At 74.9% G+C, this 55499-nt stretch carries 54 protein-coding genes, 3 pseudogenes and 1 riboswitch (2 of these 58 running past the window's edge); of the genes and pseudogenes, 27 read left to right on the top strand and 30 right to left on the bottom strand.

From position 1 onward, the window contains the following. The 3 genes from J5Y04_RS15365 to J5Y04_RS15355 all read left to right on the top strand — a co-directional run. Positions 1–429: the 3' portion of a hypothetical protein gene (locus J5Y04_RS15365; RefSeq protein WP_209412555.1), read on the top strand. 198 nt of this gene lie to the left of the window's left edge; only the last 429 of its 627 coding nucleotides appear in the window; the start codon falls outside the window, past its left edge; its stop codon occupies positions 427–429. Positions 430–573: 144 nt separating this feature from the next. After that, positions 574–1305 (top strand): transcriptional regulator, encoded by a 732-nt coding sequence (locus tag J5Y04_RS15360; protein ID WP_209412554.1) that lies wholly within the window; start codon positions 574–576, stop codon positions 1303–1305. After that, positions 1302–2645, top strand: a complete 1344-nt coding sequence (locus J5Y04_RS15355) for an MFS transporter (protein ID WP_209412553.1) — start codon at positions 1302–1304, stop codon at positions 2643–2645. The genes J5Y04_RS15360 and J5Y04_RS15355 overlap by 4 nt, the downstream gene beginning before the upstream one ends. Positions 2646–2651: 6 nt before the next feature. Here the strand turns inward: J5Y04_RS15355 and J5Y04_RS15350 are convergent, their stop codons facing one another. The 3 genes and pseudogenes from J5Y04_RS15350 to J5Y04_RS15340 all read right to left on the bottom strand — a co-directional run. Further along, a complete protein-coding gene (locus tag J5Y04_RS15350; protein WP_209412552.1) occupies positions 2652–2876 on the bottom strand; it encodes a hypothetical protein in 225 nt (74 codons plus the stop codon). Positions 2877–3172: 296 nt separating this feature from the next. Further along, the gene (locus J5Y04_RS15345; RefSeq protein WP_209412551.1) at positions 3173–3820 is read right to left on the bottom strand and encodes a DUF6629 family protein; all 648 of its coding nucleotides are present in this window, start codon (positions 3818–3820) and stop codon (positions 3173–3175) included. A gap of 420 nt (positions 3821–4240) precedes the next feature. Further along, positions 4241–5110: pseudogene (locus J5Y04_RS15340) on the bottom strand (DMT family transporter); the annotation flags it as partial. A 329-nt stretch (positions 5111–5439) separates the two neighbouring features. On the opposite strand from J5Y04_RS15340, the gene J5Y04_RS15335 reads away from it, so the two are divergent. Together J5Y04_RS15335 and J5Y04_RS42875 are read left to right on the top strand one after the other, a co-directional pair. Next, the gene (locus tag J5Y04_RS15335) at positions 5440–5703 is read left to right on the top strand and encodes a dsRBD fold-containing protein (RefSeq protein ID WP_148641447.1); all 264 of its coding nucleotides are present in this window, start codon (positions 5440–5442) and stop codon (positions 5701–5703) included. 383 nt (positions 5704–6086) lie between these two features. Then, entirely contained in the window at positions 6087–6212 is a 126-nt protein-coding gene (locus J5Y04_RS42875) for a hypothetical protein (protein ID WP_256463499.1), read from the top strand. 501 nt (positions 6213–6713) lie between these two features. Here J5Y04_RS42875 and J5Y04_RS15330 read toward each other — a convergent pair. The 3 genes from J5Y04_RS15330 to J5Y04_RS15320 all read right to left on the bottom strand — a co-directional run bounded on the left by J5Y04_RS15330 (position 6714) and on the right by J5Y04_RS15320 (position 9017). Further along, entirely contained in the window at positions 6714–7469 is a 756-nt protein-coding gene (locus J5Y04_RS15330; RefSeq protein ID WP_209412550.1) for a maleylpyruvate isomerase family mycothiol-dependent enzyme, read from the bottom strand. Then, positions 7466–7861, bottom strand: a complete 396-nt coding sequence (locus J5Y04_RS15325; RefSeq protein WP_209412549.1) for a hypothetical protein — start codon at positions 7859–7861, stop codon at positions 7466–7468. Before J5Y04_RS15325 ends, J5Y04_RS15330 begins: the two co-directional genes overlap by 4 nt. Positions 7862–8135: 274 nt before the next feature. Further along, complete coding sequence (locus J5Y04_RS15320) at positions 8136–9017, bottom strand: alpha/beta fold hydrolase (protein ID WP_209412623.1); 882 nt, start codon at positions 9015–9017, stop codon at positions 8136–8138. Positions 9018–9154: 137 nt separating this feature from the next. Here J5Y04_RS15320 and J5Y04_RS15315 point away from each other — a divergent pair, with 137 nt between their 5' ends. Continuing rightward, positions 9155–9592, top strand: a complete 438-nt coding sequence (locus J5Y04_RS15315) for a MarR family winged helix-turn-helix transcriptional regulator (RefSeq protein ID WP_209412622.1) — start codon at positions 9155–9157, stop codon at positions 9590–9592. Between the two features lie 498 nt (positions 9593–10090). Here the strand turns inward: J5Y04_RS15315 and J5Y04_RS15310 are convergent, their stop codons facing one another. Then, positions 10091–11029, bottom strand: coding sequence for an AEC family transporter (locus J5Y04_RS15310; protein ID WP_209412548.1), 939 nt, complete (start codon positions 11027–11029; stop codon positions 10091–10093). Positions 11030–11206: 177 nt separating this feature from the next. On the opposite strand from J5Y04_RS15310, the gene J5Y04_RS15305 reads away from it, so the two are divergent. Further along, on the top strand, positions 11207–11656 hold the full coding sequence (locus J5Y04_RS15305; protein ID WP_209412547.1) for an HD domain-containing protein: 450 nt from the start codon (positions 11207–11209) through the stop codon (positions 11654–11656). 127 nt (positions 11657–11783) lie between these two features. Here the strand turns inward: J5Y04_RS15305 and J5Y04_RS15300 are convergent. The 3 genes and pseudogenes from J5Y04_RS15300 to J5Y04_RS15290 form a co-directional block, all read right to left on the bottom strand. Further along, positions 11784–11948, bottom strand: a pseudogene (locus J5Y04_RS15300) (NAD(P)-dependent oxidoreductase); the annotation flags it as partial. 298 nt (positions 11949–12246) lie between these two features. Then, on the bottom strand, positions 12247–12621 hold the full coding sequence (locus J5Y04_RS15295; RefSeq protein ID WP_245204831.1) for a transglycosylase SLT domain-containing protein: 375 nt from the start codon (positions 12619–12621) through the stop codon (positions 12247–12249). A 587-nt stretch (positions 12622–13208) separates the two neighbouring features. Next, on the bottom strand, positions 13209–14027 hold the full coding sequence (locus J5Y04_RS15290) for an NAD(P)H-dependent oxidoreductase (RefSeq protein ID WP_209412545.1): 819 nt from the start codon (positions 14025–14027) through the stop codon (positions 13209–13211). A gap of 124 nt (positions 14028–14151) precedes the next feature. On the opposite strand from J5Y04_RS15290, the gene J5Y04_RS15285 reads away from it, so the two are divergent. After that, complete coding sequence (locus tag J5Y04_RS15285) at positions 14152–15222, top strand: helix-turn-helix transcriptional regulator (RefSeq protein WP_209412544.1); 1071 nt, start codon at positions 14152–14154, stop codon at positions 15220–15222. 129 nt (positions 15223–15351) lie between these two features. Continuing rightward, a complete protein-coding gene (locus tag J5Y04_RS15280) occupies positions 15352–15927 on the top strand; it encodes a GNAT family N-acetyltransferase (RefSeq protein WP_209412543.1) in 576 nt (191 codons plus the stop codon). A gap of 254 nt (positions 15928–16181) precedes the next feature. On the opposite strand, the gene J5Y04_RS15275 is transcribed toward J5Y04_RS15280, so the two are convergent. Then, complete coding sequence (locus tag J5Y04_RS15275; protein ID WP_245204830.1) at positions 16182–17810, bottom strand: acetyl-CoA carboxylase carboxyltransferase subunit alpha/beta; 1629 nt, start codon at positions 17808–17810, stop codon at positions 16182–16184. A gap of 155 nt (positions 17811–17965) precedes the next feature. Between J5Y04_RS15275 and J5Y04_RS15270 the strand changes: the two genes are divergently transcribed. Beyond that, positions 17966–18370 carry a hypothetical protein gene (locus tag J5Y04_RS15270; protein ID WP_245204877.1) on the top strand — a complete coding sequence of 135 codons (405 nt, stop codon included), beginning with the start codon at positions 17966–17968 and terminating at the stop codon, positions 18368–18370. On the opposite strand, the gene J5Y04_RS15265 is transcribed toward J5Y04_RS15270, so the two are convergent. Both J5Y04_RS15265 and J5Y04_RS15260 read right to left on the bottom strand, forming a co-directional pair. Continuing rightward, positions 18301–19257 (bottom strand): sirohydrochlorin chelatase, encoded by a 957-nt coding sequence (locus tag J5Y04_RS15265; protein WP_245204829.1) that lies wholly within the window; start codon positions 19255–19257, stop codon positions 18301–18303. The two genes, J5Y04_RS15270 and J5Y04_RS15265, sit on opposite strands and share 70 nt — an antisense overlap. Then, positions 19257–20405, bottom strand: a complete 1149-nt coding sequence (locus tag J5Y04_RS15260; RefSeq protein ID WP_209412541.1) for a uroporphyrinogen-III synthase — start codon at positions 20403–20405, stop codon at positions 19257–19259. The genes J5Y04_RS15265 and J5Y04_RS15260 overlap by 1 nt, the downstream gene beginning before the upstream one ends. A 192-nt stretch (positions 20406–20597) precedes the next feature. On the opposite strand from J5Y04_RS15260, the gene J5Y04_RS15255 reads away from it, so the two are divergent. From J5Y04_RS15255 to J5Y04_RS15225, 7 genes are all read left to right on the top strand, one after another. Then, complete coding sequence (locus J5Y04_RS15255) at positions 20598–22697, top strand: molybdopterin oxidoreductase family protein (protein WP_209412540.1); 2100 nt, start codon at positions 20598–20600, stop codon at positions 22695–22697. Continuing rightward, positions 22694–23902: an NAD(P)/FAD-dependent oxidoreductase gene (locus J5Y04_RS15250; RefSeq protein WP_209412539.1), complete on the top strand. Its 1209-nt coding sequence runs from the start codon at positions 22694–22696 to the stop codon at positions 23900–23902. Before J5Y04_RS15255 ends, J5Y04_RS15250 begins: the two co-directional genes overlap by 4 nt. Positions 23903–24041: 139 nt before the next feature. Further along, positions 24042–26636, top strand: a complete 2595-nt coding sequence (nirB, locus tag J5Y04_RS15245; RefSeq protein WP_209412538.1) for a nitrite reductase large subunit NirB — start codon at positions 24042–24044, stop codon at positions 26634–26636. Next, positions 26633–27007 (top strand): nitrite reductase small subunit NirD, encoded by a 375-nt coding sequence (gene nirD, locus J5Y04_RS15240; RefSeq protein WP_209412537.1) that lies wholly within the window; start codon positions 26633–26635, stop codon positions 27005–27007. The genes nirB and nirD overlap by 4 nt, the downstream gene beginning before the upstream one ends. Then, positions 27004–28362 carry a NarK/NasA family nitrate transporter gene (locus J5Y04_RS15235; RefSeq protein ID WP_209412536.1) on the top strand — a complete coding sequence of 453 codons (1359 nt, stop codon included), beginning with the start codon at positions 27004–27006 and terminating at the stop codon, positions 28360–28362. Before nirD ends, J5Y04_RS15235 begins: the two co-directional genes overlap by 4 nt. Before the next feature lie 315 nt (positions 28363–28677). Beyond that, complete coding sequence (locus J5Y04_RS15230) at positions 28678–29253, top strand: universal stress protein (RefSeq protein WP_209412535.1); 576 nt, start codon at positions 28678–28680, stop codon at positions 29251–29253. Between the two features lie 4 nt (positions 29254–29257). Beyond that, on the top strand, positions 29258–29644 hold the full coding sequence (locus J5Y04_RS15225; RefSeq protein ID WP_209412534.1) for a hypothetical protein: 387 nt from the start codon (positions 29258–29260) through the stop codon (positions 29642–29644). Positions 29645–29648: 4 nt separating this feature from the next. On the opposite strand, the gene J5Y04_RS15220 is transcribed toward J5Y04_RS15225, so the two are convergent. Both J5Y04_RS15220 and J5Y04_RS15215 read right to left on the bottom strand, forming a co-directional pair. After that, complete coding sequence (locus J5Y04_RS15220) at positions 29649–30374, bottom strand: alpha/beta hydrolase (RefSeq protein WP_245204828.1); 726 nt, start codon at positions 30372–30374, stop codon at positions 29649–29651. Positions 30375–30825: 451 nt separating this feature from the next. Next, complete coding sequence (locus J5Y04_RS15215; RefSeq protein ID WP_209412533.1) at positions 30826–31737, bottom strand: IclR family transcriptional regulator; 912 nt, start codon at positions 31735–31737, stop codon at positions 30826–30828. A gap of 321 nt (positions 31738–32058) precedes the next feature. Between J5Y04_RS15215 and J5Y04_RS15210 the strand changes: the two genes are divergently transcribed. From J5Y04_RS15210 to J5Y04_RS15195, 4 genes are all read left to right on the top strand, one after another. Then, positions 32059–33369 carry an extracellular solute-binding protein gene (locus tag J5Y04_RS15210; protein WP_209412532.1) on the top strand — a complete coding sequence of 437 codons (1311 nt, stop codon included), beginning with the start codon at positions 32059–32061 and terminating at the stop codon, positions 33367–33369. Positions 33370–33461: 92 nt separating this feature from the next. After that, positions 33462–34442: a carbohydrate ABC transporter permease gene (locus J5Y04_RS15205; protein ID WP_209412531.1), complete on the top strand. Its 981-nt coding sequence runs from the start codon at positions 33462–33464 to the stop codon at positions 34440–34442. After that, positions 34439–35287 (top strand): carbohydrate ABC transporter permease, encoded by an 849-nt coding sequence (locus J5Y04_RS15200; protein WP_307853123.1) that lies wholly within the window; start codon positions 34439–34441, stop codon positions 35285–35287. Before J5Y04_RS15205 ends, J5Y04_RS15200 begins: the two co-directional genes overlap by 4 nt. A gap of 167 nt (positions 35288–35454) precedes the next feature. Next, the gene (locus J5Y04_RS15195; protein WP_307853122.1) at positions 35455–35976 is read left to right on the top strand and encodes a nucleotidyltransferase domain-containing protein; all 522 of its coding nucleotides are present in this window, start codon (positions 35455–35457) and stop codon (positions 35974–35976) included. A 58-nt stretch (positions 35977–36034) separates the two neighbouring features. Here the strand turns inward: J5Y04_RS15195 and J5Y04_RS15190 are convergent, their stop codons facing one another. Then, positions 36035–36364: a hypothetical protein gene (locus tag J5Y04_RS15190; protein ID WP_209412529.1), complete on the bottom strand. Its 330-nt coding sequence runs from the start codon at positions 36362–36364 to the stop codon at positions 36035–36037. A gap of 1 nt (position 36365) precedes the next feature. Next, complete coding sequence (locus J5Y04_RS15185; RefSeq protein WP_209412528.1) at positions 36366–37151, bottom strand: VOC family protein; 786 nt, start codon at positions 37149–37151, stop codon at positions 36366–36368. 171 nt (positions 37152–37322) lie between these two features. On the opposite strand from J5Y04_RS15185, the gene J5Y04_RS15180 reads away from it, so the two are divergent. Further along, complete coding sequence (locus J5Y04_RS15180; RefSeq protein WP_209412527.1) at positions 37323–38021, top strand: DinB family protein; 699 nt, start codon at positions 37323–37325, stop codon at positions 38019–38021. Positions 38022–38248: 227 nt separating this feature from the next. On the opposite strand, the gene J5Y04_RS15175 is transcribed toward J5Y04_RS15180, so the two are convergent. Further along, on the bottom strand, positions 38249–38590 hold the full coding sequence (locus tag J5Y04_RS15175) for a deoxyxylulose-5-phosphate synthase (protein WP_209412526.1): 342 nt from the start codon (positions 38588–38590) through the stop codon (positions 38249–38251). Between the two features lie 424 nt (positions 38591–39014). Further along, positions 39015–39362: pseudogene (locus J5Y04_RS15170) on the bottom strand (hypothetical protein); the annotation flags it as partial. Further along, positions 39326–39456, bottom strand: a riboswitch (cobalamin riboswitch). Its footprint overlaps the pseudogene before it by 37 nt. Before the next feature lie 401 nt (positions 39457–39857). Here J5Y04_RS15170 and J5Y04_RS15165 point away from each other — a divergent pair. The 4 genes from J5Y04_RS15165 (at position 39858) to J5Y04_RS15150 (ending at position 42580) form a co-directional block, all read left to right on the top strand. Beyond that, complete coding sequence (locus J5Y04_RS15165; protein WP_148641415.1) at positions 39858–40241, top strand: hypothetical protein; 384 nt, start codon at positions 39858–39860, stop codon at positions 40239–40241. A gap of 118 nt (positions 40242–40359) precedes the next feature. Next, a complete protein-coding gene (locus tag J5Y04_RS43205) occupies positions 40360–41643 on the top strand; it encodes a hypothetical protein (protein ID WP_209412630.1) in 1284 nt (427 codons plus the stop codon). 82 nt (positions 41644–41725) lie between these two features. Further along, positions 41726–42112 carry a roadblock/LC7 domain-containing protein gene (locus tag J5Y04_RS15155; RefSeq protein WP_307853121.1) on the top strand — a complete coding sequence of 129 codons (387 nt, stop codon included), beginning with the start codon at positions 41726–41728 and terminating at the stop codon, positions 42110–42112. Positions 42113–42205: 93 nt separating this feature from the next. After that, positions 42206–42580 (top strand): hypothetical protein, encoded by a 375-nt coding sequence (locus J5Y04_RS15150; protein WP_148641412.1) that lies wholly within the window; start codon positions 42206–42208, stop codon positions 42578–42580. A gap of 228 nt (positions 42581–42808) precedes the next feature. Here the strand turns inward: J5Y04_RS15150 and J5Y04_RS15145 are convergent, their stop codons facing one another. From J5Y04_RS15145 to J5Y04_RS15110, 8 genes are all read right to left on the bottom strand, one after another. Then, positions 42809–43204 carry a DUF6188 family protein gene (locus tag J5Y04_RS15145; RefSeq protein ID WP_209412524.1) on the bottom strand — a complete coding sequence of 132 codons (396 nt, stop codon included), beginning with the start codon at positions 43202–43204 and terminating at the stop codon, positions 42809–42811. A gap of 325 nt (positions 43205–43529) precedes the next feature. Beyond that, positions 43530–44654, bottom strand: coding sequence for an NUDIX domain-containing protein (locus J5Y04_RS15140; protein ID WP_209412523.1), 1125 nt, complete (start codon positions 44652–44654; stop codon positions 43530–43532). Between the two features lie 110 nt (positions 44655–44764). Continuing rightward, a complete protein-coding gene (locus J5Y04_RS15135; protein WP_209412522.1) occupies positions 44765–45307 on the bottom strand; it encodes an MOSC domain-containing protein in 543 nt (180 codons plus the stop codon). 59 nt (positions 45308–45366) lie between these two features. Next, positions 45367–46248: an SGNH/GDSL hydrolase family protein gene (locus tag J5Y04_RS15130; RefSeq protein WP_307853120.1), complete on the bottom strand. Its 882-nt coding sequence runs from the start codon at positions 46246–46248 to the stop codon at positions 45367–45369. 234 nt (positions 46249–46482) lie between these two features. Next, complete coding sequence (locus J5Y04_RS15125) at positions 46483–47769, bottom strand: glycosyltransferase (RefSeq protein ID WP_209412520.1); 1287 nt, start codon at positions 47767–47769, stop codon at positions 46483–46485. After that, positions 47766–49055 carry a glycosyltransferase family 1 protein gene (locus tag J5Y04_RS15120; protein WP_209412519.1) on the bottom strand — a complete coding sequence of 430 codons (1290 nt, stop codon included), beginning with the start codon at positions 49053–49055 and terminating at the stop codon, positions 47766–47768. Before J5Y04_RS15120 ends, J5Y04_RS15125 begins: the two co-directional genes overlap by 4 nt. 133 nt (positions 49056–49188) lie before the next feature. Beyond that, the gene (locus J5Y04_RS15115; protein ID WP_148641405.1) at positions 49189–49380 is read right to left on the bottom strand and encodes a DUF1508 domain-containing protein; all 192 of its coding nucleotides are present in this window, start codon (positions 49378–49380) and stop codon (positions 49189–49191) included. Positions 49381–49805: 425 nt separating this feature from the next. Beyond that, complete coding sequence (locus J5Y04_RS15110) at positions 49806–50813, bottom strand: hypothetical protein (RefSeq protein ID WP_209412518.1); 1008 nt, start codon at positions 50811–50813, stop codon at positions 49806–49808. Between the two features lie 241 nt (positions 50814–51054). On the opposite strand from J5Y04_RS15110, the gene J5Y04_RS15105 reads away from it, so the two are divergent. Then, a complete protein-coding gene (locus J5Y04_RS15105) occupies positions 51055–52950 on the top strand; it encodes a serine/threonine-protein kinase (RefSeq protein WP_209412517.1) in 1896 nt (631 codons plus the stop codon). Positions 52951–53028: 78 nt separating this feature from the next. Here the strand turns inward: J5Y04_RS15105 and J5Y04_RS15100 are convergent, their stop codons facing one another. The 3 genes from J5Y04_RS15100 to J5Y04_RS15090 all read right to left on the bottom strand — a co-directional run. Beyond that, the gene (locus J5Y04_RS15100; protein ID WP_209412516.1) at positions 53029–53235 is read right to left on the bottom strand and encodes a hypothetical protein; all 207 of its coding nucleotides are present in this window, start codon (positions 53233–53235) and stop codon (positions 53029–53031) included. Positions 53236–53534: 299 nt separating this feature from the next. After that, the gene (locus J5Y04_RS15095) at positions 53535–54935 is read right to left on the bottom strand and encodes an MFS transporter (protein ID WP_209412515.1); all 1401 of its coding nucleotides are present in this window, start codon (positions 54933–54935) and stop codon (positions 53535–53537) included. Between the two features lie 205 nt (positions 54936–55140). Continuing rightward, positions 55141–55499 carry the end of a class I adenylate-forming enzyme family protein gene (locus J5Y04_RS15090; RefSeq protein WP_209412514.1) on the bottom strand. Its footprint extends 1219 nt past the window's final position, so 359 of the gene's 1578 nt are visible here — the last part of the coding sequence; the start codon falls outside the window, past its right edge — the gene reads right to left on this strand; the stop codon is at positions 55141–55143.

Below are 55499 nucleotides of genomic sequence, written 5' to 3'. Positions count from 1 at the left end.
CGGCTGGAGTCCGCGCTGGCCGGGCTGGTCGACCACGCGATCCGGCGCAACCCGGCGGGGGCCCGGGTGCTGGTCCGGGCCGACGCGGTGTCCGGCCGGAGGGGTTCGGGCGGCATCGGCGGCTTCGGGAGTACGCGCGGCGTGGGCGGCGGGAGCAGCACGGGGGCCGTCCGCGGTCGGGGGGCGGGGCCGGCCGGTGCGGGCGGTCCGGTGGCGGACCGGGCCCGGGTGGAGCTGCGGGTGGTGGACCGCGGACCCTGTGAACTCCCGGAGGCCCGTGAGTGGTTGCTTGCCGGGCTGCGTCCGGAGGGCCCGGTGGGTCCGGCCGGGTACGGGCTGATCCGCGCGGCCGGCGGGCGGCTGGCCGTGGAGCCGACTCCGGGCGGCGGGCTCACCGTGGTCCTGATCCTGGAGGTCGCCCGCGACTGACGGTCGCCGGGGTTCGCGACGCGGTGGTGTGCCGGGGGTTCGCGACGCGGTGGTGCGCGCGGCCGTCGGGGCTCCGAGGACCGCAAAGACTTCTTCGCAAATAACCCTTTGCGAAGAAGTCTTTGCGGTCCTACGCTGTCTGCCATGACCGAAGAGCAGAAGTGGCAGCACAGCCCGGAGCCGCAGAACGACGTCGTCGTCCTCGATGCCAAGGGCCTGCGGGCCCTTGCCCACCCTGTGCGCGTGCAGTTGGTCGGGCTCCTGCGCCGGCACGGGCCGTCCACGGCGACCAGGCTCGCCGAGCGGATGGGGCTGACGTCGGGGGCGACCAGTTACCACCTGCGCCAGCTGGCGGCCGCGGGTTTCGTCGCGGAGGACACCGAGCGCGGGAACGCCCGCGAGCGCTGGTGGAAGCCGCTCCACCAGATGACCTGGTTCGCGGACCGGGACTTGGCCGACGAAGAGCCCGAGGCCGCGCTCTCCTACCTGCGGTCGGTCGTCGCCGCCAATGCGCTGACCACTCAGCGCGCACTGAACTCCTTCGAGACCATGCCCCGCGAGTGGCGGCACTCCTTCGACTTCAGCGACTGGTCGCTGCTGCTGACGCCGGAGGAGGCGCGCCGCCTCGCCGACGAGGTGGCGGAGGTGGTCGGGCGCTACCGACGGGCGCCAGGAACCGGGTCCGGCTCGGAGCCCGCATCCGGGGCCTGCTCGGAGTCCGACTCCGGTTCTGCATCCGAGTCCGAGTCCGGGGCCGTGTCCGAGTCCGCGCTCGGCGCCGTGCCGGAGGGTGCGGAACGGGTCGCGGTGGTGTTCCAGGTGCTGCCCGACCCCGCGAGCGGCCCCGAGGCGGACGAATCGGAGGGCCGGTCATGACCACCGTCCCCGTTGAGGCCCCGGAGGCCGCCGGTTCGCCGCGAACGGTCCGGCCGTTGGCGGGGGTGCTCGGGGCCATGGCGATCTCCCTGACGGGGACGCGGGTCTCGGCGATCGCCTTACCGTGGTTCGTCCTCGCCACCACCGGCAGCGCCACCATGACGGGAGTCGTCGCCTTCGTCGAGATGGCGCCGTATGTCCTGGTCAAGGCACTGGCCGGGCCGGTCGTGGACCGTCTGGGCCCGCGGGTCATCTCCTGGACCACCGATGCGGTGAGCGCCGTCGCCGCGGGCCTGATCCCGCTGCTGCACGGTTTGGGCGTGCTGCCGTTCTGGTTGCTGCTCGTCATGGTCGGGCTGGTCGGAGCCGTTCGCGGTCCGGGTGACCTGGCCAAGGAGGTGATGGTCCCCGAGGCGGCCGACCGGGCCCGCGTACCGCTGGAACGGGCCACCGGCCTCGCCGGGGTCACCGAGCGGCTGGCCTCGACCGTCGGCCCGGCGGTCGGCGGCGGGCTGATCGCCCTGCTCGGCCCGATGGCCGGTCTGACGATGAACGCCGTCGCCTTCGCACTGGGCTCGCTGGTCATCTCGCTCGTCCTGCCGCGCGGCATGGGCCGGGCGGCCGTCACCCCGCCGCCGGCGGAGGCCGGGGAGGGCGGGGCGCAGCAGCAGGCCGGCTACTGGCAGATGTTCCGGGAAGGCTTCTCCTTCGTACGGACCGAGCCGTTGATGCTCACCGTGATCGTGATGATCGGCGTGACGAACCTGCTGGACGCCGGGTTCATGACGGTTCTCGTCCCGGTCTGGGCACAGGAGTCCGGCGGTGGCCCGGCGGCCATCGGCCTCACCGGCAGCGTCTGGGGGATCGCCGCGGTCGGCGGCAGCCTGATAGCGGCGGCCTTCGCCCACCGGCTCCCGCGCCGGGTCGTGTTCTTCACCGGTTTCCTGCTCTGCGGCGCCCCGAGGTTCCTGGTCCTTGCCATGGGCGCACCGATGGGCGTCGTGCTCGTCGTCTTCGCGGTGGGCGGCTTCGGTTCCGGCTTCCTCAACCCGATCCTCGGCGCGATGCTCTTCGAGCGTGTGCCGCGCCACCTGCTCGGCCGCGTCGGGGCCCTCGGTGACTCCCTCGCCTGGGCCGGCATCCCCCTCGGCGGTCTCCTTGCCGGCGCCGCCATCTCCCTCACCGGCCTGATACCCGTGCTGCTTGTCTCCGGGGGCCTGTACTTCGCGACCACCACGCTCGCCGGTCTCCGCCCGGAGTGGCGGGAGATGGACCGCCTGCGCGGTCACGGTCCGGCGAGCGCGGTCGAGAATCCCCCGGGGCCGACGCTGGCGGCGTAGCACGGCTCAGAAGCGGACGCCGAACTGCTGACTGGCGTTGCGCTCTGCGGCGGCGTGCCACCAGCCCGGAGGGCTCGGCCCGGTGACCCTTGCGGACGGTTGGTCGGGGTGGAGCCCGAGGCGGCTGAGCGCCGCGGCCTGCACACGGACGTCGAACCAGCCGCGCCACTGGCCGTCGGAGTCGCGGCCGCAGGTCAGGCCCCAGCGGATCTCGTCGGAGGCGAAGGGCATCCAGTCGATTCCGCGGTCACGCAGTCAAGCGCGGACGGCGGCCGGCGGATGAAGGCGACCGGACACGTTCTCGTAGGCCACAACGGTGATCCAGTCGGGGTTCGGATCAGTCATGGCGGACATTCTGCCCCGCCCGGCACGGTCCGCGCCCGGGCTTTCACGTGATCGAGTTTTCACGTGATTGACGGGGCGGTCGGGCGCCGGGTGGTCGAGCGTCGACGGCCGGCGGTGGCCCGTCAGTCCTGTGGCCGTCGGTCCTGCGGCCGTCGGTCGTGCGGCCGTCAGTTCTGCGGCCGTCACTCGTGCGCTGGGCGGCCGGTCCACTGGAGGAGGACCAGGCTCGCGAGGGCGGCGAGGGCACACCACGTGGAGACGAAGGCTAGCCGCCACAGCAGCGCGCAGACCACGGCGCCCACGCCGGTGAGAAGGCCGAGGCGGCGCAGCAGGCGGTCGCCGCTGACGAGGAGCGAACCGACGGTGGCGAGCAGGTACCCGGTCAGGAGGACGGCAGGGTGGGGGAGGCCGATGGCGTAGCTGAGAGTGTGGCCGTGTTCGTTGGCCGATACCGGGTGGGTGGCGACGGCCACGGCGAGCGGGACGGCGACGAGCAGGCCGAGGAGGAGGAGGAAGGGCAGGACGATACGCCGTCGAGCCGGTTCGCGGGCCGCGCACCAGACACCGGCCGGAACGAGCACGGGCAGCAGCGGCAGCGCGATCACCGCCCAGGCGGTACGTGCCCACCCGGCCGGTACGGCGGGGACACCGCCGTCGCTGCCGTACCAGACGGCGGCCTCGATCAGTTGGTGCACGCCCAGGACAAGGGGGAGCGCGGCGAGCAACATCCGCTCCGGCCGTCCGGCGCGGTGGGTCCGGACCAGGCAGAGCACACCGATGCCCGACACCACTCCGCCGGCGATCAGATCCGCCTGCGCGCTCCAGCACATCTCGCCGCCTCTCCGCCGACGCCTCTCCTGCTGCTGTGGGCCTGGCTGCTGTTGGTCCTGCTGCCGTGGGCCTGGCTGCCGTTGGTCCCGCTGCCGTCCGGTCGGCTACCGGGAGCCACCGGAGTTGGAGCCGCCGGGGCCGCTGGAGCTGCCGGACCCGCTGGAGCTGCTGGAGCTGCCGGAGTCGGGCGATTCGGGCGAGTCGGGGGAGTCCGTGGCGCCCGGCGAACCGGAGGGGTCCGGAGGTGGAGGATCGGTGCCGTCCGTGCTGATGGCGGGGGTGCCGCGGCCGGCCGGCGCCGCCTGCCCCGCCTCCCGTGCCGATCCTGCCGACCCCGCTGACCTTGCTCCCCCGGCCGATCCTGCCGACCCCGCTGCCCTCGCCTCCCCGGCCGGGGCCCCGGATTGGGCGGCTTGCACGGCGTTGTCCCGGCGGTCGTGCGCGGTGCCGGGCATGGCGGGGTGGCGGCCGATCACGATCACGCCGATGACGATGGCCACCAGGCCGGCCACTTGCCAGGCCAGCGCGCCGGGGGTGACCCGCAGGCGGTCGCCGAGGAACCCGACCGCGCAGGCGATTCCTGCGATCGGCTGCGCAGCCGTCAGCGCGGGCAGGGACATCCGCAGTGGCGCGGCCTCGAACGCGCTCTGCACCAGCAGCAGTCCGACCACGCCCGCGGCCACCACGGCGTACGGCTGCCAGGTGCGCAGCACGGCGTCGAGCCCGTCGTGGTCGAGGCGTTGGGTCGTGGTCCGGGTGAGCGCGTCCTGGAGCCCGTACAGCAGTCCGGCGGCCAGCGCGAGCAGGGTGGCCTCCTCGAACAGCGGTAGTCGGCGGGCGAAGGAGACCAGCAGCAGCGTCAGTCCGGTGACCGTGCCGACGACCAGCCAATGTCGCAGCTCCCCGGCCGGTGGGCCGCCGCCGGTGGGGCGGCCCGCCACGATGAAGGCGGTCACGCCGAGGCCGAGCAGCAGCACGCCGGCCCACCCGGAGCGGCCGAGGCTCTGGCGGGTGAGCACCCGGGAGAGTGCCATCGCGAACAGCAGGTTGGTGGCGAGGAGGGGTTCGACCAGCGAGACCTCGCCCTTGTTGAGGGCGAGGGCGGAGAGGATCAGGCCGCTGACCATGAAACCGGTGCCGAGCAGCCACTCGCGCATCCGCAGCAGGTCGAGCAGCAGTCGCCAGTGCAGCAGGTCGGAGCGCGGCGCCCGCTGTGCCGCGTGCTGCTGGAGGACGAAGCCGAGGCCCAGACAACAGGCGGCGCTGAGTGCGAGAAGGAAGACCGCCACGGAGGGACCACCCGAACGTCGCTGCCGGCACCGGACCGGCGGTCCGTGGTTCGGCCTCGGTCGCGGCGCGCTGTCGCCAGCCTACCGCCGGGGCGGGGCGCCGACCCCCGGGACGCAGCCGCGGAGGACGCGAAGGGCGAGTCCGTGACGCCCGGAAGGAGGGGCCCGTCACGAGGGGAAGTCGGGGCCTGCCACGCGCGCCCGGCCAGGCCCGCCGCGCTTGCCGCCGCGGGCGCAGCGGGCGCACGCTGGTGTGAGCAGCCGCCACGGCGTCCGTGTCCGTGCCGGTCTGAGCAGGCAGGTCGGGGGCCGGCACCAGGAGGTGTGGCATGCACAACCAATGGGACGTGGAGCTGAGCTTCGAGGAAGACGGTGTGCACACGGGGTGCAACGCCCGGCTGACAGGCGCGAGGGCACCGGGCCTCAGCGCGCACGGGGAGGCGGTCAAGAGCGCGGAGGACCGCCCGCTTGCCCGCATCGGCGAGGAGGTCGCGGCCTCCCGCGCGCTGGAGGAGCTGTCCCGCAAGCTGAGGGCACAGGCCACCGGGGAGATCGAGGACGAGGGCCACCGGCCCGGCTACCTGATCTACTGACGAGCGGGCCCGCCGGCACCCGACGGGCCGTTCGCCGACCGACCGGGCCTCGTCTCGGCGCGTCCGCGGCTGGGGGGAATGACGGCGGCCCCGGCGAGACCGGACGCGGGTCCAGCGCCTTGGCTGCCGTGGGCAGTGTGGGTGTCGTAGGTGTCGTGGACGTCGGCGAACCCGAGCCCCTGGCTCTCGGAGCCCATCGGGTCAGCAGGTCCGGGGCACAGGGACCGGAGGGCGCTGCGGGTCCGGGCCTCGCTGCCGGGATCGGCGTGTGGACCGGCGTCCGGGATTCGAGTGCGACGCCGATGTCCTGATATCGAGCCGACGGAGTCCCACAACGGGGTCCCGAGCCCCCAGTGCTCGTGATCCCACCGGAAGACCGCGCCGTGGTGCTCGCCGACCCGCAGATCGACGATGAGGTCATCACCATCAGGACTCATCGCGATCGGCATGATTTCCGGCAGGAACCGGGGTTCGTCCGCCCCGCTCTGATCGAGTGGGATTCCTCCTGATCCGCGACGAGAAGCCAGATCTCTCGTGTGTCCAGGGCCTCCTCCAGCGTCACCGGAGCGAATGGTCCGGGGAATCCGGTTGTCGGCTTTGACGTTGCTCAGGGTTCACCATTCCCGCACGTCGGCAGGGAGCGTCGCTGCCAGCTCGGCCTCGACTGCATGGAGGCGCGCCGCATCCGCCGCCGGCCTGACAGGGTCCTTTCGGACGTGCGTGCTCAGCCGGCCGTCGAGGCCGTCCCACGATTCCCGCACACCGTGATCAATGGGCGTCAGGACCGGCAGTCCTCCGGCCGCTCCGACACCGGTACCCGCTCCGAGGACGCGGGCTGCCGGAGCCGATCAGGTCTCACGCCTCGCGGTGGAAACCTCCGGGCGGACCACCTTCCCCGCTCCGTGTTCGCCCCGCTTCCATGTGCGGGCAGGGGCGGAGAACAGGGGGTCCTCGTGGTCGCAGGCCGAGAGCCGGCCAGGGGGTGTGCTGACGGCGAGTGCGGTGACCGGTCAGGTCCAGGTCCAGGGCCGGGGCCGGGTTGGGGGGAGTGGCCAGGCCGGGGGTGTGGGGAGGGGGCCGTCGGTGAAGGTGAGAGGGGTGGTGTCGGCGCGGCCGGTGAGCCAGGCGAGGACGGCGTGGCCGGGGGCGGTGACGGCGGGGCCGGACGGCGCGAGGGTCCATTGTCGGCCCAGGTCGACGGCGTCGACCCGGCCGAGCGGGAAGTCACGGGCGGCCAGGGTGGTGAGGGTGTCGTCGAGCGCCCATGCGACGTAGGGGGCGGGCCAGTCGGACGGGCCGTGGCCGGCAGCCAGGTCGGTGTGGTGGGTCTCCAGCTCGCGCCAGCAGCGGTACAGGGTGAACCACGCCGGGTGCGGCCAGCCGGCTGCCGCCGTCACCTCCGCGTCCCATGCGGTGGCGGGCATGGACCGCGCGTCCTCGATGAGGGTGGCGAGGGAGTCGCGCAGGTCGTCCACCAGGTCGGGGGCCGGCCGGGCCGCGCTGTCCTCGACTGCGCGGGTCAGGGCTCCGGCGTCGGGGCGCGGCCCGGGTTCGGCGCCGGTGCGGGCGGTCCTCAGCAGCCGGCGGTAGGCGTCGGCGCTGCGGGCGAGATGGGCGACGACGTGGGCGCGGGTCCAGCCGGGGAGGGCGGAAGCGGCGCGCAGGCCGTCCCCGGTCAGGGCGGCGAGAGTGCCGCCGAGCCTGGCGCCGGAGTGGGTCAGCTCGTCGATGAGGGCGGACCGGGAGGCATTGAGGGGTGGGGTCATGACGACGAGACTGCCCGACGGCCGACCGCGGCGGCGTCGCGGGCCCTCGCCGTCCCACCCCGGCGCAGATCCACCCCGACGCAGACCGGCCCCGACGCAGACCGGCCCCGGTGCAGACCGGCCCCGGGGCGGATCCGCCCCGAGGGAGAGCCGCCCAGGTGTGGATCCGCCCGGATCCGGATCCGGCCGTGCGCGTGGCCTCCCGGGGAAAGGCGCTGCTCGCCCGTGCGCAGGAGCCGTTCCCGGACCGACGGGGCGCCGTCGAGAAGCCGGCGGATGCGCACGCCCTCGTCGCGTGAGGTCACCCTCGGCAGCGGGCCGAAGTCGTCGGGGAGCACGTCGAGCAGGCTCACCAGGCACTCGCCCGTGCGCAGCGTGATCAGTGCTCGCATCGCAACTGACCTGGGATGGCCGAGCGGTGGGACAAGGGCTTGCCACGGCGCCGGCCACTGCTGGCGGGTGCGGCCGGCTGCTGCGGCGATTGCCGTCCACGCCGGGGCTGGGCGTCGGCCGAGGCGGAGTGCGAAGGCCCGCTGCTCCAGTACGCGCAGTGCGGGTGTTGCGGGTGTGGCGACGGTCTTCACCTCGCGGGGCACGGACTGGTCCGGGTTCACCGCCTCGTGCTGTCGGGCGGTTTCCCTGGAGGGTCCGTCGGTCCCGGCGGCGTCAGGCGAGGAACTCGGTGATGTGGTCGTTGAGTTCGGCCGGTCGGGCGGTCAGGAGGTTGTGGTGGGAGAGACCGGGCAGGACGGTCACGGTGGCGGTGGGGAGGGCCTGCCGGGCCAGGTCGGCCAGGCGGCGGGCATCGTGCGTGCGGCTCTGCTCGGCGAGCAGGACCAGGGTGGGGGCGGTGAGGGCACGGAGGCGGGCGGGGGTCGGGCGGGGGCCGGTGATCGGGCGGGTGGCGGGGAAGTCGGCGTGGCCGAGGGCGTAGAGCTCGCGCCAGGCGGGGTCGAGGCCGGTGCCGCGGGTCTCCCAGTCGAGGTAGGAGCGGGCCGTCGCGGCGGTGCGGGGTGGCAGGAAGAGGGGGAGCACGCGCAGCAGGTAGCCCGGGCGGAGACCGGCGAAGCACTGGGTGGGGTCGAGCAGGGCCAGCCGCCGGATGCGCGCCGGGGCGTGCAGTGCGTACTCCAGCGCGATCCAGGCGCCGTACGAGTGGCCGCAGAGGTCGGCCTCGGGGACGGCGAGCTCGTCGAGGACGGCGTCCAGCCAGCCCAGCAGGCCGGGCACGCCGCTGAGTGGCGGGACGTCGAGGACGCTGCGACCGGGGTCGCCGATGAGGTCGACGGCGAGGACCCGGTGGCCCGCGGAGGCGAGCGCCCCGACGTTGGCGAGCCAGCAAGCGGAGGTGGCGCCGCCGCCCTGGAGCAGCACCAGCGGGCGGCCGTCGCGGGGGCCGCAGGCGTTGACCCGGGTGGTGCCGTGCGGGGTGCGGACGGTGAGGGCCTCGACGGGGACGGGCCAGCGGGCCAGGGCCTCGTCGTACGCGGCGAGGAAGCGGCCGAGGCCGGCCCCCGGGGGCGCGGCGGGGTCGGCGGTGCCGGACATCCTGGTGGAGCGTGCTGCCATCGTGCCCTCCGGTGGATCGCAAACTGACTCGCTCGGCAATAATCTCGCTGAGCGAGAGAATAGTCGCACGGGCGTGCCCACGGAAGAATGGCGGGGTGGACGAAACCGAGGAACCAATGCAGCTGGTCCATCTGCTGCGCGGGCTGACCGTCGAACTCGACCTGTTCGGGGCCGAGTTCGCCGGACGTCACGGCCTGCACCCGACCGACCTGCGGGCGCTGATCCACCTGCTGGACGCCGCGCGGGCCGGGACGGTGGTGACCCCCGGGCGGCTTGGCGAGGCGCTGCGGCTCAACTCGGCCGGGACCACCGGCCTGATCGACCGGTTGGAGCGGCTCGGCCTGATCCGGCGCGAGCGCGACCCGGGGGACCGCCGCAAGGTCAGGCTGGTGGTGGAGGAGCAGGCGATGGAGCTGGGGCAGGCCTTCTTCGGCGGCCTGATCGCCGACCTGGTGGCCGCGATGGGCCGCTTCGACGCGGGGGAGCTGGCGACGGCCCGGCGCTTCCTGCTGGAGATGACGGAGGTGGTCACCGCGGCCCGCGAGGCGGAGTGAGCGGCTCCGCCGCGGCCCCGAGGCCTGGCCGGGAGCCGCGGGGCGGGGATGGGGCCAGGAGCCTTGGGGTGGGGATGGGGCCCGGGGCCGCGGGGCGGGAGCCTGAGGCCGCGACCACCGGAAGCTGTCAGTGGGTTTCAGGCCGGCGAACCCGTCGAGGACGGCGCTCCTCGGCTCGTGGGCGCCGTCCGGCCGCGTCTGCCCGTTGTGCAGGTATCGACTGCCGCGGGTGCAGGGACCAACTGCCACGGGCCGCGACCAGGTCGGCGTGGCGGACGCCGCGCCCGGGGGCCGTCCGGGGTGAGGTGGTGCCACTGCCGCAGATCGGGGGAGACGGCGAGGCCGCACTGCTCCTCGTAGCTGCCCCCGGCGTCCGCCGATCCGTCGTAGCGGCCCGGTCGGCCCCGGTCGGGCAGGGTCGGGCCGGGTTGGGCAGGGTCGGGCCGGGTTGGGCAGGGTCGGGCCGGGTTGGGCAGGGTTGGGCAGGGCCGGCCCCGGTCAGGCCGGGCCGAGTGCCCAGCTGACGGCCGAGAGCGTCGCCATCGAAACCAGGGTCGACCAGAGCACCGAGTCCCTGGCCAGCGCGGTGCCCCGGCCGTACTCGCGGGCGTAGGTGAACACGTTCTGCGCGGTCGGCAGGGCGGAGAACAGCACGACGGTGAGCAGCTGGTGCGGGGGCAGGTGGAGGAGGAACGCGCCGACGGCGAACGCGGCCAGGGGCTGTATCAGCGTCTTGACCGCGACGGCCACGCCGACCTCAGCCAACCGGGCCGTGCCGGCGGCCGCCGGGCGATGGTGCAGCGACATGCCGAGCGCCACCAGCGCCGTCGGCACACCGGCGCCGCCGAGCAGCTGGCAGGACCGCTCCACCTCGTCGGGCAGGTGCCACCCCGTGGAGGTGGTCACCGCGGAGGCCGCGGCGCCGACGGCGACCGCCAGCAGGACGGGGTTGCGCAGCGGGAGGGTGAGCAGCGCGCGCCGGCCCGCGCGCCCGCTGTCCAGCACGGTCAGCACGGCCGGGGTGACCAGCAGGATCTGGAAGAGGACGACCGGAGCGACGAAGGAGGCGTCGCCGAGCACCTGCATGGCGACCGGGATCCCGAGGTTGGCCGAATTGACGTAGCCGGCCGCCATTCCGCCGATCGCCCGCTCGGGGAGCGCCCGGTCGAACAGCCGGTGCGCGGCCAGCAGCCCGAGCCCGGTCGCGACCGCCGTCCCGGCGGCGAAGGCCAGCATCGAGGCGTTGGCGAACCGGTCCAGCGGGGTGCGCGCGATCATCACGAAGAGTGCGGCGGGCATGGCCACATGGAACACGAAGCGGTTCAGGACCATGTCGGCCTGCGGCCCGAGCAGGCCGCTGCGTCCGACCAGGTAGCCGACCGCGGTGAGGACCCAGATCGGGGCGAAGCCGGAGAGCAGCGGAGGCAGGCTGGGCATGGGTCCTCAAGGGGCTCGGGCCGCTTCGTCGGGTTGGCGACGTGGCGACATGGCGACTTGGCCGCGTCGGCGAGCTGCCGCGGTGGCGTCAGGTCGTGTCTGCGGTCCGTGGGCAGGGCCGGGGGTCGCCCGGCACCGCCGCAGTCAACCAGATACCCGGAGCCCTACGATGGCCTGGTGGACTATCTGAGCCTGGCCGAGGTGGAGACCATCGCGCGGCGTGCGCACGAGGGACAGGTCGACAAGAACGGCCACCCGTACAGCGAACACATCGCCGCGGTCGCCCACGGCGTGGCGGACCGCGGTGGCAGCGTGGAGCAGATTGCGGCGGGCTGGCTGCACGATGCGATCGAGGACGACGCGCTGACCCGGGACTGGCTGGCCTCGGCCGCGCTCACCGACACCACCAAGTCGATCGTCGACGCGCTCACCAAGCGCCCGGGCGAGGCCCTGGAGGAGTACACCGCCCGCATCCTGGCCACCCCCGGCGCCCTGCTGGTCAAGCAGGCCGACCTCGCCCACAACTCCGACCCGGCCCGGCTGGCGACCCTGGACCCGGCGACGGCCGAGCGGCTGGCGGCCAAATACCGGCGCACCCGCGCGCTGCTCGGCCTGGACGAGGGCTGACGGAGGCCGGCGGACGAAGGCGGGCGGACGAAGGCGGGCGGACGAAGGTGGGCTGAGCGGCGGCCGGTTGGCGGAGACCGGTCGGCCGCCGTCGGCCGAGCGCTGCCGGCGAGCTGGGGGTCACCACGACGTCGGGGAGTGTGGACGGGGGCGAGCCGGGGACCGGCGGCCCGGGGTCGGTGACGTCCAACACGGCGAACAGGTCCGGCCGTTCGGCGAGGACGGCGAGCAGGGAGAGCTCGTCCGGGACGGCACTGCGTGCGGTGTTGACCAGGGGCGCGCCGGGCTTCATCGAGGCGGGCAACCGGCGTCGGTGCTCCTCGGCCCCCGGGGCGGGGCCAGGCAGGCCGGGGCCCGAGCGTGCGGGACTTCGTCTCGGCCCGAACGTGTCCGGGCGGCGGTGTCGGACGGCCGGTGTCCCGTGCCGGAAACGGGCGAGAGGGCCCGTGCACGCGGATCGCGCGTGCACGGGCCCTCTCGGTCACCCCGGTTCTCCCTGTCCGATCCCCGGGGTGAGGGGGGACAGTGGTCTGACGGAGGTGTCGGTGCTACACCGGCTCAACGGTTCGGCGGGGCCGAAGCGGAGCGGCTTAGTACCAGTGGTGCGTCTGCCAGAACGACCAGGCGGCGTTCGGGCTGCCGTAGCGGGAGTTCATGTAGTCCAGCGCCCACTTGATCTGGGTGGTCGGGTTGGTCCTCCAGTCCGCACCGGCCGAGGCCATCTTGGAGCCCGGCAGCGCCTGGGCCAGGCCGTACGCGCCCGAGCTCGGGTTGGTCGCGGTCACGTTCCAGCTCGACTCGTGGGAGATGATCTGGCTGAACGAGGCGAGCTGGTTGGCCGGCACGATCTGGGCGGCGATGGTCTGCGGGGAGGCGGTCGCGGCCGAGGCGGCGGCGGGCATCAGGCCGGCGCCCAGGGCGGTCAGACCGGCGGCGCCGGCAAGAAGTGCAGCAGAGGTACGCATACGGAGCTTGAAAGCGGGCATGAAGAAAAAGACCTCAATCGGGTTGGGCCGGTGTCACGCCCCGCCTCGACCAGTGGCCGGACAGGGGCCGAACGGTCGCGGGGCGTGACTCGGCAGTTAGCCGCTTTCCCGGCGGGACAGGTGCCGGGGCGGCTGACGACTGAGCCATTGTTGCCAGACCGGATCGGCCGCCGCCAAGACCCCCTGTTTACGATCCACCGTCGTAGCGAGGGTGTGTGCCGTGGAATCGAAGGCCCGCCGTGGCGGCTGTCCTCGTGCTCATTGACCTGGGCGAACGCGCCCACCAGGGGTTCCGGCTGCCCGTCGCCAGGTGACCACTACCGACCGTCGTGGCGGTGGTTCGCGTGTGAGCGCACTCACCGGCCGCCCACCGGGGGCCGTCACCGACCGCCCGGTGGGCGCCACTGCGTGTACAGACGATCTGAGAGCGGCGCCACACGCCGACCGGAGCGCGCCGCCGCCGCGGCTTCCCGCGCGGACGTCGACCGCGTGACCGGTGCGGCTTCGCGGACGGACGTCGACCGCGTCGCCGGCGCGGTTTCGCGGGCCGACGTCCCGGCGGGGGCTCAGGACATCGGGACGGGGTCCACCTCGACGTCCGGGCGGACGTGCAGATCCAGCCCGCGCACCCCCGCCGCCTCCACACCCGGCAGCAGCCGCATGTCGTGGTCGTAGTCGCCCCCGACGAGCGGGCGGAACGGGACGGGCTCGTCTGTGAAGAGGCCGTCGAGCCGTCGTGCGTACGCGCGCCGCGCCGCCGCGAACCGCTCCTCGGGCAGCTCGTTCGCGTCGTACAGCCCGAACGGTTCCAGCGGCGCCATCCCGGCGAACCAGAACAGGCCGTGCTGGAGCGGGTGGAGGACGTCCGCCAGCGGTCCGTGGATCCCCCGGTCGGAGAAGGCGGTCGGGCGGGCGCCCATCGTGGCCGACACCAGGGCCCGCCGACCCGCCAGCGCGCCCTCGCTGTAGGGCGGCGGGAGGGCCGGGCCGTAGCCGAAGCCCGAGGTGAACACCCGGTCGATCCAGCCCTTCATGATCGCGGGGACCGAGAACCACCACATCGGGAACTGCAGGATCACCGCGTCCGACCAGAGCACCTTCTCCTGCTCCGCCGCGATCTCCGGCGCCAACCGGCCCGCCAGCGTGGCCCGCTCCGAGGCGGCCATCACCGCGAGCCGCTCGTCCGCGGGGTGCTCCGGGAAGTCGTCGGCGTCCACCGTCGCCTTCCACTTCATCGCGTAGAGGTCGGACACCTGCACCTCGTGCCCGGCCGCGCGCAGGTGCTCCGCGGCGAAGGCGGTGAGGGAGGTGTTCAGCGAACGGGGGTCCGGGTGGGCGCTGACGATCAGGATCTTCTTCCGCGGCTGCGGCGTGGCATCGGTCATGCCGACCACACTCTCCCGGGCGCCGCCGGGCAGCCAGGACCCTGTTCGGCCGTCGGACCGGTGGTCCTGGTACTGCGAGGGCCACCCACACCTCTCCTGCGAGGGCCACCCCATACTTGATCGCATGAACGGGGTGGACGGCATCGGGCGCGCAGCAGGCACGGACAGGACGAACGGGACCGGGGGAACCGGCACGACCGGAGGTACCGGTAGGACTGCCGGGACCGGAACGACTGCCGGGACCGGTGGGACCGGTAGGACCGGCGGAATCGACGGGGTCGGAGACACCCGGCGGGCGCTCGGAGGCTTCCTGCGCGCCCGCCGCGGCCGTGTCGCGCCGGAGCATGTCGGGCTCGTCGGCGGCCGGCACCGGCGGGTCCGCGGGCTGCGCCGCGAGGAGCTGGCCCAGCTCGCCGGGATCAGCGTCGACTACTACGTGCGCCTCGAACAGGGCCGGGCCACCCAGCCCTCCCCCGAGGTGGTCGACGCGCTCGCCCGGGCGCTCGGCCTCGACGCGGCGGAACGCGGGCACCTCATCACCCTGGCCTGCGCCAGACAGGGGAGCGCGCCCCGGGTGACGGCCAGCCCGTTGCTCCAGCGGCTGTTGGACACGATGGCCCCTTTCCCCGCCTTCGCGACCGACCACCGCCTCGACGTGGTCGCGTGGAACGCGCTCGGTGCGGAGCTGCTCGGCGGCCTCGCCGACCCGGCCCGTCGCGACCGCAACAACGCCGCCTTCCTCTTTCTGGACCAGGCCTCCCGCGATGTCCACCCCGACTGGGAGGACCGGGCGAGCGAGGCCGTCGGCCAGCTGCGGGTCGCCGCGGGCCGCTACCCGGACGACCCCGCGCTGGCCGCACTGATCACCGGACTGTCCGACCGCAGCGCCGACTTCCGGCGGATCTGGGCCACCGGCGAGATCGTGATGTGCTCGGCGGGGCGCAAGCGCCTGCGGCACCCGGTGACCGGACCGCTGACCCTGGACTTCGAAACGCTGCACGTGCCGGCCGAGCCCGGTGAGACGGGGCTGGTGGTGCACGTCTTCAGCGCCGGGGAGGGCACCCCGGAGGCCGCCGCCCTGGACCGGCTGGCCGCGACGCTCGTCCCCGTTCCCGGCGTCCCGGCCGTTTCCGGCGTCCCGGCCGTGCCCGGCGCTCCGGATGCGCCCCGGGTCCCGGCCGGTCGGCGGGACTGACCCGACCGGCCGGGACGGGAGGCAGGGGGGCCGGCCGCCGCCCGGTTGACGACGGGGACGTCCCCGCAACGCTCTCGGGGATGCGGAATCCTGTTGCTTGCAAGGGCAGCCGTGGACGACGCTTCCGGCATGGAACATCCCCAGCAGGTGATCGAACTGGACGGCTTCACGCTGCGCGCGTTCAACGGCGAGGCGGACCTTCCGGAGTTCCTCCGGGTCGTCGAGGAGTCGCTGGAGCACCTGCGCCCGTGGATGGGCTGGGTGGCGGAGCACAGCGCGGCGAACACCCGCGCCTTCCTGGTGAACCGCGCCGAGCGGTGGGCGCGTGGTCAGGACTACAGCTACGCGATCGTGTCGGACGGGGAGATCGTCGGCGTCTGCGGGCTGTTCCGCAGCGCCGACGACGCGGACGGCGGCCGCGAGATCGGCTACTGGCTGCACCCCGCCGCCACCGGCCGGGGCCTGGTCACGCGGGCGGTCCGCGAGCTCGTCGACCAGGCCTTCCGCCTGCCCGGCGTCGAGTTCGTCGAGGTCGTGCACGACCCGGCCAACCTCGCCAGCGGTGCCGTCCCGGCCCGCCTCGGCTTCACCGAGCACCTCCGCAGACCCCGTGAGCGCGTGGCCCCCGCCGAGACCGGCGAGGAACAGATCTGGCGGCTGACACGTCGCCGGGCGAAGGCCCTCGCCGCCGCCGAGGCCGGCTGACGGGTACGCGCGGTCACGGTGGCGGATCCACCGCGCGTGGCATCCGCCGGCGGGTGCCGACCGGTGGGTTTCGACCGGTCGACGCAGCTCGGCCAACGAACCTGGCCAACGCAACCTGGCCAACGCAACCTGGCCAAAGCAGCTCGGCCGGTGCCCTCCGGTCGGTGCCGACCGGCCGCGGCCGACCCGGGCCGGCCGCCTGCGCACCAGGCGAACTGCCAGGAGCCGCGCCGCCCGCCGGTCGGCCGCGGGGGTCACGCCAGGGGCGTCCGGCCGGCCAGCGCGTCGCCCAGGCGCCGGTGGCGGCCGGCCCGGGCGGCGAGCCGCTCCGCCTCGGGAAGGGCGGTGAGGGCGCCGAGCGCCGTGCCGACCGCCCGCCCCAGCCGCTCGCAGAAGGCGGCCGACTCCTCGGCCGCGTCCGGCAGTTCGGGCACGACGACGTCGACCAGGCCGACGTCTGCCAGGTCGTACGCACCGATGCCCTGGGAGCGGGCCAGCTCCGCGGCGTGCGCGCCGTCGCGGTGGACGATCGCGGAGGCGCCCTCGGGCGGCAGCGGTGCGAGCCAGGCGCGTTCGGCGGCGAGCACCCGGTCGGCGGGAAGCAGGGCGAGCGCGCCGCCGCCGGATCCCTGGCCGAGCAGGACCGCAAGGACGGGTGTGCGCAGGGCGAGCAGCGTGGTGAGGCAGTGCGCGATCTCGACGGCGATGCCGTCCAGCTCGGCCTGCGCGGAGAGTTCGGCACCGGCCGTGTCGACCACCGTGACCAGTGGCAGCCCGAGCTGTTCGGCGAGCCGGGCGCTGCGCCGGACGGCCCGCAGGTCGCCGGCGGTGAACGGGCGCTCCCGGTCCGGCTCCTGCCGCTGCTGGCCGATCACCAGCGCCGGCCGGCCGTGCAGCACGGCGAGCGCCCGCACCAGCGCGCCGTCCCGGCCGCCGGGGGAGTCCAGCAGGACCAGTTCCTCGGCGGTGCGGCGCAGCAGCTCGCGGGTCCCCGGCCGGTCGGGGCGGCGGGTGCTGCGGACGGCCTCCCACGCGTCGGGACGGGTCCCGGGCCCGGCCGGCGGCGGCTCGGCCGCGGTCGGTTCCGAGCCGGACCTGGAGTCGGAGCCCGTGCCGGCGCCCGAGGCCGTTGTCGGCTCCGGGCCAAGGTCAAGGTCAAGGCCAAGGTCAAGGCCGTCCGCCCGGGGCTCCGCGGTCGTCGCGCCGAGGGCCAGCACGGCCAGCGCGCGCCGCAGCACCTCGCGCAGCTCCTCCGGTGGGACCACCGCGTCCACCAGGCCGCGCGCGGCCAGCGTCTCGGCGCGCTGCACGTCCGCGGGCAGTTCCACGCCGCGCAGTTCCTCGTACACCCGCGGGCCCAGGAACCCGAGCCGGGCGCCCGGCTCGGCGAAGACCAGCTGCCCGAGCGTGCCCCAGGAGGCGAACACCCCGCCCATGGTGGGATTGCGCAGGTAGGTGAGGTAGGGCAGTCCGGCCGCGCGGTGGGCTTGGACGGCGGCGGTGATCCGGAGCATGCAGAGGAAGGCCGCCGAGCCCTCCTGCATCCGCGTCCCGCCCGACACCGGCAGGGCGACCAGCGGCAGTCGTCCGGCGGTCGCCCGCTCCACGGCCCGGGTGATCCGTTCGGCCGTGGCCACGCCGATCGACCCGCCGAGGAAGCCGAACTCGGAGGCCACCAGCGCCACCGCCCGGCCGCCGATCCGTCCGGTCCCGGTGACCACCGCCTCGTCCGTTCCGGTCCGCTCGCGCGCCCGGGCCAGCGCCGCCCGGTAGCCGGCCTCGGCGGGCTCCGGGCCGAGCGGCTCGTCCCAGCTCGTGAAGGTGCCGGGATCGACGAGCAGTCCGAGCAGTTGGCGTGCCGTCAGAGAAGTTCCCGTACCCAAGGTCCCACCCCGTCACCCGAGCCGCCCGCACCGTCAAGATCCACCCTACGCAGCGATGGCGGGCCCGTCCCGGTCCGACGTGCGGATGTGAGCAGGCCGACAGCCTCGGGGGAGCCGGGAAAACCCCGTCGCCGCCGGGGCGGGCCTTCGGCATGATGGCGGCCGTGGACACCGCGACGCTCATCGAGGCCTGGACCCGCCTCATCGACCACCCTGCCAAGTCACTGGTGCTGTTCGAGTACGGCACCTGCGTGGTGCTGACCGGGGCGGCCGACTCCGAGGACCTCGCGGCGCGGGCGACGGCGCTGCTCGCCGAGGCGGGACCGGTCCATCCGGGCTCCCCCGCGGGGGACTTCGGCGTGATCGACCTCGGGGAGGCCGGTGGCTGGGTCGTCACCGGCGACCACCCGGACGTCCTCACCTACGTCGGGCCGGCCGAGCCGGGGGACGGCTCGGTGCTCGCGGTCGGCGTGTACGGGCGGGGCAGGCGTCACCAGGACGGTACCGGCCTGCGGGTCGTCCACGTCGAGGACCGGCGGGGCGCCGCCGGACCGGCATGAGGGCCCGCGTGGACCGGGAACACCCGCTCGTCCGGGAGGCGCTCGTCCTCCGCCAGCCGGCCGTCCGCCCGGACGCCGTCCGCCCGGACGCCGTGCGCCCGGACGCCGTGCGCCCGCTCGTCGTACACCGGGACGCCGCACCCCTGCACCTCCTGCACCTCCCGCACCGGGACGCCGCACGCCCGGTCGTAGCGTTCGGCGACCAGGCGGGCGAGGGCGTCGTGGGTGCCGAGCGGGTCGCTGGTCCAGCGGGCGGGCGTGGCGGCGGCCCGGTCGGCGAAGAAGCCCGGGCCGAGGAGGTAGGTGGCGACGGCGACCCGGCGGTGTCCGGCGGCGTGCAGGGCCTCGACCGCCTCGTGCGGGGTCGGGCGGGCCGCGGACAGGTAGGCGGGGACGACGGGGCGCCCGTCGCCCAGGCGTGCGGCGAGCAGGCGGGCCGTGCGGCGGGTGTCGGCGGCGGCCGCCGGGTCGGAGGAGCCGGCCGCGGCGAGCACCACCGGGCCGGCGCCGGGAGGACGGCCGCTCCCGGCGAGCCGGTCGGCGAGGACGGCGGCCAGCAGCGGGTCGGGGCCGAGCGAGGGCGCGAGTCGGACGTGCGGCAGCCGGGCGGCGGCCAGTGCACCGGGGATGTCCACCCGGAGGTGGTAGCCGGTGCCGAGGAGCAGCGGCACGAGGACGGCCGGTTCGCCCTCGGACAGCCGGGCCAGCGCCTCGGGCAGGGACGGTGCGGCGAGGTCCAGGAAGCAGCAGCGGACGTCCAGTTCGGGGCGGAGCACGCGCACCCGCTCCAGCAGCTCGCGCGTCGCGGCGACCCCGGCCGGGTTCCGGCTGCCGTGCGCGACGGCGAGCAGCACCGGACGGTCGGCGGTACGCGCGAACCCGCCCATCAGCCCGCCGCCAGGCGGTAGCCGCGCTTGGGCACCGTCCGGATCAGCCCGCCGTGCGGGCCCAACGCCGCCCGCAGCCGCCCGACCGCCGCCTCGACGGCGTGCTCGTCCGCCGTCGCGTCGGCCCAGGCGGTGCGGAGCAGTTCGGCGCGGCTGAGCACCCGGCCCGGCCGTTCGGCGAGGGCCCGCAGGACGGCCGCCCCGCGCGGGCTGAGCCAGTGGCTCCGGCCGTCGACCATCACGGCGTTGCCCTGGAGGGTGAGCGTCCGCCCGGCGACGGTGACGTCCTGGCGGCCGCGGCCGGGCAGGGTCTCGGCGAGGAGACGGACCAACGAACCGAGCCGGCCGCGCTCGGGGAAGACCACGGGCAGGCCGAGCTCGGCGAACGGCCGGGCACAGAGCACACCGACGCAGACGGGAAGGACGTCGCCCCGCAGCGCCTCCAGCAGGGGCTCGCGCAGGCCCTCGGCGGTGGCCGTCTCCACGAAAGCGGTGACCGCGGGGGCGCTGGTGAAGGTGAGCGCGTGGACCTGGCGCCGGACGGTCTGCTCGACCAGCCGCCGCACCGGCGCCGGGTCGTCCGGCGGCTCCCAGCGGTAGACGGGGACGGAGATCACCTCGGCGCCGCGTTCGCGCAGCGCGGCCGCGAAGGCGTCCAGCCGGATGCCGTGCTCCTGGACGGCGATCCGGCGGCCGGCCAGCGGGCGGGCCAGCAGCCAGGTGAGCAGCTCGTCGGTGGCCTCGGTGTCGGGGGAGAAACCCTCGCCGAGACCGCTGGCCCGGACCGCGCCGGTGGCCTTGGGGCCGCGGCTGAGCACCACCGCGTCCCGGCAGGCGTCGGCGAGGGCGGCGCCGCGGCCCCAGCCCTCGGCGGCGCTCATCCAGCCGCGCCAGCCGACGCCGGTGGTGGCGACCACGTAGTCGAGCGGTGCGGCCAGGCAGCGTTCGGTGGCCTGGCGCAGGGCCAGGTCGTCGGCGAGCGGGGTGATGCGCAGCACCGGAGCCTCGACCACCTGGGCGCCGCGCCGGGTGAGCAGGGCGACCAGCTCGTCGCGGCGGCGCGCGGCGGTGACCCCGATGGTGAAGCCGGTGAGGGGCCCGGGCTGCCCGCTGGGACGCGGGCCGGTGGGGGTGGGGGAGGGTGCCATGGCCGCAAGGGTGCGACGGCCGCGTTACGTGGGGATTGCCCGCCCGTCACCTGCGCGTTAGCGAATCCGCCCGCCCGGTTACGGCTGATGTCCTGCCGCGCACCCCGCCCCCGCGGCGGCGTGAGCGACGCGTACCGCGCGCGCAACACGGGGGACCCGGTGGCGAAACGATCAGCGGTCAGATTCATCGGCATGACGACGACCACCGACACCCACTGCCCGTACTGCTCGTTGCAGTGCGGCATGCGGCTGCGCACCGGACCCGAGGTGGGTGCGGCCGGGGCCGAGGTGCTGGAGCGGCCCGGCTTCCCCGTCAACCGCGGCGCGCTCTGCGGCAAGGGCCGTTCGGCGCCCGCGCTGCTGGCGCGGGACGTCCGGCTGACCGGGCCGCTGCTGCGTGACCGGCCGGGCGGGCCGCTGCGGTCGGCGGGCTGGCCGGAGGCGCTGGACCGGGTGGCCGAGGGCCTGGCCGGGGTCCGCGAGCGCCACGGCGCGGACGCCGTCGGGGTGTTCGGCGGGGGCGGGCTGACCAACGAGAAGGCCTACCAGCTCGGCAAGTTCGCCCGGGTCGTGCTGCGCACCGCCAACATCGACTACAACGGCCGGTTCTGCATGTCGTCGGCGGCGGCCGCGCACCGCAGGGCGTTCGGGCTGGACCGCGGGCTGCCGTTCCCGCTGGAGGACATCCCGCACACCGACTGCCTGATCCTGGTCGGCGCGAACCCGGCCGAGACGATGCCGCCCGCGCTCCGCTACTTCCGCGAACTCCGCGAGAACGGCGGCACGTTGATCGTGGTCGACCCGCGCCGCACCCGGACGGCGGCCGAGGCCGACCTGCACCTCCAGCCCCGGCCCGGCGGCGACCTCGCGCTGGCGCTCGGCCTGCTCCACCTGGTCATCGCCGACGGCCTGGTGGACGAGGAGTTCGTCGCCGCCCGGACCACCGGCTTCGACCGGGCCCACGCCGCCGCGATGGCGCACTGGCCCGACCGGGTGGAACGGCTCACCGGCGTCCCGGCGGCCCGGCTGCGGGAGGCCGCCGCGCTGTTCGGCCGTGCGGCGACCGGCATGGTGCTGACCGCACGCGGCCCGGAGCAGCAGAGCAAGGGGACGGACACCGTCGGCGCCTGGATCGACCTCTGCCTGGCCACCGGCAAGGCCGGCCGGCCCCGCTCCGGCTACGGCTGCCTGACCGGCCAGGGAAACGGCCAGGGCGGCCGCGAGCACGGCCAGAAGGCCGACCAGCTCCCCGGCTACCGCTCGATCGAGGACCCGGCGGCCCGGGCGCACGTGGCCGGCGTCTGGGGCGTCGACCCGGAGACGCTGCCCGGCGCGGGCCGCTCCGCCTACGAGCTGCTGGACGGGCTCGGGCAGCCCGGCGGTGTGCGGGCGCTGCTGCTGGCGGGCTCCAACCCGGTGGTCTCCGCGCCGAACGCGGGCCATGTCGCCGGCCGGCTGCGGGCGCTGGACCTGCTGGTCGTCGCCGACCCGGTGCTCTCCGAGACCGCCCGGCTGGCGGACGTCGTGCTCCCGGCCACCCAGTGGGCGGAGGAGGACGGCACCACCACCAACCTGGAGGGCCGCGTCATCCTCCGCCGTCGCGCGCTGGACCCGCCCGAGGGGGTGCGCAGCGAGCTCTGGGTGCTGCGCGAACTCGCCGCCCGGCTGGGCGTGGTGGACGGTTTCCCGGCCGAGGCCGAGCCGGTCTTCGACGAGCTGCGCCGCGCCTCGGCCGGCGGTGACGCGGACTACGCGGGCATCAGCTACCGGCGGATCGCGGCGGAGGACGGCGTCTTCTGGCCCTGCCCGGACACGGCGCACCCGGGCACGCCCCGGCTCTTCCTGGACCGGTTCGCCACCCCCGACGGCCGCGCCCGGTTCGCCGGAGTCACCCACCGCCCGGCGGCCGAGGAGCCGGACCGCGACTACCCGCTGTACCTGACCACCGGCCGGGTGCTCGCCCAGTACCAGAGCGGCGCGCAGACCCGGCGGGTGCCGGAGCTGAACGCCGCCGCGCCGGGACCGTTCGTGGAGCTGCACCCGCGGTTGGCCGCCCGTCTCGCGGTCGGCGAGGGCGAGTTGGTGTCGGTGACCAGCAGGCGCGGCCGGGCGGTGGCGCCGGCCCGGGTCACCGACACGATCCGGCCGGACACCGTCTTCATGCCGTTCCACTGGCCGGGCGCCGGCCGGGCCAACACGCTCACCAACCCGGCGCTCGACCCGGTGTCCCGGATGCCGGAGTTCAAGCTCTGTGCCGTTCGCGTCGAGCGGGCCGAAGGGGAGGCGTCATGAGGACCGCGGAGGACCGCAGGATCGCGGTGGTCGGCGGCGGCATGGCCGCGGCCAGGTTCGCCGAGCGCTACACCGCGCTGGGCGGTGCCGGCCGGGTCACCGTCTACGGCGCCGAGGCCCGCGCCCCGTACAACCGGGTGCTGCTCGCCGACGTGCTCACCGGCCGGTACGACACCGAGGCGATCGCACTGCCGCTGGGCGGGGCCGAGCCGAGGCCCGGCTGCGAGGTGGTGGCGCTCGACACCGCCGGCCGTACGCTCGGCCTCGCCGACGGCACCGTGGAGCCGTGGGACGAGCTGGTGCTCGCCACCGGCTCCAACCCGGTGCTGCCGCCCATCCGCGGCCTGCGCCGCGCGGACGGCAGCGGTCTGACCGAGGGCGTCCACACCCTGCGCACGCTGGACGACTCCGCCCGGCTGGCGGAGGACGCCGTCGGCGCCCGCCGGGCGGTCGTGATCGGCGGCGGGGTGCTCGGGGTGAGTGCCGCCCGGGCACTGGCGACGCTCGGCGTTCCGGTCGAAGTCGTCCACCAGGGGCCCTATCTGATCGAGCGTCAACTCGACGCGGAGGCAGGCGAGGTACTGCGGTCCCGGCTGCGGGCCCTCGGGGTCGAGACCTACCCCGGCAACCGGGCCCGCGCACTGCGCGGCGAAGAGCGCGTCACCGGAGTCGAGTTGGCGAGCGGCTACGTCCTGGAATGCGACCTGGTGGTGCTGGCCTGCGGCACCCGCCCGCGGACCGCCCTCGCGCACGCCGCGGGCCTGCCGGTCGCCACCGGGGTGCTGGTCGACGACGCGCTCGCCACCGCCGTACCCGGGGTGCACGCGATCGGCGACTGCGCCGAGCACCGGTCCACCGTCCACGGCCTGGCGCTGCCCGCCTGGGACCAGGCCGACGTTCTGGCGCTGCGCCTGTCCGGCGCCGATCCGGACGCCCGCTACACCGGCTCCCGGCCCCCGGCCCGGCTCAGCACCGGCGGCCTGGAGTACGCGGCCTTCGGCGCCGTGGACGAGACCCTCGACCCCGGCCTCGACGTGCTCCGGCTCACCGACGCGACCCGCGGCAGCTACAAGAAGCTCGTCCTGCGCGGTGACCGGCTGGTCGGCGCCATCCTGCTCGGCGACCTCGCCGGCGTCGACACCCTGGCCGAGGCCTGGCAGCGCGACGACCCGCTCACCGGCCACCCCCTCCACCTGCTCACCTGAACTCCTGGCCGCCCCGGCCCCGGACGCCCTGCCCCCGACACCCCGGTCCCCCTGAAGCCCCAGTCCCCTCCGACGCCGCACCCCCCTTGACGCCACAACTCCCACCCGCACCCCCCGCACGACCCCGAGGAGCATCGCGATGACAGCGCACACGCCCGACCGACCAAGGGACCTCGTCCTCGTCGGCCACGGCATGGTAGGCCAGCGCTTCCTGGAGGCCTTCGCCGAGCAGCCCGGCGCCGGGAGCTGGCGGATCACCGTGCTCGCCGAGGAACCGCGCCCCGCGTACGACCGCGTCCACCTCAGCTCGCTGTTCGACGGCCGTACCGCCGAGGACCTCACGCTCTGCCCGCCCGGCTTCCTCGCCGAGCACGGCATCGACCTGCGCCTCGGCGACCCGGTCACCGCCGTGGACCGCGCCGCCCGCACCGTGACCACCCGGGCCGGCCACCAACTTCGCTACGACGCCCTGGTGCTGGCCACCGGTTCGGTCCCGTTCGTGCCGCCCGTCCCCGGCCGGGACGCGGCCGGTTGCCACGTCTACCGCACGATCGAGGACCTGGACGCCATCCGCGCGGACGCCGAGCACGCCAAGACCGGCGTGGTGGTCGGCGGGGGCCTGCTCGGCCTGGAGGCCGCGGGCGCCCTGCGGGCGATGGGCGTGGCCACCCACGTGGTCGAGTTCGCGCCCCGGCTGATGGCCGTCCAGGTCGACGAGGGCGGCGGCGAACTGCTCCGGCGCAAGATCGAGGACCTCGGCGTCACCGTCCACACCGGCGCCGGCGCCAGCGGGGTGGAGACCGCCGCCGACGGCCGGGCCCGCGCGCTCGCCCTCTCCGACGGCCGCGAACTCGCCGCCGACCTGGTGGTGTTCTCGGCCGGCGTCCGCCCCCGCGACCAGCTGGCCCGCGACTGCGAGCTTCCGGTCGGCGCGCGCGGCGGCATCGTGGTGGACGAGCACTGCCGCACCGCCGACCCGGCCGTGCTGGCCATCGGCGAGTGCGCCCAGACCGTGGACGGCCGGGTCTACGGCCTGGTGGCGCCCGGCTACCAGATGGCCGAGACCGCCGCCCGCGCGCTGGCCGGCAGCCCCGGCACCGGCTTCACCGGCGCCGACACCTCCACCAAGCTCAAGCTGCTCGGCGTCGACGTGGCCAGCTTCGGCGACCCGCACGGCACCGCCGAGGGCGCCCTCGACGTGCTGTACAGCGACAGCCGGCTCGGCGTCTACCGCAAGCTCGTGATCGGCGCCGACGGGGCGCTGCTCGGCGGTGTCCTGGTCGGCGACACCGAGGCCTACGGCACCCTGCGGCCGCTGGCCATGGGCGGCAAGCCGCTCACCACGGCGCCCGAACAGCTGGTGCTGCCCGCTGGGTTCGCCGCCGCCGGCCCCGTCGCGCTCCCCGACGACGCGGTGCTCTGCTCCTGCCACAACGTCACCCAGGGCGCCGTCCGGGCCGCCGTCCACGAGCAGGGCTGCGAGTCCGTCGCCGCCGTCAAGAAGTGCACCCGGGCCGGCACCGGCTGCGGCAGCTGCATCAAGCAGCTGACCACCGTCGTCACCGAGGAGCTGGCGGCCAACGGCGTCGCCACCCAGACCGGCCTCTGCGAGCACTTCCCGCAGACCCGCGCCGAGCTGTACGAGATCGTCCGGGTCACCGGCATCTCCGGATTCTCCGAACTCCTCGACCGCCACGGCCGCGGCGAGGGCTGCGAGGTCTGCAAGCCGACCGTCGCCTCCATCCTGGCCAGCCTCGGCGGCGGTCACATCCTGGACGGCGAGCAGGCCGCGCTCCAGGACTCCAACGACCACTTCCTCGCCAACCTCCAGCGCAACGGCTCCTACTCGGTGGTGCCGCGGGTCCCCGGTGGGGAGATCACCCCCGAGGGCCTGATCACCATCGGCGAGATCGCCCGCGACTACGGCCTCTACACCAAGATCACCGGAGGCCAGCGGATCGACCTCTTCGGCGCCAGCGTGGACCAGCTCCCCGGCATCTGGGGCCGGCTGGTCGACGCCGGCTTCGAATCCGGCCACGCCTACGGCAAGGCGCTGCGCACCGTGAAGTCGTGCGTCGGCGAGACCTGGTGCCGCTACGGCGTGCAGGACTCCGTCGCCCTCGCGATCGAACTGGAGCTGCGCTACCGGGGGCTGCGCTCCCCGCACAAGCTCAAGTCCGCGGTCTCCGGCTGCGCCCGCGAGTGCGCGGAGGCGCAGAGCAAGGACTTCGGCATCATCGCCACCTCGGCCGGCTGGAACCTCTACGTCGGCGGCAACGGCGGCATGACGCCCCGTCATGCCGACCTGCTGGCCGCCGACCTGGACCGCGAGACGCTGATCCGCACCATCGACCGCTACCTGATGTTCTACATCCGCACCGCCGACCGCCTGGAACGCACCTCGGTCTGGCTGGACCGGCTGGAGGGCGGCCTGGACCACCTGCGCGCCGTGGTGATCGACGACTCGCTCGGTATCGCCGCCGAGCTCGACGAACTAATGGCGCGTCACATCGACGGCTACCAGGACGAATGGGCCGCCACCCTGGCCGACCCCGAACGGCTGCGCCGCTTCGCCTCCTTCGTCAACGCCCCCGGCACCCCCGACCCGGCCGTCACCTTCGTCCCCGAACGCGGCCAGATCCGCCCCGCCCGCCCCGACGAGGACGGGCGCATCCTCACCACCCCCACCCCGGTCCTGGTGGCCGGTCCCCGACTGGAGGTGCTCACCCCGTGACCGTGGAGATCCACGACGGAACCCGCTGGCAGCCCGTCTGCACCCTCGACGACCTGCAACCCGGCCGCGGCGTGGCCGTGCTGCTCGACGGCGCCCAGGTGGCCGTCTTCCGCGACCGGAGCGGCGGCCTGCACGCCGTCGACAACCTCGACCCGTTCAGCGGCGCCCACGTCCTCTCGCGCGGACTGCTCGGCAGCCGCGGCGACCGGCCCACCCTGGCGTCGCCGATGTACAAGCAGGTCTTCGACCTCACCGACGGCCGTTGCCTGGACGAGGACACCGCCCCCGACGGGAGCCCCGCCGTGCTCAGGCTCTGGCCGGTCCGGACCGCAGACCCGACCGCCCGCGCAGCGAAGGAGAGTGCCGCATGAGTGCCGTCGTCGAGACGCAGCCCGCCGGCGGCAGAGCCGGCACCGGCCCGCTCACCCACTGGGACCCGGAGGACGTCGCCTTCTGGGAGCGGACCGGCGCCCGGATCGCCCGCCGCAACCTGGTCTACTCCGTGCTCTCCGAGCACATCGGCTTCTCCGTCTGGAGCCTCTGGTCCGTCCTGGTGCTCTTCCTCGGCCCCGAGTACCACATCGACACCGCCGGCAAGTTCACCCTCACCGCCCTGCCCACCGCCCTCGGCGCCCTGCTGCGCCTGCCGTACACCTTCGCGGTGGCCCGGTTCGGCGGCCGGAACTGGACGGTGGTCAGCGCCCTGCTGCTGCTCGTCCCCACCGCGCTGGCGGCCCTGGTGCTCACCCCCGGCGTCTCCTACGGCACCCTGCTCGCGGTGGCCTGCGTCGCCGGTGTCGGCGGCGGCAACTTCGCCTCCTCGATGGCCAACATCAACGCCTTCTACCCGCACCGCCTCAAGGGCTGGGCGCTCGGCGTCAACGCGGGCGGCGGCAACCTGGGCGTCCCGGCCGTCCAGCTGCTCGGCCTGTTCGTCCTGGCCACCGCGGGTGCGGCCCATCCCCGGCTGCTGCCGCTGCTCTACCTGCCGCTGATCGTGCTCGCCGCGACCGGCGCCTGGGCCCGGATGGACAACCTGGCCGCCCCGCCGCGGGGCCAGGGCCGGGCGCTGGGCGAGGTGGCCCGGGACCCTTACGGCTGGGCGGTCTCCACCCTGTACATCGGCACCTTCGGTTCGTTCATCGGCTTCGGCTTCGCCTTCGGCCAGGTGCTCCAGGTGCAGTTCCACGACCGCTTCGACACCCCGGTCAAGGCGGCCGCGCTGACCTTCCTCGGCCCGCTGCTGGGCTCGCTGCTGCGCCCGGTGGGCGGCCGGCTGGCCGACCGCTGGGGCGGCGCCGTGGTCACCCTGTCCACCTTCGTCGCGATGGGCGCCGGGACCGCGGTCGTCCTGGCCGCCTCACGGGCGCACTCGCTGCCGCTCTTCCTCTCCGGCTTCATCGCGCTGTTCGTGCTCAGCGGCATCGGCAACGGCTCGACGTACAAGATGATCCCGGCCCACTACCAGGCCCGGGCCAGGGCCGCCGTGGCGGCCGGAGCCGACCCGGAGGCCGCGGAGTCCGACTCCCGCCGCCGTTCGGCCGCGCTGATCGGACTGGCCGGTGCGGTGGGCGCGTTCGGAGGGGTCCTGGTCAACCTGGCCTTCCGGCAGTCCTTCCTCGCCAGCCACAACGGCGACGCCGCCTACCTGGGCTTCCTGGCGGCGTACCTGTTCTGCTCGGCGCTCACCTGGGTGGTCTGGCTGCGGCCCCGCGCGGCGGGCTGACGGCCCACTGGCGGCCTCCAGACCCTACTGACGACGTACTGGCGAAGGGTCGGTGACGGTCGGCCGGGCCCCGGACGCGGAAACGCGTCCGGGGCCCGGCCTGCGGGCGTCGCGGGAGGAGGCCCGGCCCGGCGTCCGGCCGGTGTCGGCCCGCCTCAGCCCCGGGCTGACGTCAGCGCCCTCCAGACGTCAGGACCGCGTACGGAACGGCCCCGCGCGCGTCAGAGCTCCGTCAACGAACGGCCCGGCCGCGCACCGCCCGGCTTTGCTGGAACCGACAGCACCTCAGCAGCAGCCGGAAGGACGGGCAGGGCCATGGCGGACAACGGCGCCGGGACGGGCAGCGAAGCGTTCGACACGTACGACGCAGACGAGGGCCACCGCCGGATCGTGGTCGGGGTCAGCGGGTCGCTCGGCAGCCTCGCCGCCCTGCACCACGCCGTTGCCGAGGCGCGCCGCGTCGATGCCGAGGTGCTCGCCGTGCACTGCTGGACCCCACCCGGCGGCGAGTTCGGCTACCGCCGCTCCCCGTGCCCACCGCTGCTCACCGCCTGCCGCGACGCGGCCGCCGTCCGGCTGCGCCAGGCGCTCGACGAGGCGTTCGGCGGCGGGCACGCGGGCGTCCGGCTGTGCAGTCAGACCGTCCGCGGCGAGACCGGTCAGGCGCTGGTCCGCTCCGCCGACCGCCCCGGGGACGTGCTCGTCCTGGGAGCCGGCGTCCGCGGCGTGCTCGCCCGCGCGCTGCGCCCGTCCGTCACGGCGTACTGCGTCCGGCACGCGACCTGCCCGGTCCTCGCCGTGCCCAAGCCGCCGCTGCAACGCGAGCTCGAAGCGCTCGAACGCCACCGCCCGCTGCTGCGACCGCTCCGGCCGCTCGCCGTCGGGAGGTGACGTCGTGACCAGCCCCCTCCGCCTCACCGCCGCCATGTCCGGCGCGGTGGCCCTGCTCGCCTCCGCCGCCCTGCTGCCGGCCCTCGCCGTCCTCGGCGAGCTGCGCCCGACCTGGGTCGCCCTCGCCGCCTACGCGCTCCTGGCGGCCGCCGTCGGCCGCCACTCCCGCCCGGCCGCAGCCCCGCTGGTCGGCCTGGCCGCCTGGCTCTTCCACAACGGGTTCGTGGAGCACCGCCACGGCGCCCTCGGTTGGGCCGGCCCCGCCCCGGAGGCCGGCCACCTCCTCCTCTTCACGGCGGCCGCCCTCCTGCTGTCCGCCCTCGCCGCCCTCCCACGCCCGGTGCGCTCCGCCGCCCGCACGGGCCGGGACGCGTGGCGGCCCGCCGCCTGAGCCCTCAGCCGGCGGACGCCCGGGCCGCCTCGGACAGCACCCGGGCGGTTGCCCGTCCGGCGTCCACCGCGTGCGCGGCCCGGGCGGGTACGCATCGGCTGATCGCCGGGTCGAACTCGGTGAGGACGACGCCGGCGTGGTCGGTGTCCGGCTCCAGGAGGCGTGACGCCGGGTTGCCGACGGCCTCGCTCAGCTCCCGTGTGAGTTCGGCCGGCACCAGGTCGTCCCGCGTGCCGTGGACCAGCCAGAGCGGCACGGGGGAGGGCCGGCCGGCCAGCAGGGGCAGCGGCGGCTCGCCGGTGGTGACGGCGGGGCGGACGTAGCTGGAGGCTATGCCCACGGCGGCGGTCGGGCGGTCCTCCGCGGGGGTGGACGGGTGGGTGGCCAGGGCGACGGCCTCGCGACCGCCCAGCGACCAGCCGGCCAGCACGAACCGTGTGGGATCGCCGCCGTACCCGGCCGCGTGGTGCCGGGCGTGCCCGAACGACGCGAGCAGGTGGGCCCGGCCGCCGTCCTCCTCGTCCGACCGCCAGTCCGGCACCAGCACCAGCAGGCCGAGCCCGGCCGCCTCGTTCGCCAGCGGGCGCAGGACGTCCCGCTCGTCGGCGCCCCGTCCGTGCCAGAGCAGCACGACGGGCCAGGGCCCGACTCCGCAGGCGGGGCGGTGGACGTCCATCAGCCGCCCCGGGGCGTACTCGACGACCTCGGGCGGGGCGGGGTTCATGGTCATGCGGTGTTCTCCTCGGATCAGGACAGGTGCGCTGAGCTGTTAGTATTCTCTTCGTCGCGAGGGAGATGATCTCTCGTCAGGCGTCAGCGGTGCTACCAGAGCACGCCCTACTTTCAGTAGGGAGAGTCCGTGCGATCCGGGCCTGGCGCTCTACTGTCGGACGAGGTCCGGTGCCGTTTCCGGTGCCGGGCCTCGTTTGCGTGTGTGGTCCTGCCGGGTCGTCCTGGGTGGGCGGTGGGTTGGAGGGCAGGGCCTCTGACCTGCTAGTCTTCTCTTCGTCGCGAGGGAGATGATCTCTCGTCAGGCGTCAGCGGTGCTACCAGAGCACGCCCTACTTTCAGTAGGGAGAGTCCGTGCGATCCGGGCCTGGCGCTCCATTGTCGGACGAGGTCCGGTGCCGTTTCCGGTGCCGGGCCTCGTTCGCGTGTGTGCCGGTTCCCGCCGGGGACGCTCAGCCTGGCTGGCGGTCGGAGCCGAGTTCGCGGGAGATCCGCAGGCCGACCTGGGCGACCACCGGGCCGAGCGAGCGGACGCGGGCGGCGGTCATCCGTGAGGTGAGCCCGGAGACCGAGAGGGCGGCCGTCACCTCGCCGGTGTGGTCGAAGATCGGGGCGGCGACGCAGCGGACCTCGGGCTCGTTCTCCCGGTCGTCGATCGAGTAGCCGCGGGCGCGGATCCGGGCGAGGTCGGCGCGCAGACGGGGCTCGTCGGAGATGGTCCAGGCGGTGACCGGCCGCAGGCCGGCGGCGACCACCTCGGCGACGGCCTCCTCGGGCAGCCAGGCCAGGATCGCCTTTCCGGTCGCGGTGCAGTACGCGGGTGCGCGGCTGCCGACCCGCGACGCCATCCGGACGTTGGTCTCGTCCTCGACCTTGTCCAGGTAGACGATGCCGGGGGCCTGCCAGACGGTCAGGTGGACGGTCTCGCCGGCCTCGCGCTGCAGCCGTCTCAGGTGTTCGGCGGCGACGCTGCGCAGGTCGAGGGTGGAGAGGTAGGCCTGGCCGAGCCGGAGCGAGCCGTGTCCGAGCCGGAACCAGCCGGTCTCCCGGTCGCGGTCGAGCAGGTGCTCGTCGAGCAGCGGACCGGCCAGGCGCAGCACGGTGCTCTTGTTGAGGCCGAGCGCCTCGGAGAGCTGGGCGAGCGGTACGCCGCGGCCGTTGCCGTGGTCGCGCACGTGGCCGAGGACGGACAGCGCGCGGCGCAGCGAGGACGACTGGTTGCGGTCGGAGGCCGCCGCCTTCTTCGCGGGCTTGGCGGGCGCGGGAGCGTTCCCGGCGTCGGCCTCGGCCCCGGTGCCCGTCTCGGCCCCGGTGCCCGTCTCCGCCCCGGTCCCTGTCGCCGTCCCGGTGCCCGTCTCCGTCATGGGTCCGTTCCCCTCTCGTTCCGCCGCCGGGCTGCGGCGGTGGTCAGAAGGTACCCCTTCGGACCCCGCTCGACGATTCCTCGATACAGCGTTGTGCACTGCAAAACTTCCCGAACGACCTCTTGTTGGCCCCGAGAGCCGCCGCCTAACGTCCTGGCATCGAGCAGGCGCCGCGGCCCCACCCGAGCGGTCGCTCTGCCGCACCCCCACATCAACGCGTTCGCGCACCCACCATCGGCCCCGGTCAGGGCCCGCTTCGACGTACCCGTCCCCAGCGGCGCACGTCTCGGCGGCAACTGTCGGGAGGGGAGGTCTCCACCCATGCGACTCATCAGACGGACCGCTGCGGCCGCCGTTCTCACCGTCACCTGTATCGCGGCGGCCGCCTGTTCGCCCGGTACCGCGCTGCCGGCCGGCGACAAGGCGGGGGACGACCGGACGGGAACGCTCCAGGTCTGGCTGTACAACGAGGCCGGCAACGCGGCGAAGGAAGCGGTGATCGGCAAGGCGGTCGCCGAGTTCCAGGCCTCCCACCAGGGCGTGACGGTGAACGTCAGCTACATCGACACCGACGCCTCGGCCCGCGCCGCCAAGATGAAGGGCGCGTTCAACGACCCGAACAGCGCCCCGGACCTGGTCGAGTTCGGCAACACCGACCTCCCCGGCTACGTCGCGGCCGGCGGCCTCGCCGACATCGGCGCCGACCTCGACAGGTGGAAGGACAAGGGCGACCTCGACCCGGCGATCGCCGGGACCGCGGTGCTGGACGGCAAGACGTACGGCCTGCCCTGGTGGGTCGGCGTGCGCGCGCTGTACTTCCGCACCGACCTGTTCACCGAGGCCGGGCTGACCCCGCCGAAGTCGTACGACGAACTGGTCGCCGCCAACCAGAAGATCCACGCCGCCCACCCGGACACCTTCGGCATCGCGGTCGGCGGCAAGTACACCTTCGGCGCGCTGCCGTTCGTCTGGGACGCGGGCGGCGACATCGCGACCAAGGACGGCGGCACGTTCAAGGCCGCCATCAACTCGCCCGCCTCCCAGGCCGGGATCAAGCGTTACACCGACCTGTTCGGCGAGAACGGCTGCCCGGCCCAGCAGTGCGCCGACCTGACCGGCGGCAAGACGGTCGACCTCTTCGCGGCCGGCAAGTCCGCGATGGCGATCCTGCCCAACTCCAGCCGCAGCAAGGTCGACGCGGGAGCGGTCAAGGGCCGGTACGGCGTCGTCCCGCTGCCCGGCGAGAAGGCCGGCTCGATCGCCCCGGCGTTCGGCGGCGGCAACAACCTGGGCGTGATGAAGGCGGCCAGGCACCGTACCCTCGCGGTCGAGTTCGCCGAGCTGCTGGCGGGCCCCGGCTACCAGGAGCAGATGTACGACGCGATGGGCAACCTGCCGACGCTCAAGTCCGTCAACGACAAGGTCGCGGCCAAGGACGCCTTCCTGAAGCCGTTCACCGACACCATCGCCGCGGGCACCCGGTTCGTGCCGCTGGACCAGGCGTGGGCGCAGATCGACGCGCAGGCCGTCGTCCCGACGATGCTCCAGCAGGTCGTCACCGGCAAGGCGGACGTGGCCAAGGCGTCGGGCGACGCCGCCACGCAGATCACCTCGGCCTTCGCGGCCCACTGATCAACGGCCCCGGCACGCGGGTCCGGACCGGCCCCGCGCGAACGGGGCCCAGGCGGAAGCAGCCAGGCGCATCCAGAGAGCAGGTCCCGTACGTGTCCGCATCCACCACGACCGCCCCGCCGGCGCCGGCCGCCCCGAGCGGGCGTCGCCGGGGCACCGGCCCGGCCGCGCCCCCGAGCGGCCGGCGCCGGCGAACCCCGCTGCTGCTCCTGCTGCCGGCCGCGATCATCATGATCCCGCTGGTGGCCTACCCGATCTACCAGCTCGGCCTGTTGTCGGTACTGGACTTCGGCCAGGCCCAGGCGTCCGGGGGCGTGCCGACCAGCTTCGTCGGGCTCGGCAACTACCGGCGGATCCTGAGCGACGGCCAGTTCTGGTCGGTGCTGCTGCAGACGATCGGCTTCGCCGCCTTCTGCGTGGTCGCCACCCTCGCCGTCGGAGCCACCCTCGCCGTCCTCCTGACCAGGGTCGGCCGGGCGGCCCGCCTCTTCCTGACCACCGCCGCGATGGCGGCCTGGGCGGCGCCGGCGATGACCGGTTCGACGGTGTGGAGCTTCCTCTTCGACACCAACCTGGGCCTGGTCAACAAGACCCTGGTCGACCTCGGGCTGAGCGGCTTCCACGAGTTCAACTGGTTCTACGACAAGTGGACGGCGTTCCTGATCGTCGGCGCCGTGGTGGTCTGGCACTCCTTCCCGTTCGTCATGGTGACGCTCTACGCGGGCATCCGGGCGATCCCCGAGGAGATCCTGGAGGCCGCCGCCCTGGACGGTGCCGGCACCTGGACCTCCTTCCGCCGGATCACCGCCCCGATGCTGCGGCCGATCCTGACCATCGTGGTGATCCAGTCGGTCATCTGGGACTTCAAGGTCTTCACCCAGATCTACGTGATGACCGAGGGCGGCGGGATCGCCGGCCAGAACCTCGTCCTCAACGTGTACGCCTACCAGAAGGCGTTCGCCTCCTCCCAGTACGGACTCGGTGCCGCCATCGGCGTGATCATGCTGCTCGTCCTGGTGATCCCGACCATCCTCTACATCCGCACCCTGCGACGGACGGGGAACGACCTGTGAACACCCGCAGCCGCCGACGGCTCGCCGCCGACACCACCGCCGTCGTGGTGGGCGTCGTCACCGCCTTCCCGATCTTCTGGATGGTGCTCTCGGCCTTCAAGCCCAAGGGCGAGGTGCAGTCGCTGGACCCGAAGCCGTGGACCACCCACCCCACGCTGGACAGCTTCCGGCAGGTGCTGAGCGTCGACGGCTTCGGCCGGTACTTCACGAACAGCCTGGTCATCGCGGTGTCGGTGGTGGTGCTGTCGGCGCTGGTGGTCTTCCTGGCGGCGGTGGCGGTGACCCGCTTCCGGTTCAGGTTCCGCACCACCGTCATGGTGATGTTCCTGATCGCCCAGATGATCCCGGTCGAGGCGCTGACCATCCCGCTGTTCTTCATGTTCCGCGACGTCGGCCGGGTCGCGCCGGGCATCGGCCTCAACACGCTGGCCTCGCTGGTCCTGGTCCAGCTGGCCTTCTCGCTGCCGTTCGGCATCTGGATGATGCGCGGCTTCGTCGCCGCCGTCCCGGTCTCCATCGAGGAGGCCGCCCAGATCGACGGCGCGAGCCGCACCCGCATCCTGTGGCGGATCCTGCTCCCGCTGGTGGCCCCGGGCCTGGCCGCGACCAGCGTCTTCTCCTTCATCGCGGCGTGGAACGACTTCGTCTTCGCCAAGACCTTCATCATCAGTGCCACCGAGAACCAGACCCTCCCCTCGGCGCTGCTGGTCTTCTTCAAGCCGGACGAGAACGACTGGGGCGGGATCATGGCGGCGTCCACGCTGATGACGGTGCCGGTGCTGGTCTTCTTCATCGCGGTGCAGCGCAGGCTGGTCTCCGGTCTGGCGGGTGCGGTGAAGGACTGACGCGTGTCCGACGGTTCCCTGCGGGCGCCCGACGGTCCCCGGCGGTTCTTGGCGGGCGTCCCGGCGGGAACCGTCGGCCGTGCCCCGGGGCCCGTCCGGTGGCCCCGGAAATCCCTGGTGAGGCAGGGTGTCGGCTGCTAGCGTCCCGGATCATGGATGTGGGATCGGTGAACCGGGAACGTGCCGACGGGCAACTCGCCCAGATCGCCGGGACGGTGGGCCTCGCCCGCCGTCTCGGCATCGACGTCTGGTTGCGCGGCGGCTGGGCGATGGACTTCTTCCTCGGCAGGCTCACCCGGGACCACGAGGACATCGACTGGTTCGCCCCGGCCGCCGACGCGCCCGCCCTCGCCGCGGGCCTGCACGAGCTCGGCTACCGTCCGCTCGACGGCGTCCCGCCCGAGCAACAGCTCGACTTCGTGAAGGACGGCCTGGAGTCCAGCTTCACCCTGCTGGACTTCGCCGCCGACGGGCGGGCGCTGGTCGCCGGCGGCCCCTGGGCGGGCACCCCCTGGCCGGCCGGACTGCTGGCCGCCGAACCCGGGCGGCTCGGCGGCGTCGAGTGCCCGATCGTCAGCCCCGAGGCGCAGATCGAGATCAAGCAGATGATGCCGGTCTGGGACACCCGCCGCCCGCGCCGTCACAAGGACGCCGAGGACATCGCCCGGCTGCGGGAGGCGCTCGGCTGAGCCGCTGCTGCTGCCGCCACCGCCGGTGCTGCCACCGTTGCTGCCGCCACCGTTGCCGCTACCCGTGGACGAAGGCGTAGGCCTCCCGGGCCAGTCGGGACCACGGCAGGGGCGAGCCCGGGTCCAGCGCGAGCCACTCGCGCATCGGACGCCCGCGCCCCGCGTCGAACCGCTCGCCGTCGCCGGACGCCACCAGTTCGTCGACCCGGGTCCGCGGCAGCTTCACCACCAGGCGGCCGGCCGACAGCATCGCGAAGATGTGCCCGTCGGACTTCAGCGCGTCCGAGCCGAAGCGCCGCCGGCCCTCCGCCGAGGGGGTGGTGACGCCGTCCAGCTCCGCCAACTCCCGTGCCAGCGCGGCGAACCGCTGCTCGTCCGGTCCGGTCAACTCAGACCTCCTCCTCCTGGGCCGCCGTCCCGCCCGCCCGGACGGCGATCAGGGTGAACGCCGCCCCGCCGTCGTCCCGCACCACCGCCACCCGCCCGAACGGCGTCGGCTCGGGCCCGTCCAGCACGCTCCCGCCGAGCCGGACCGCCCGCTCCACCGTCGAGTCGGTGTCCGCCGTGCCGAAGTACACCGCCCACAGCGCCGCCGGACTCTCCGGCCCGGCCCAGGGATTCGGGCCGATCCCGCCCGCCGGCAGCCCGCCGGCCCGGAACACCGTGTAGTCGCCCGCCGGGCGCGCGTACTCGTACCCGAGGACCTGCCGGTAGAACGCCCTGGCCCCGTCCGGGTCGGGGGAGAGGTGCTCGTTCCAGGTGAACGTGCCCGGCTCGTTGACCAGGGCCGCCCCCGGGTTCAGCCGGCCCTGCCAGAGGCCGAAGGGCGCGCCGAGCGGATCCACGGCGAGCGCGCTGCGCCCCAGCTCGGCCAGCTCGCCGGGCTCCCGAACGATCCGGCCGCCGGCCTGCCGGACCGACTCGGCGGCCCGGTCGGCGTCGTCCACCGCGAGGTAGGTCAGCCAGGCGGAGCCGTCGCCCCCGGGCCCCCGGGCGATCCCCGCGACCTGCGCCCCGCGCAGCGTCGCCACGGTGTGGCCGGGGTGTCCGGCCAGGTCGACGAACTCCCAGCCGAACAGCGCGCCGTAGAAGCTCCGCGCCGGGCCCGCGTCCGGTCCGGCCGCCAGCTCGACCCAGCACGGGACGCCCTCCCGGTACCTGCCCGCCTTCGGCATGCGGTCCTCCTCGGTCCTTCCCGCCAGCCTCCGTCGCCGCCGGGGCCCCGGCAACCGGACCCGGGGCGGTGCACGGCAACCCGGCCCCGGCAACCCGGGCCGGCGCGGTGCTCGTCGGACGGCCGGATCAAGTCGGTGGACAACGGTCCTGCGATCGGCAGACTGGTCGCCATGACCGCCGGAAAAGATCCCAAGAAGGACCTCCTGGTCTACCTCCAGGACGCCCGCGACGCCCTCCTGTGGAAACTCGAAGGGCTCCCGGAGTACGACGTCCGCCGCCCCCTGACACCGACCGGCACCAACCTGCTCGGCCTGGTCAAGCACCTCACCGGTGCCGAGGCCGTCTACTTCGGCGAGACCTACGGCCGCCCCTTCACCGGCCCGGCGCTCTGGATCACCGGCGACGCCGAGCCGAACGCGGACCTCTGGGCCACCCCGGAGGAGAGTCGCGAGCAGATCGTCGGCCGGTACCGCGAGGCGTGTGCCCACGCCGACGAGACCATCGCCTCCCTGCCCCTCGACGCCGTCGGCCGTGTCCCCTGGGGCGGGCGCAGCGAGGTGACCCTGCACGGCTCCCTCGTTCACATGATCGCCGAGACCCAGCGCCACGCCGGCCACGCCGACATCGTCCGCGAACTCATCGACGGCACCACCGGCCAGCGCCCCGACGGCGAGAACACCGCCCCCGGCGACGCGGCCTGGTGGCAGACCCACCACGACCGCGTCGAGCAGGCCGCCAGGCAGGCCGCGGGCCAGGCCGCGGATCAGGCCGTCGATCGGGCCGCGGGGCGGGCCGCCGATCGGGCCGCCGTGGGGGGCGAGCAGGGGAACCCCTCCGGATCCCCGCTCACGCCCGCCCCGCGGAGCTGACGGCCGGGCGGGCCCGCACCCCTCACCCCGGGGTGCGGGGCCGGTCACGGGCGGGTGGCGAGCTCGCGGAACCAGCGGACGATCCGCGGGTACGCGGCGAGCGCGGAGCCGACGTGGTCGGCGCCGGCGATCTCCTCGACCGGTGCGTCGACGCCGTTGCCGGCCAGGCTGCGACGGCAGGACTCCGTGTTGGCGAAGGCCGTGGGGTTCCCAATCCCGGCCCGGCCCTACGGGAGCTCGCGGCGGACGAGGGACGCGGCGAAGGACTCGCCCGTCCGGCGGGCGTGGGCCATCCGCGCCCGGACCTCGCCGGGGGTGCGGGGGCGGAAGTGCGGGCCGCCGCAGCGGCACTTGTGGAAGCGGACGCCGGCGTGCAGCAGCACGGAGAGGGTCCGCCACGCGGCGGTGTCGCGGCGGCGCGGCGCGGCGAAGGCGGAGCCCGCGTGGACCAGCGGCCGCGTGCAGCTCGGGCAGGGACGTTCGCGGGCGCCGGCGTGGACGTCGCCGTACTGCTGCTTGTACGAGGCACGGCAGAGCAGGCAGACGAAGGAGCTCTTGGTATGGGCCACCCGGCGAGCCTACGGCCGTGCCCGGTGGTGTTCGACGGCTTTCCGAGCAGGCTCTCCACCTGCCCGGCCGGCAGGATCGGCACCCGGGTGCCCGGGCGGGCGCCGGAGACCTCGAGGGCCTTGCAGGTGGTGACGCCGGCCGCACGGGAGCGGGGCCGCGTCGAGCGGGTCGAGGCCGTCGGGCGCGGCCGCCCTGACCTCGCCCGTCGTCGTCCATCCGATTTCTGAGCAGGCGTGATGTCCTGCTACTGTTCATCCCGTCGAGAGGGAACGTCCTCTCGGACAGGCGTCAGAGGTGCTACTGGAGCACGTCCTACTTTCAGTAGGAAGAGTCCGTTCGACCCGGGCCTGGCGCTCCACCCCGAAGGGGCCGTTCGCACTGGGAACGGCCCCTTCGGCGTTTCCTGGAGCGTCGCGCGGACCTCCGGGCCGCCGCCACCAGGTGTTCGAGGCGCGGCCGGACCTCCGCCCAGGCGCGGGTCTTGAGGCCGCGGTCCGGGCTCACCCGGAGCCGCTCGGCGGGCAGGTGACGTAGCGCCCGTCCGCAGCAGCGCGACCGTCTCGGCGGTGCCTGGCACACGGGGCGCATGGATGTCGTAGACGCCCGCAGGGTCGGCTCGTGCACCTGGACCACGGCCGCCCCGGTTGCCTCCAGGTCGGCGACCTCGTCGCGCAGCGCCAGTGCAACGTGCCGGGCGGTGTCGGCGAGCGGCTGGTCGTCGCGGACGAACGACCAGGCCGGCATGGTGACGGGCCCGGTGAGCATGCCCTCGCTTCCCGGGCGCTCGGCGTCCAGTGCTGGGTGACGGCTTTCGTTCCCACGCACCGCTGCGGGGCAGTTCCGGATTCGCACCGGATTCCCTCTTGCGACGCACCTCGCCTGGCGGACGGGTGCGGACCGGCTGCGCCGCTCACCCTAGCCGCAACGGCCGGGCGCGGTACGCGGATCGCTCCTATCGCAGTCCGTGGCCGAAACCCTCCGGCGTGGCCGACAACCGGCCAAGGTCCCGGTCCAGGTGGGCCGGTGGGCCGGATCCCGGCGGCCCGCCGCGTCGGCTCCGGCCAGCACGTTCGACCGTCGCCTCGATCTGATGCGGCGTCATAGCTTGGCTGAAATCAGACCCTTGTGGTGTGAATATGCCATTGGAATGTTCGTCATACGGAATCCGCCAGTAGCCTTCCGTGTCGAACCCGCCACTGCTCGTGGCGGTCCGGTCGGCGCCGGCCCAGCGTGCCCGGCTGCCCCAACCCGTCCGAAGGAGCCTGAGTGCCGGGTATCGACGAATGCCTGTCCGCGGCCATGGCGATCGCCGGTGCCCGCGCGGCCAGCCTCATCGACTGGAGCAGCGGACTCGCCCTCGGCAGCGCCGGCGTCAGCCCCACCGGCGACCATGAGACCACGGCCGCGGAGGCAACCGACTTGGTACGTACGGCTTTTGAGAGTGAAACCTTCACCGTGGCGGAGGACAGTCGGGCGCCTCTGCAGGACATCATCCTCACTGCGGGCCGCAGTTACCACCTGATCTGCTTCATTGACACCGTCTTCGACAGTCCACTCGTCCTGCATCTGTGGCTCGACCGGACCGAGGGCAACCTCGCCTCGGCCCGCTACCGCCTGCAGGCCCTCGCCGAGGAACTGGTGCTCGGATGACCGGCGTTCGGACGGCGAACGCGATGGCGGGTCGGCGCGGCGCGCCCCCGGCCCGGGGCGCCGTGTTTCGGCCAGCGGGCCGGGCCGCCGGCGCCCCGGCGGTCAGCGGGCGGCCCGCATGAACGACGTCGACGCCATCGTGCCCGGTCACGTCATGGCCCCCGGCCACGCCCTCGCCACCGGCGCGCCACTCAGCACCGATGAGGCCTTCGGCGCCGTCGAACGACTGGCCGACGAGCGCGCGACCGGCGCCCTGCACGGTCCCACGGGCACGCTGCACCTCGTCGACGGCCTGGTGGTGCACGCCGAGTCCGACCGCGCGCCCGACCTCGCCGCGCTGCTCACCGGCTGTGGCCGGATCACCCGGCAGGCCTGGCAGGAGGCCGTCCGCACCCACGGCCCGCACGGCCGGGTCGGCGGCGCCCTGGTCGAACAACGACTCTTCACCCGTGGGGAGTTGGAGCTCTGCCAGCTCGGCGCCCTCTACGACGCCGCGTTCTTCGTTCTCGACGGCGCCGGGGCCTCGGCGGGCCCGTGGTCCTTCGAGCCGGGCGCACGGCACTGGCTCGGACCGGTCGCGGCGGTCAGCGCCCCGCGGCTGCGCCGGGAGGTGGAGCGCCGGCACCGGCTGCTCGACCGGATCTGGCCCTGGCCGCAGCTCGACACCGCACCGGTCCGCCCGCTCGGCCGGGTCGGCCGGACCGCCGAGGCGGGCCGGACCGGGGACGTCGGCCGGATCGAGGAGGCGGGTTTGATCGCCGAGGCTGGCCGGATCGGTGAGGACGGCCCGCCGCGTCCGGTCCGTCAGGCCGGTGCGGCCGGTTCCGTCCGCCCGGGCGGAGCCCAGGAGCGGTGCGCGGCCCCGGGCAAGCGGCCGGGCCGGCCGTGCCCGCCCAGTCGGCGTCAGCGCGAACTGCTCGACCATGCCGACGGCCGAAGAACCCCGGCGGAGCTGGCGCGGCTGCTCGGCCGCTCGGGGTTCGCCACCACGGCCGACGTCCGCCGCCTCGCCGCGGCCGGGCTGCTGGCCACGCCGGGCCGTGACGTCCCGCGGCACGCCGCCGGGGCGCGGTCCTCGGCACACGCCGGACCGGCGCCCGGGGCGCGGACCGAAGCACCGCCCGGGACTCAGGCCGGACCGCCGCCCGGACCGCCGCCCGTGCCGCCGCCCGGAACTCAGCCGGCGCCGCCGCCCGGGCTGCTCCGCCGCGTCCCCGGCGCGGCCCTGGCGGGGTTGCTCCCGGTGAGCGCCATCCACTCCGCCCGCCACCGCCCGCTCGCGGGCCATCCGCCGGCCCCGGTCCACCCGCCGGCCCCGGCGGCGGCCCGCCCGCCGACCGTCCCCGACCCGGACATCGCGCTGCTGATCCGGGTCCGAACCCTTCTGGAGGCCCGACTTTGAACAACTCTCCGCCCGCGACCCCGCTCTCACGGTCATGAGGCGGGCGCTCAAGCAGCGTGTCGGAAGGAGACAACTGATCGCCTTGGAGACCGAGCTGCTGGCCGAACTGCGGGCCCTCAGGCACCGGGTCCCGCACCTCGCGGGCGGTCTGGTGGCCAGCGTGGACGGCCTGTTGGTCGCGCACGACACCCACGGGGCCGAGCCCTCCGGTCTGGCCGCGATGACCGCCGCCTCGCTGAGCCTGGCCCAGCGGCTCGCGGACACCACCGGGCAGGGCGAGTTCCGGGAGTCGCTGGTGCGCGGCGAGTACGGGTACATCGGCACCTACGCGGCGGGCGGCAGCTGTGTGCTCACCCTGCTGGCGCACCCGGACGTGAACGTCGGCCGGCTGCACCTGGAGGCCCGCCGCTCCGCCCGGCGCATCGCAACCCTGATCAACGACTCGCTGACCCCCAAGGACCCTCCGTAGGCGCATCCCGCACCTTTCGGCCCCATCCGACCCGACCGAACCTTCCGACCTTCCCCACCCTTCCGATCTTCCGAACGAACTGGAGAAACCGACATGACGGACGCAGCCGGCGCGCTCAAGCAGACCATGACCGCGATCGAGGGCGCCCTCGGCGCAGCCCTCGTCGACTACAACAGCGGCATGGCCCTCGCCACCCTCGACGGCCCCGGAGGGTTCGACCTCAACGTCGCCGCGGCCGGGAACACCGACGTGGTCCGGGCCAAGATGCGCACGATGGACATGCTCGGGCTGCAGGACGGTATCGAGGACATCCTCATCACCCTCAGCAGCCAGTACCACCTGATCCGCCCGCTCACCGGCCGCGGGGGCAAGGGCCTGTTCCTCTACCTCGCGCTGGACAAGGGTCGCGCCAACCTGGCGATGGCCCGGCACCAGCTGACGAAGATCGAGAACGAACTGGAGGTCTGACGCGTCGGGCGGTGCTGCCGACCCGGCCGCCCGTCCCGGCGGCCGGCCCCCGCGTCGCGCGGCGCGGGGACCGGCCGGTCGGTGGCGTCGGCCGGTGGCGTGGGCCGGACGGCCGGTGGCGTCGGCCGGTCCGGCCCGGGCTGACCGGGGCCTGCCAGGGCTGCATCGGGCCGACCCGGGACGCCCGGGCCGACCCGGGACGCCCGGGCCGACCCGGGACTTCCGGGCTCACCCGCTGGGCGTCGCCTGGTCGCCCGCCCACGCCACCTCGCCGCCCGCCAGCCCCGCGCAGACGGTGCCCTCGGGCGTGACGACGCTCCAGGGCGCGACCTGCGCGTGCGGCGGCACGGACAGCACGGCGTCACCGTCGAAGGCCAGCTCCAGCCCGCCCGCCATGGTCACCCGGGCGGCGCCGAGCGTCCGGCCCACCAGGCCGAGCAGCGCGCCGGACGGGCGGAGGGTCAGGGCGGGGAAGAAGTGGTCCACCTCGGTGGGCGTCGCGAACACGAACTCGTGCGCCACCCGGACGGTCACCGGCCCGTCGAGCGTGATGTCGAGCCAGCCGCCGCCGCCGACCGCCGCCACCCGGCGGCCGGCCAGTACCCTCCCGATCGCGTTCTGCATGGGCCCAGTGTGGACCAGGAACACCGTTCTGGTCCGGCGGTCCAGCGGTCCAGCGGTCCAGCGGTCCGGTACTCCGGCGGTCCGGCGGTCCGCCTCCGCCCGCCCGCCTCCGTCCGCCCGCCGTCGGCGCGCCCGTCCGCCCGCCGTCGGAGCGCGCGGCGCTGCGCGCGCCGGTCAGCCGTCGCGTGCGCCCGCAGGCCCGTCCGCCTCCAGGCGCATGCGACGGCTGACCGCGGGCCGGCCGTCCGCAGGCCGCCGCCCTCCATCAGCCCGCGTCAGCCGCCCGCCGGTAGCCGCCTTCCGCCAGCCCTCCGTCAGCCCGCCGTCAGTCCGCAGGCCGCCCGCCGACCAGTTCGGCCGGGCCGCCCGCGCGGGCGCGGGTGGCGAGGGCGGCCGCCGTCCGGGCCCAGGAGGAGCCGGACAGCAGCGCCCGGGCCCGGGCCGGGTCGCAGAGCTGCCACTCGACCAGCTCGTCCTCGGCCAGGGCGATCGAGGCGAGCTGTTCCTCCGTCACCGTCCCGCCGTCGAAGACGTACACCAGGACGGCGGTGTCCCGGCCGCTCGCCCGGTCCGCGTCCCGTCCGGGCAGCCAGTCGAGGGCCAGCAGCCGGCCCGGTTCGCACTCCCAGCCCAGCTCCTCGCGGACCTCGCGCCGGGCCGCGGCCCGGGGCAGCTCGCGGTCCGCCTCGATGCCGCCGCCGGGCAGCACCCAGTACGGCTCCTCGCCGCCCGGGCCCGGCCACGGGCGCAGCCGCACCAGCAGCACCCGCCCGTCCGCGTCGGTGAACAGCGTCCGCGCCTTGGCCCGGATCCGTGGGCGGGTGGCGATGAACGTCTCCCGGTCCAGCGGGGGAGCGGCGGGCTCCGCCGGGGGCAGGTCGGGCGTGCCGGTGAGCGTGACCCCGGCCAGCCGGGTGTACGCGGGCGGCGGCCCGGCCGCCAGGTGGTCGAGGGTGTGCCCGGCGGGCATGCCGTCCTCGAGTTCGAGCGGCCCGGCGTCCCGCGGCGCCCGCAGGCAGGCGCTCACCCGGCGGGAGAGCCGCGGCGGCAGGGCGTGGCCCGCCTGCTCCGGTGTCAGCCACGCCCAGCCGCCGACCTCCGCCGGGTCCGGCGTGAACGCGGCCAGCTCCTGGGGGGTGAGCGGGTCACCCCAGTAGAGGTGTGCGGCGACCGGCGGCCGATAGTCGTCGAGCGTCCAGTCGATGCAGGCCAACGGCCCGAGCCTGGGGGTGAACCCCAGCTCCTCCTCGATCTCCCGCACGGCCGTCCGGCGCGGGGAGAGGTCCCGCGGCTCCCATCCGCCGCCGGAGACCGCCAGCGGATGCTTCCGGTCGTACGGCAGCCGGACGACCAGCACCCGGCCCTGCGCGTCCGGGAACAGCACTCCGGCGGCGGCCAGCAACTCGCGTCCCGCACGACCGTCCAGGCCGCCCGCAGACTCCGACGTCACCACGGCAAGTCCCTCCGTCGAACCGGGTGGACGACCCCCGCCCGCCCGCCTGGCAGGACAGCCCCGCCCACCCCGACGGTTCCCCGCCGACCCGCGGGCCGAACCCGCCGTCAGACCCGTTCGAGGGGCCGGTGCGGCCCTTCCGGCAGCTCCACGGCGATAGCGTCGCCGGGCCGGACCACGCCGCCGGTCCGGACGACGCCCATGATGCCGGCCCTGCGGACGACGTTCCCGGCCTCGTCCCGGCCGACGACCTGCTTCAGCAGCCCGTCCTGGAAGTTGTCGATCTGGGCGCACGGATTGCGCAGGCCGGTGACCTCGACGACCGCCTCGCCGCCGATCCGCAGCAGCGCTCCGACGGGCAGGCCGAGCAGGTCGACGCCCCGGGTGGTGACGTTCTCGCCGAGATCGCCCGGCCGTACGGCGAAGCCGGCCGCGCCCACCTCGGCGAAGAGCTCCTCGTGGACGAGGTGGACCTGCCGCAGGTTGGGCTGGGTCGGGTCCTGCGCGACCCGCGAGCGGTGCCTGACCGTGACCCCGGCCTGGACGTCCCCCTCCACACCGAGCCCGGCGAGCAGGGTGATGGCGGCCCGGTTGGGCTTGGTGAACGAGTACTCGCCGTTGCTGCTGACTGCCGTGACCGATCCGCTCATTCGGCGGCCCCCTCCGTACGTGGCGCTGATCGCAGCGCCTCTGATCGTGACCGTGCCCGTCAGGAGGGTAGCTTCAGGCAGCCGGCCGACGGATCCCCCGCCCCGGCCCGGCCGAGCGAGGCGAGCGCCGCGGCCGCCGCGCGAACCATCTGCTCGTCCTGGCGGCCGGTGGCCCCGCGGAGCCGGGTGAAACCCTCGACGGCGGCCAGTGCGAGCAGGCCGGGGAGCAGATCGGTGCTGCGGTCGGAGACCCAGCGGGTGCCCCGGGTCGCCATCCACCACAGGTCCGCCAGCGCGCCCGGCGGGGGCTCGGCGGGTTCGGTGGCGGGGGCCGGTCCGAGCGGGCGGCCGGCGGCGGTGAGCAGGTCGTGGAAGCCGCGGGCGATCAGGTGGTGCCCCTCGGCGCTCGGGTGGAGCCGGTCCACGCTCAGCAGCTGCCGCCGCGCCGTCCACGGCAGCTCGGCGATGTGCAGGTGGACGGTCCGGTGACGGGCCGAGAGCGCGTGCACCACCGTGTTGACCGCGCGCATCCGGCGGGCCAGCGGACGGGCGAGCGGCTGCGGAAGCCGCAGCAGCGTGCCCGGGTCGGGCAGGCACGCGGTGAGCACCAGCGCGCCGGTGCGGGCCAGCTCACGGAAGGTGGTGTCCAGCTCCCGCGCGGTGCGGCCGACGTCGAACCCGGCCCGCAGGGTGTCGTTGCCTCCGACGACCACGGCCGCCACCGCCGGGCGCAGCGCCAGGGCGACGGGCAGCTGCTCCGCCGTCAGATCGGTGCTGAGGGCGCCGCTGCGCGCCAGATTGGTGAACTCGACGCCGGCCCCGGCCGGCGCCAGCGACCGTGCGAGCAACGCGGCCCAGCCCCGCCACCCGCCGGCCACCGGGTCGCCGACCCCCTCCGTGAGGGAGTCCCCGAGCGCCACGAACCGGACGGGCCCGGCCACCCGTCGCCCTCCCGGCCCCCGGGCTCCGCCCGGAACCGCCGCACCGCCCCCGCCCCCGACCGCGTCCCCGACCGTCACCGTGCTCACTGCCTGCCTCCTGACTCCGCGTCCCTCACCGCCGGAGTGGGAAGTCGGCGGGTCCGACGTCCCACTCCGGTCCTGCCTCGCCTCTCCGGGCAGCGGCCCCCGGGGGGCACCGGGAGCAGGAAGTCGGCCCGTCCGACTTCCCATGCGCTACCGGCCCGCCTCGCCTGCCCGGGACGCCGAGGCGGTGTCCCCGCCGGCGCCATCCATCCCGGCCTGCTCCGTTCCCGCGCCGTAGGCCCTCGCGCCGTCCGTTCCCGCGCCGTCGGTCCCCGCGCCGTCCGTTCCCGCGCCGAGTGGCCTCGCGCCGTGGGCGGCCAGGAAGGCGGTGACGGCGGCGGGCCAGCCGTACTGTTCCGCCTGGGCGCGCGCCGTACGGCGCCGGGCCGCCTCGGGGCGGGCGAGCAGCGTGGCGACGGCCTCCGCGAAGCCCGCGCCGGTGTCCGCGGCGGCCACGCCTGCCGGCCCGACCAGCCCGGGGAGCGCCGAGGAGCGGCTGACCGCCACCGGCGTGCCGCAGGCGAGCGCCTCCATCGCGGCGAGCCCGAAGGTCTCGACCGGTCCCGGGGCGAGCACCACGTCGGCGCAGCCGAGCAGCCGGGCCAGCGCGTCGCGGCCGCCGACGTGCCCGAGGAAGTGCACGGGCAGCCGGAGCCGGGCGGCCCGGGCGGCGAGCCGCGGGCGGAGCGGCCCGGTGCCCGCCACCACGAGGACGGCCGGGACCCGGCGGGCACGCAGCACGGCGAGCGCGTCGACCGCCCGCTCGGGGTGCTTCTCGGTGGAGAGCCGTGAGCAGAGCACCAGGAGCACCTGCCCCGGCTCCGCGTACCGGGCCCGTTCCGCCGCCCGCTCCGCGTCCGTCGGGGGCCGCATCCCGGTGAGGTCCACACCGAGCGGTGCGCGCGCCAGGTTCCGCACGCCCAGGCGGCGGAACTCGGCCGCCGCCCAGTCCGTCGTGCAGACCACCGTGTCGTACGCCCGCGCCGTCAGACCGTTGAGCCGGTCGGCGGCGGCCCCGGCGAGCGGGGCGGGCAGGCCCCAGGTGCGGAGCAGTCCGGCGGCGCTCTCGTGCGACACCATGACCGAGCGGACGCCGTGCCGCCGCGCCCACCCGCCGGTCCAGCGCAGGGTGGTGCGGTCGGACACCTCCAGCCGGTCGGGCGCGAGCCGGGTGAGCTCGTGGGTGACGGCCTGCCGGTCGGTGAGCACCCGGTAGCCGCCGCTGCCGGGCAGGACGGGCCCGGGCAGGGTGACGACCAGGCCCTGCTCGGTCTCCTCCTCGGTACGCCGCGCGCCGGGCACGACGAGCACCGGGACGTGCCCGGCGGCGCGGTAGCCGGCCCCGAGGTGGCGCAGCGCCGTGCGCAGTCCGCCGGAGACGGGGGTGACGAAGTTCGCCACCCGGACGATCCGCAGCGGGCCTCCGTGTCCGGTCATGCCGTCAGCTCCTCCACCACCGGGGAGGCCGGCGCGGCCGCAACGGCAGGTACGTCCGGGGCAGGCGCCGCGGTCGGTGCGGCCGGTACGGTCGGCACGGGCACGGCCGGCGGGGCCTCGGCGGCCGCCGCCGGAGCGACTCCCCGGTGCTCCGCCAGCACCTCCGCGTAGTGCCGCAGCAGCAGGTCCCCGACCGCCTCCCAGGTACGGGCGGTCACCTCCGCCCGCCCGGCGTTCCCGTAACGGGCCCGCAGGGCGGCGTCGGCGGCCAGGGTCCCGACCGCCCGGGCGACGGCGGCGCCGTCCCGGGGCGGGACCAGCAGGCCGGTCCGGTGGTGGGCGACGAGGTCGAGCGGCCCGCCGACGGCCGGGCCGATCACCGGGACGCCGCTGGCCATCGCCTCCTGGATGGTCTGGCAGAAGGTCTCCAGCGGACCGGTGTGCACGAACACGTCCAGGGTGGCGAAGCAGCGGGCGAGGTCGTCGCCGGTCCGGCGGCCGAGGAAGACCGCGCCGGGCATCGCGGCCCTGAGCCCGGCGGCGGACGGCCCGTCCCCGATGACGACGACCCGTACCCCGGGCAGTGCCGAGGCGGCGGCCAGCAGGTCGACCCGCTTCTCGGGCGCGAGCCGGCCGACGTACCCGACCAGCACCTCCCCGCCGGGGGCGAGCGTCCGGTGCAGCGCCTCGTCGCGGTGGCGCGGGTGGAAGCGGACCGAGTCGACCCCGCGCGGCCAGAGCTGGACCCTGGGCACGCCGTGCGCGGTGAGGTCCTGCGCCGCCGGGGTCGACGGCGCGAGGGTGCGGGCGGCGGCCCGGTGGATGGTGCGGATGCGGTGCCAGGCCGCGGCCTCGCCGAGCCGGCGCCCGGCCCGGTAGGCGTGCGCGTAGCCGGCGAGGTCGGTCTGGTAGACGGCGACGGCGGGGACGCCGAGCCGTGCGGCGGCCTGCATGCCGCGCGCGCCGAGCACGAACGGGCTGGCCAGGTGGACCAGGTCGGGCCGGTGCCCGGCGACGGCGGCGGTGAGCTGCCGGCCGGGCAGGGCGATCCGCACCTGCGGGTACCCGGGCAGCGGGACGGAGGGGACGCGGACGACCGGCAGTTCGGCTGCGGCCGGTCCGGCCCCGAAGGTGTGCGGAGGGCAGTCGGCGCCTCGCGCGGGAGCCGGGGTGATGACGAGTGGCTGGTGGCCCCGGCGGACCAGGTGCTCGGCCGTCCGCAGCACGCTGTGGGCGACTCCGTTGACCTCGGGAGGGAAGGATTCGGTGACGATGGCGACGCGCATGCCTGAGTTGTGTCCGGGTCCGGCGTGCACACGGCCAAAGGGATCTGTCGTACAAACGAACGCGGGTCGGCGATTTGTGCCGCCGACCCGCGCTCCACCCTCATCCCGCCGCCAGCGGCGGGAGCCCGACCGCTCAGGCCGGACCGGCCGCCGATTCCTTGAGCTCCGCGTAGGGCGCGAGCTTGCGGATCGACTCGATGCTCTTGATGCAGTCGTCCCGGCTCTCCTGCGGGTCTCCGGTGACCACGACGGAGCCGTTGCTCGCCTTGAGCCGGAACCGGTGCATGCCGGTCTCGTCGGTGTACAGCTCGAACTTTCCAGCCATCAGGTCCTTCACCTCTCGGTCGGGTAACCCCCTCGAACGGCAACGTAGGACCAAATACCCTCCACCGCTTGCCAGATGAGGCATTCGGGTGTCTCCGCCAAACGGGTCACCGGCGTCCGGTACGGATCAGAGCGGACGGCTCCGGTGGTGACCCTCCGGGGACATGTCGGCAGGGGGATCCGGAGAGCCCTCGACGGCGAGCGGGTGGCGGCCGGTCGTCGCTGCTCGACCAGCTCCGCGCCGTCGGAGTTCCGGCCCGGCGTGCCCAGGCCTCAGCGATCCGCCACCGGTTTCCTCCGTACCCCGCACCCGTGGCCGGAGGATGACGTCTACGCCGATGGACTCGCGGAGATGACGGAGCGGCGGCGAGCCCACGGAGACCCCGACAATCCTGTCCCGCCCGGCCTTCCGGAGAACGTGCCGCGTCAGCATCCTCGGTCGTAGATCGCCCGCAGCCACGGTTCCCGGACGGCGGGAATCCGCGCGAGCGTGTACCGGAACGCCTCCGTGGACGGCTGGAACGGGTACCACGGGTGCGGCGGCAGCGGGTCGTCCCGCGCCACGCCTGCCGGCAGCCCGCCGACCACCGGCAGCCGGGTCCGGTGTGGAGGAAAGGCGAGCTCGGCCCAGAGCGCGGCATCCATGGGTACCGGCACCGCCCCGGCCTGCGGCTGCCACATGTCTCCGGTCTGCGGGTGGACCGGCACCAGCACCAGGTCGGCGGCCGGCTCGCCGAGCCCCGGTCCCGCCAGGTCCAGCCTCTTCGCGCTCTCCCCTGCGGGAAGCAGCGCGCCGAGTGCCCGGCCGAGGAGCTCCGCCACCGGCCCGGGTGCCACTTCGACCGGCGCGCCCCCGGCGGCCACCACCACCTGGGCGAGAGCCACGCCCGCCGGGATGTCCCGGTACTCGCTCAGCCGGTGCCACAGCGCGCCGGTGGCCAGCAGCTCCGCCCAACCCATGATCGGCCGCTCCGGCGGGCCGGGCAGCCGCACGACCGCCTCCGGGACGAGCCGGACGACCTGCCAGCACCCGCAGTCGTCCAACCTCGTTCCCACCGGCAGATCGCAGCCCAGGCAGGCGAGGTTCGGCCCGTCCCTCCCGTCGATCCCCATGCAGTAGCCATCGGCCCGTTCGAGGATCAGCCCGGTGTTGCGCATGTCGCCGGGCGCGAGGAGAACGGTGTCCGACGGCCCGTCGGACAGCACGCCGAACGGCTCGAAGCGCCCCCGCGCCGCCGCCTCGCGGGCCCCGGCCTCGTCCCACTGCCGCCACGGCGGCCCGAACGGTGCGGGGTCGACGGCGTAGGACCCGGCCTCCAGCAGCGGTGGGTGCAGCGTCTCCCAGTGGGTGTCGGCCAGGTGGATCGGCAACGCCACCTCCGACACCGCCGCCGTCAGGACCGCACCGCAGCCCGCACACCCGAACACCGCCAAGCTGTCCCCTCCCGCCGTCGAAGCCCCTGCATCCCACCAAGCGGGCGGACCGGCGAGCAAGGGGTTTTCGGACGACGCCGAACGCCCCACCGAAGGGCAGAGCGGGCGACGACCCGGCCGTGGCTGCGGCCGACTGACCGATGTCGCCGCTCGATCGGGCACCGGCGTTGTGAAATGGCCTTCGTGACGGGGGAATGACGGCCGCTCGCTATCATGACGCCGGTCGACGAGGGGATATGCGGTGGCAGCCGTGGGCGACGGGGTGGCGGGCGAAGGGGCGTACGAGGGGCTGGTCATCGCCGGGCGATACCGGCTGGTCCGGCGTCTGGGGGCCGGTGGGTTCGGGCAGGTCTGGCAGGCGACCGACACCGCCCTGCACGTCGACGTCGCCGTCAAGCAGGTCTGGCTGGCCCCTTCGATGAGTCCGGCCCAGGCCGACGAGCGGCTGGTCCGGGCGCAGCGGGAGGCCCGCAGCGCCGCCCGGCTGCGCGACCACCCGCACGTCGTCGCGGTGCACGACGTGCTCGTGGCGGACGGCGTGCCGTGGACGGTGATGCAGCTGATCACCGGGGGCTCGCTGGCGGACCGGCTGGCGGCGGACGGACCGCTGGCGCCGGAGACGGTGGCCCGGATCGGTGCCGCGGTGCTGTCGGCGCTGGGCGCGGCGCACGCGGCGGGCATCGTCCACCGGGACGTGAAGCCGGCCAACATCATGCTGGCCGACGACGGCCAGGTGCTGCTCACCGACTTCGGCATCGCCCTGCGGCACGAGGACACCGCGCTCACCGCGACCGGCGCCGTCATCGGGTCGATCGAGTACATGGCGCCGGAGCGGATCCATGGCCAGGACGACGGACCGGCCGGGGACCTCTTCTCGCTCGGCGTCTCGCTGTACCAGGCGGTCGAGGGCCTGTCCCCGTTCCAGCGCGCCACCCCGACCGCCTCGCTGCTGGCCGTCGTCTCGGACGAGGCGCCGCCTGCGCGGCGGGCGGGGGCGCTCGCGCCCGTGATCGAGGGCCTGATGACGAAGGACCCGCTGCGCAGGCTCTCTTTCCACGAGGCCGCCGCGCTGCTGGGCCGGGCGGCCGCCGCGCCCGTTCCCGGGTCGGCGGATCCGGCGGTCCCGGCGGTCCCGGCGGCCGGCGTACCCGTACCCGTACCCGCCGCTCCTGCTCCGGCTCCTTCTCCCGGACCCGCCGCCTTCGTGACCGGGCCGGTGGCCCCGGCCCCCGTACCAGCGGCGGGCAGTACCGGGGCTCCGGGCGTCATCGACGCGTACGCCGGGCCCACCGTTCCGGCGCAGTCCGTCACCGGGCCGACCCTGCCGGTACCGCCTGCCGCCGGGCCGACCCTGCCCGCCGTAGTGCCCGCTGCCGTGCCCGCACCGCACGTCACTGTGCCCGAGGTGTCCGCCGCTGACCCGTCGGACCCCGCTGACCCCGCGGACACGACGGACTCCGCGGGGCGGCCGCGGCGGCGGACGTGGCCGGTGATCACCGCGTCGCTCCTCGCGGGGGCCGCCGCGCTGGGGGTGGCCTTCGCCGTGCCCTACTTCTCCGAGACCAGCACCATCCGGGCGAAGCTGCTGCACAAGAGCGACATGCCGTCCGGGTACTACGAGAACTCCGGCGCGGGGGACATGGGCTACGGGCGCCCCGTCGGGGGCACCTGGCCCTGCGAGGCGCGCAACCGCGAAACCCGCTGGAAGCACACGCAGGACGACACCGCGGAGTTCTTCTACAAGTCGGCCGCCGGTGCGGCGGAGCGGTACTCGTTCAACGAGCAGCTCAAGGAGGCCGACGCCGCCGAGGTGGCCCGGACGATGCAGTCCGTCCGGGACCAGTTGAGCGGGTGCCCGTCGTTCACCGCGAAGATCAAGTTCAGCGGCGACCCCCAGAGCTGTGAGGTGACCGTCAAGCCCCTGCCGGCCCCGGCGATCGGCGGCGACGTGGTGGCCCGTCGTGAGACCTACACCTGTACCGAGAACGGCATCACCTACGCACCCGCCGTCGTGGACAAGGTCACCACCGCCAAGGGCGGGTACCTCGTCGAGTTCTTCGCGACGGAATCACGGCCCTTCCCGCCCGCAGGGCAGGTCGAGGCCCTGATGACGAAGGCCCTCGGCAAGCTCCCCTGACATCGGTACGGGGCGGAACGCCGGACGCCCCGGCCGCTCGGTGCGGTCGGGGCGTCCGGGTGGCGCTGGAACGGCAGGTCAGCCGTTGCTCCGGCTGAACGCCTCCAGCCAGGCGAGCTTCGGGCCGAAGAGGCCGACCGAGGCCGCGCCCGTGGCGAGGCCGGAGGCCGAAGAGGGCTGCGGGGCCTCGCTGTGCGCCACCGCCGTGGTGGGCACGGCGACCGCGGCCGCAGCCGCCAGGACCGCGGTGACGGCGAACTTGCAGAGCGTTCCACGAACAGACATCTCATGCCTTCCAGGTGTTCCCAGCTCTTCGGCCGGCCCTGCGGCCGGACGGCCGACCCGGGCGGGCAAAGAGGCGTCCTGTGGGGACGCCCTGCAAACGTTGGCATGCGAACGTGTGGATTTGGCCGTTTTGCCACCGGAGAGGTGCGAACGAGTGATGGAGACAACCCGGTCGGGTGAACCGTCCGGGTGGCCGGCTCAGCAGCGGCCCGACGCGGAGCGGGCCGCCGGCCCCGGGGTCGCTCCGTCCGCCGTGCCGTCCGCCGCTTCGCCGACCGCCCCACCGGTCGGACCGGACGTCATCTCACCGGCCGGACCGGGTGTGCCTCGGCGGCCGGCGCGGGAGCCGAGCTGCCGGCCTCCGCAGGGGCGGACGTCGTCGTCGCCGGGGTGGGCCGCATGGTCGCCAGTCGCCGTTCGCAGGTCCGGCGCTGGACGACGGAGAGCCCGGCGACCGCCGCCCCGAGCCCGAGCCAGCCGACGGGGCCGGCCGTCATCACCACGCCGGTCAGCAGCAGCGGTCCGGCGGACTTCTGGATGGACTGGGCCATGCCGGCCACGCCCAGGTAGGACGCCCGGGCCCGGTCGGGCGCGAGCGAGACGGCCAGCTCCCAGGAGGTCACCGACCGCACCAGCTCGGCGGCGGTCACCAGGACCGCCGTGACCAGCAGGGCGATCGACGCGCTCCAGGCCCCGCCCCCGGTGCCGAACGCCAGGACGACGCAGGTCGCGAGCATCGCCACTCCGTACAGGGCCACCGCGGCCGCCGCCCGGTGCGGCCCCTCGGCCCGCGCCGACACCCGCAGTTGGAGCAGGACGACCAGTGCGGTGTTGACCACCAGGAAGACCGGGACGAAGGCGTGCGGCGCCGAGGTGTGGTTCACCAGCCAGAGCGGCAGTCCGACGTTGAGCAGCGAGTCGTCCAGGCACATCGGGATGTCGAGCAGGACGAAGCGCAGGTAGCCGCCGTCCCGCCAGGGGCTGGGCGCCGGCCCTTCCGCGGCGGTTTCGACGGCGGTTCCGGCGGCCGTGTCCGGTCCGGCACCGGCCTGCGCCGCCATCCGCCCGGCGCCGGCCTGCGCCGCCACCCGCCCGCCGCCGTGCGGCTCCCGGGTGCGCCACACCAGGGCCGCGGTCACCGCGTACGAGAGCGCGTTGGCCAGGACCAGCGCCCGGTAGGCGTTCTCCGTCCCCACGGCCAGACCGATCGCCGCGACCCCGGCCCCCAGTGCCACCCCGGCGTTGGCGGCGCTGCGGGTGAGCGCCTGGTAGGTCGAGCGCCGCTCGCCCGTCGCCCGCGTGGCGAAGAGCATCTCCAGCGTCTTGGCGGCGCGTTCGGCCAGGCAGACGAGGGCGATGACGGGCAGCAGGGCGGCGTAGCTGTCGCAGAGCAGCAGCAGCACCATCGCGCCCAGTCGCACCAGGTGACTCCAGATCAGCAGTCCCCGAACCGTGAACCGTCCGGCGAGCTGCCCCGCCAGCGGCGACCCGGCGATGCCCGCCACGGCGGCGACGCCCAGCAGGATGCCGACCTGTTGGGCGTCCAGCCGTGTCACGAAGGTGAAGTACAGTACCGAGGCCGCCGCCCAGACCCCCGATCCGGCCCGGTCCAGGAACTGGGCGAGCAGCATGATCCGCCCGTCCCGTCCTCCGGGTGGTCGGCGCAGCTGTGCCAGTAGCCCGCCCTCGTTCCGTCCCATGGCCTGCCACTCCCCGTTTCCCCGTTGTGGTGCTCGGGGAGCAGCCTGCCGGAGATGAATCTCGACGTCAAGATACTTGATGTCGACAGACCTCTCGCCGTCCTGGCGACCGCCGTCGTTGCGCCAGTCGTCATGGCGACTGCTGCCGTTGCGACCGCCGCCGCCGCCGTTGTCGTCGCCGCCGCCGCTGCCGCCGCTGCCCGGCCTACCGGTCGCCGGAGCCGCCGAGCGTGGTGCGGAGCAGTTTGCGGTCGGGCTTGCCCGCGTCGGTGAGCGGCAGGCGGTCCAGGACGTGGACGGCGGCCGGCGCGTACATCGCGCCCAGCCGGTCGGTGACCCAGGCGCGGACCAGTGGCCGGTCCGGGTGCGGGCCGACGGCCGACGGGACCACGGCGACGTGCAACTCCTCGCTCCCATCGGCCCGTTGGACACCGAAGGCGGAGCACTGGGCGACGGCGGGGTGGGTGAGAAGCGCCTGTTCCACCTCTGCCGGGTAGACGTGCCCGCCCACGACGATGACCATCTCCTTCAGCCGGTCGACCAGGTGGAGGTAGCCCGCGCCGT

It is taken from the genome of Kitasatospora sp. RG8 (genome assembly GCF_017813315.1).
GTDB lineage: Bacteria > Actinomycetota > Actinomycetes > Streptomycetales > Streptomycetaceae > Kitasatospora.
Note: the sequence above shows the minus strand (reverse complement) of the source record. Positions and strands in the feature narration are given on the sequence as shown.

Coding starts and splice junctions, on each gene's coding strand:
- J5Y04_RS15280 (WP_209412543.1), top strand. CDS start 15,352: ATGGAACATCCCCAGCAGGTGATCGAACTGGACGGCTTCACGCTGCGC.
- J5Y04_RS15320 (WP_209412623.1), bottom strand. CDS start 9,017: ATGTCCGGCACCGCCGACCCCGCCGCGCCCCCGGGGGCCGGCCTCGGC.
- J5Y04_RS15310 (WP_209412548.1), bottom strand. CDS start 11,029: ATGCCCAGCCTGCCTCCGCTGCTCTCCGGCTTCGCCCCGATCTGGGTC.
- J5Y04_RS15095 (WP_209412515.1), bottom strand. CDS start 54,935: ATGGGACGGAACGAGGGCGGGCTACTGGCACAGCTGCGCCGACCACCC.
- J5Y04_RS15100 (WP_209412516.1), bottom strand. CDS start 53,235: ATGTCTGTTCGTGGAACGCTCTGCAAGTTCGCCGTCACCGCGGTCCTG.
- J5Y04_RS15230 (WP_209412535.1), top strand. CDS start 28,678: ATGGCGGACAACGGCGCCGGGACGGGCAGCGAAGCGTTCGACACGTAC.
- J5Y04_RS15325 (WP_209412549.1), bottom strand. CDS start 7,861: ATGCGAGCACTGATCACGCTGCGCACGGGCGAGTGCCTGGTGAGCCTG.
- J5Y04_RS15185 (WP_209412528.1), bottom strand. CDS start 37,151: ATGCCGAAGGCGGGCAGGTACCGGGAGGGCGTCCCGTGCTGGGTCGAG.
- J5Y04_RS15125 (WP_209412520.1), bottom strand. CDS start 47,769: ATGACCGGACACGGAGGCCCGCTGCGGATCGTCCGGGTGGCGAACTTC.
- J5Y04_RS15220 (WP_245204828.1), bottom strand. CDS start 30,374: ATGACCATGAACCCCGCCCCGCCCGAGGTCGTCGAGTACGCCCCGGGG.
- J5Y04_RS15330 (WP_209412550.1), bottom strand. CDS start 7,469: ATGACCCCACCCCTCAATGCCTCCCGGTCCGCCCTCATCGACGAGCTG.
- J5Y04_RS43205 (WP_209412630.1), top strand. CDS start 40,360: ATGAACGACGTCGACGCCATCGTGCCCGGTCACGTCATGGCCCCCGGC.
- J5Y04_RS15255 (WP_209412540.1), top strand. CDS start 20,598: ATGACGACGACCACCGACACCCACTGCCCGTACTGCTCGTTGCAGTGC.
- J5Y04_RS15150 (WP_148641412.1), top strand. CDS start 42,206: ATGACGGACGCAGCCGGCGCGCTCAAGCAGACCATGACCGCGATCGAG.
- J5Y04_RS15135 (WP_209412522.1), bottom strand. CDS start 45,307: ATGAGCGGATCGGTCACGGCAGTCAGCAGCAACGGCGAGTACTCGTTC.
- nirB (WP_209412538.1), top strand. CDS start 24,042: ATGACAGCGCACACGCCCGACCGACCAAGGGACCTCGTCCTCGTCGGC.
- J5Y04_RS15210 (WP_209412532.1), top strand. CDS start 32,059: ATGCGACTCATCAGACGGACCGCTGCGGCCGCCGTTCTCACCGTCACC.
- J5Y04_RS15260 (WP_209412541.1), bottom strand. CDS start 20,405: ATGGCACCCTCCCCCACCCCCACCGGCCCGCGTCCCAGCGGGCAGCCC.
- J5Y04_RS15290 (WP_209412545.1), bottom strand. CDS start 14,027: ATGACCGATGCCACGCCGCAGCCGCGGAAGAAGATCCTGATCGTCAGC.
- J5Y04_RS15115 (WP_148641405.1), bottom strand. CDS start 49,380: ATGGCTGGAAAGTTCGAGCTGTACACCGACGAGACCGGCATGCACCGG.
- J5Y04_RS15295 (WP_245204831.1), bottom strand. CDS start 12,621: ATGCGTACCTCTGCTGCACTTCTTGCCGGCGCCGCCGGTCTGACCGCC.
- J5Y04_RS15215 (WP_209412533.1), bottom strand. CDS start 31,737: ATGACGGAGACGGGCACCGGGACGGCGACAGGGACCGGGGCGGAGACG.
- J5Y04_RS15355 (WP_209412553.1), top strand. CDS start 1,302: ATGACCACCGTCCCCGTTGAGGCCCCGGAGGCCGCCGGTTCGCCGCGA.
- J5Y04_RS15250 (WP_209412539.1), top strand. CDS start 22,694: ATGAGGACCGCGGAGGACCGCAGGATCGCGGTGGTCGGCGGCGGCATG.
- J5Y04_RS15315 (WP_209412622.1), top strand. CDS start 9,155: ATGCAGCTGGTCCATCTGCTGCGCGGGCTGACCGTCGAACTCGACCTG.
- J5Y04_RS15180 (WP_209412527.1), top strand. CDS start 37,323: ATGACCGCCGGAAAAGATCCCAAGAAGGACCTCCTGGTCTACCTCCAG.
- J5Y04_RS15360 (WP_209412554.1), top strand. CDS start 574: ATGACCGAAGAGCAGAAGTGGCAGCACAGCCCGGAGCCGCAGAACGAC.
- J5Y04_RS15285 (WP_209412544.1), top strand. CDS start 14,152: ATGAACGGGGTGGACGGCATCGGGCGCGCAGCAGGCACGGACAGGACG.
- J5Y04_RS15350 (WP_209412552.1), bottom strand. CDS start 2,876: ATGCCCTTCGCCTCCGACGAGATCCGCTGGGGCCTGACCTGCGGCCGC.
- J5Y04_RS15270 (WP_245204877.1), top strand. CDS start 17,966: ATGGCGGCCGTGGACACCGCGACGCTCATCGAGGCCTGGACCCGCCTC.
- J5Y04_RS15335 (WP_148641447.1), top strand. CDS start 5,440: ATGCACAACCAATGGGACGTGGAGCTGAGCTTCGAGGAAGACGGTGTG.
- J5Y04_RS15235 (WP_209412536.1), top strand. CDS start 27,004: ATGAGTGCCGTCGTCGAGACGCAGCCCGCCGGCGGCAGAGCCGGCACC.
- J5Y04_RS15145 (WP_209412524.1), bottom strand. CDS start 43,204: ATGCAGAACGCGATCGGGAGGGTACTGGCCGGCCGCCGGGTGGCGGCG.
- J5Y04_RS15265 (WP_245204829.1), bottom strand. CDS start 19,257: ATGGGCGGGTTCGCGCGTACCGCCGACCGTCCGGTGCTGCTCGCCGTC.
- J5Y04_RS15345 (WP_209412551.1), bottom strand. CDS start 3,820: ATGTGCTGGAGCGCGCAGGCGGATCTGATCGCCGGCGGAGTGGTGTCG.
- J5Y04_RS15120 (WP_209412519.1), bottom strand. CDS start 49,055: ATGCGCGTCGCCATCGTCACCGAATCCTTCCCTCCCGAGGTCAACGGA.